Source organism: Polaromonas sp. P4_F6 (genome assembly GCF_056401275.1).
In genome coordinates this window covers 1-55930 of sequence record NZ_JBFUJQ010000004.1, presented here as the reverse complement: position 1 = coordinate 55930, position 55930 = coordinate 1, and the positions used below count along the sequence as shown (strand labels likewise).

At 66.0% G+C, this 55930-nt stretch carries 56 protein-coding genes and 1 pseudogene (1 of these 57 cut by a window edge); 16 read left to right on the top strand and 41 right to left on the bottom strand.

All coding sequences use genetic code 11. The features are described from left to right. The 10 genes from flhC to fliE form a co-directional block, all read right to left on the bottom strand. Positions 1-425, bottom strand: the 5' portion of a protein-coding gene (gene flhC, locus AC1DUN_RS11980; protein ID WP_477714143.1) for a flagellar transcriptional regulator FlhC. The gene continues 205 nt to the left of window position 1, outside the view; the window shows 425 of its 630 coding nt (coding positions 1-425); the start codon lies at positions 423-425; the stop codon falls past the left edge of the window. A 45-nt stretch (positions 426-470) separates the two neighbouring features. Then, entirely contained in the window at positions 471-788 is a 318-nt protein-coding gene (gene flhD, locus AC1DUN_RS11975; protein WP_036836995.1) for a flagellar transcriptional regulator FlhD, read from the bottom strand. A gap of 277 nt (positions 789-1065) precedes the next feature. Then, complete coding sequence (locus tag AC1DUN_RS11970) at positions 1066-1383, bottom strand: EscU/YscU/HrcU family type III secretion system export apparatus switch protein (RefSeq protein WP_477714142.1); 318 nt, start codon at positions 1381-1383, stop codon at positions 1066-1068. Further along, entirely contained in the window at positions 1376-2650 is a 1275-nt protein-coding gene (gene fliK, locus AC1DUN_RS11965; protein WP_477714141.1) for a flagellar hook-length control protein FliK, read from the bottom strand. Before fliK ends, AC1DUN_RS11970 begins: the two co-directional genes overlap by 8 nt. Then, on the bottom strand, positions 2647-2994 hold the full coding sequence (locus AC1DUN_RS11960; RefSeq protein ID WP_477714140.1) for a flagellar protein FliT: 348 nt from the start codon (positions 2992-2994) through the stop codon (positions 2647-2649). Before AC1DUN_RS11960 ends, fliK begins: the two co-directional genes overlap by 4 nt. Positions 2995-2997: 3 nt before the next feature. Further along, positions 2998-3483, bottom strand: coding sequence for a flagellar export chaperone FliS (fliS, locus tag AC1DUN_RS11955; protein ID WP_477660944.1), 486 nt, complete (start codon positions 3481-3483; stop codon positions 2998-3000). Positions 3484-3504: 21 nt separating this feature from the next. Further along, on the bottom strand, positions 3505-4950 hold the full coding sequence (gene fliD, locus AC1DUN_RS11950) for a flagellar filament capping protein FliD (protein ID WP_477714139.1): 1446 nt from the start codon (positions 4948-4950) through the stop codon (positions 3505-3507). Positions 4951-5088: 138 nt separating this feature from the next. Beyond that, positions 5089-5463, bottom strand: a complete 375-nt coding sequence (locus AC1DUN_RS11945) for a flagellar protein FlaG (protein WP_477714138.1) — start codon at positions 5461-5463, stop codon at positions 5089-5091. A gap of 134 nt (positions 5464-5597) precedes the next feature. Continuing rightward, on the bottom strand, positions 5598-6908 hold the full coding sequence (locus AC1DUN_RS11940) for a FliC/FljB family flagellin (RefSeq protein WP_477660941.1): 1311 nt from the start codon (positions 6906-6908) through the stop codon (positions 5598-5600). Positions 6909-7067: 159 nt separating this feature from the next. Beyond that, on the bottom strand, positions 7068-7385 hold the full coding sequence (gene fliE, locus AC1DUN_RS11935; RefSeq protein ID WP_477660940.1) for a flagellar hook-basal body complex protein FliE: 318 nt from the start codon (positions 7383-7385) through the stop codon (positions 7068-7070). A gap of 329 nt (positions 7386-7714) precedes the next feature. On the opposite strand from fliE, the gene fliF reads away from it, so the two are divergent. From fliF to fliR, 13 genes are all read left to right on the top strand, one after another. Beyond that, positions 7715-9439 (top strand): flagellar basal-body MS-ring/collar protein FliF, encoded by a 1725-nt coding sequence (fliF, locus tag AC1DUN_RS11930; RefSeq protein WP_477714137.1) that lies wholly within the window; start codon positions 7715-7717, stop codon positions 9437-9439. Further along, positions 9429-10424 carry a flagellar motor switch protein FliG gene (gene fliG / locus AC1DUN_RS11925; protein WP_477714136.1) on the top strand — a complete coding sequence of 332 codons (996 nt, stop codon included), beginning with the start codon at positions 9429-9431 and terminating at the stop codon, positions 10422-10424. Before fliF ends, fliG begins: the two co-directional genes overlap by 11 nt. Continuing rightward, positions 10417-11166 (top strand): flagellar assembly protein FliH, encoded by a 750-nt coding sequence (locus tag AC1DUN_RS11920; RefSeq protein ID WP_477714135.1) that lies wholly within the window; start codon positions 10417-10419, stop codon positions 11164-11166. Before fliG ends, AC1DUN_RS11920 begins: the two co-directional genes overlap by 8 nt. Beyond that, positions 11159-12583 carry a flagellar protein export ATPase FliI gene (gene fliI / locus AC1DUN_RS11915; protein WP_477714134.1) on the top strand — a complete coding sequence of 475 codons (1425 nt, stop codon included), beginning with the start codon at positions 11159-11161 and terminating at the stop codon, positions 12581-12583. The genes AC1DUN_RS11920 and fliI overlap by 8 nt, the downstream gene beginning before the upstream one ends. A 41-nt stretch (positions 12584-12624) precedes the next feature. Continuing rightward, the gene (gene fliJ, locus AC1DUN_RS11910; protein WP_477660935.1) at positions 12625-13083 is read left to right on the top strand and encodes a flagellar export protein FliJ; all 459 of its coding nucleotides are present in this window, start codon (positions 12625-12627) and stop codon (positions 13081-13083) included. A gap of 20 nt (positions 13084-13103) precedes the next feature. Further along, positions 13104-14447, top strand: coding sequence for a flagellar hook-length control protein FliK (locus AC1DUN_RS11905; protein ID WP_477714133.1), 1344 nt, complete (start codon positions 13104-13106; stop codon positions 14445-14447). A 127-nt stretch (positions 14448-14574) separates the two neighbouring features. Then, positions 14575-15072: a flagellar basal body-associated protein FliL gene (fliL, locus tag AC1DUN_RS11900; RefSeq protein WP_477714132.1), complete on the top strand. Its 498-nt coding sequence runs from the start codon at positions 14575-14577 to the stop codon at positions 15070-15072. Positions 15073-15099: 27 nt separating this feature from the next. Then, positions 15100-16104 (top strand): flagellar motor switch protein FliM, encoded by a 1005-nt coding sequence (fliM, locus tag AC1DUN_RS11895; RefSeq protein WP_477714131.1) that lies wholly within the window; start codon positions 15100-15102, stop codon positions 16102-16104. Beyond that, the gene (fliN, locus tag AC1DUN_RS11890; RefSeq protein WP_477714130.1) at positions 16097-16549 is read left to right on the top strand and encodes a flagellar motor switch protein FliN; all 453 of its coding nucleotides are present in this window, start codon (positions 16097-16099) and stop codon (positions 16547-16549) included. The genes fliM and fliN overlap by 8 nt, the downstream gene beginning before the upstream one ends. Continuing rightward, positions 16546-17016 carry a flagellar biosynthetic protein FliO gene (fliO, locus tag AC1DUN_RS11885; RefSeq protein ID WP_477714129.1) on the top strand — a complete coding sequence of 157 codons (471 nt, stop codon included), beginning with the start codon at positions 16546-16548 and terminating at the stop codon, positions 17014-17016. The genes fliN and fliO overlap by 4 nt, the downstream gene beginning before the upstream one ends. A 44-nt stretch (positions 17017-17060) precedes the next feature. Beyond that, positions 17061-17795 carry a flagellar type III secretion system pore protein FliP gene (gene fliP / locus AC1DUN_RS11880; RefSeq protein ID WP_477714372.1) on the top strand — a complete coding sequence of 245 codons (735 nt, stop codon included), beginning with the start codon at positions 17061-17063 and terminating at the stop codon, positions 17793-17795. A 9-nt stretch (positions 17796-17804) separates the two neighbouring features. Continuing rightward, positions 17805-18074, top strand: coding sequence for a flagellar biosynthesis protein FliQ (gene fliQ / locus AC1DUN_RS11875; RefSeq protein ID WP_477714128.1), 270 nt, complete (start codon positions 17805-17807; stop codon positions 18072-18074). Positions 18075-18104: 30 nt separating this feature from the next. After that, a complete protein-coding gene (fliR, locus tag AC1DUN_RS11870; RefSeq protein WP_477714127.1) occupies positions 18105-18899 on the top strand; it encodes a flagellar biosynthetic protein FliR in 795 nt (264 codons plus the stop codon). A gap of 192 nt (positions 18900-19091) precedes the next feature. Here the strand turns inward: fliR and flgL are convergent, their stop codons facing one another. From flgL to flgB, 15 genes and pseudogenes are all read right to left on the bottom strand, one after another. Further along, a complete protein-coding gene (gene flgL / locus AC1DUN_RS11865) occupies positions 19092-20309 on the bottom strand; it encodes a flagellar hook-associated protein FlgL (protein ID WP_477714126.1) in 1218 nt (405 codons plus the stop codon). A gap of 10 nt (positions 20310-20319) precedes the next feature. Beyond that, positions 20320-22305 carry a flagellar hook-associated protein FlgK gene (flgK, locus tag AC1DUN_RS11860; protein ID WP_477714125.1) on the bottom strand — a complete coding sequence of 662 codons (1986 nt, stop codon included), beginning with the start codon at positions 22303-22305 and terminating at the stop codon, positions 20320-20322. Positions 22306-22641: 336 nt separating this feature from the next. Continuing rightward, positions 22642-22995 (bottom strand): annotated as a pseudogene (locus AC1DUN_RS11855) (methyl-accepting chemotaxis protein); the annotation flags it as partial. A gap of 124 nt (positions 22996-23119) precedes the next feature. Continuing rightward, positions 23120-24844 carry a methyl-accepting chemotaxis protein gene (locus AC1DUN_RS11850; RefSeq protein ID WP_477714124.1) on the bottom strand — a complete coding sequence of 575 codons (1725 nt, stop codon included), beginning with the start codon at positions 24842-24844 and terminating at the stop codon, positions 23120-23122. A 55-nt stretch (positions 24845-24899) separates the two neighbouring features. Beyond that, positions 24900-26597, bottom strand: a complete 1698-nt coding sequence (locus tag AC1DUN_RS11845; protein ID WP_477714123.1) for a methyl-accepting chemotaxis protein — start codon at positions 26595-26597, stop codon at positions 24900-24902. A gap of 52 nt (positions 26598-26649) precedes the next feature. After that, positions 26650-27588, bottom strand: coding sequence for a flagellar assembly peptidoglycan hydrolase FlgJ (flgJ, locus tag AC1DUN_RS11840; protein WP_477714122.1), 939 nt, complete (start codon positions 27586-27588; stop codon positions 26650-26652). Beyond that, the gene (locus tag AC1DUN_RS11835; protein ID WP_477714121.1) at positions 27588-28730 is read right to left on the bottom strand and encodes a flagellar basal body P-ring protein FlgI; all 1143 of its coding nucleotides are present in this window, start codon (positions 28728-28730) and stop codon (positions 27588-27590) included. The genes flgJ and AC1DUN_RS11835 overlap by 1 nt, the downstream gene beginning before the upstream one ends. Positions 28731-28732: 2 nt before the next feature. Then, on the bottom strand, positions 28733-29404 hold the full coding sequence (locus tag AC1DUN_RS11830) for a flagellar basal body L-ring protein FlgH (RefSeq protein WP_477714120.1): 672 nt from the start codon (positions 29402-29404) through the stop codon (positions 28733-28735). After that, entirely contained in the window at positions 29404-30186 is a 783-nt protein-coding gene (gene flgG, locus AC1DUN_RS11825) for a flagellar basal-body rod protein FlgG (RefSeq protein ID WP_477660918.1), read from the bottom strand. The genes AC1DUN_RS11830 and flgG overlap by 1 nt, the downstream gene beginning before the upstream one ends. Positions 30187-30256: 70 nt before the next feature. Next, positions 30257-30997 carry a flagellar basal body rod protein FlgF gene (locus AC1DUN_RS11820; protein ID WP_477714119.1) on the bottom strand — a complete coding sequence of 247 codons (741 nt, stop codon included), beginning with the start codon at positions 30995-30997 and terminating at the stop codon, positions 30257-30259. Positions 30998-31040: 43 nt separating this feature from the next. Then, on the bottom strand, positions 31041-32327 hold the full coding sequence (gene flgE / locus AC1DUN_RS11815; RefSeq protein WP_477714118.1) for a flagellar hook protein FlgE: 1287 nt from the start codon (positions 32325-32327) through the stop codon (positions 31041-31043). Between the two features lie 91 nt (positions 32328-32418). Continuing rightward, a complete protein-coding gene (locus AC1DUN_RS11810; protein ID WP_477714117.1) occupies positions 32419-33084 on the bottom strand; it encodes a flagellar hook assembly protein FlgD in 666 nt (221 codons plus the stop codon). 38 nt (positions 33085-33122) lie between these two features. Beyond that, positions 33123-33539, bottom strand: coding sequence for a flagellar basal body rod protein FlgC (gene flgC / locus AC1DUN_RS11805; RefSeq protein ID WP_477714116.1), 417 nt, complete (start codon positions 33537-33539; stop codon positions 33123-33125). Between the two features lie 35 nt (positions 33540-33574). After that, positions 33575-33736 (bottom strand): hypothetical protein, encoded by a 162-nt coding sequence (locus tag AC1DUN_RS11800; protein WP_477714115.1) that lies wholly within the window; start codon positions 33734-33736, stop codon positions 33575-33577. A gap of 35 nt (positions 33737-33771) precedes the next feature. Continuing rightward, positions 33772-34176, bottom strand: a complete 405-nt coding sequence (gene flgB / locus AC1DUN_RS11795; RefSeq protein WP_477660913.1) for a flagellar basal body rod protein FlgB — start codon at positions 34174-34176, stop codon at positions 33772-33774. Positions 34177-34742: 566 nt separating this feature from the next. On the opposite strand from flgB, the gene flgA reads away from it, so the two are divergent. The 3 genes from flgA to AC1DUN_RS11780 all read left to right on the top strand — a co-directional run bounded on the left by flgA (position 34743) and on the right by AC1DUN_RS11780 (position 36258). Continuing rightward, the gene (gene flgA, locus AC1DUN_RS11790; RefSeq protein ID WP_477714114.1) at positions 34743-35444 is read left to right on the top strand and encodes a flagellar basal body P-ring formation chaperone FlgA; all 702 of its coding nucleotides are present in this window, start codon (positions 34743-34745) and stop codon (positions 35442-35444) included. 74 nt (positions 35445-35518) lie between these two features. Next, complete coding sequence (gene flgM / locus AC1DUN_RS11785) at positions 35519-35806, top strand: flagellar biosynthesis anti-sigma factor FlgM (RefSeq protein WP_477660911.1); 288 nt, start codon at positions 35519-35521, stop codon at positions 35804-35806. Next, positions 35803-36258, top strand: coding sequence for a flagella synthesis protein FlgN (locus AC1DUN_RS11780; RefSeq protein ID WP_477714113.1), 456 nt, complete (start codon positions 35803-35805; stop codon positions 36256-36258). The genes flgM and AC1DUN_RS11780 overlap by 4 nt, the downstream gene beginning before the upstream one ends. 742 nt (positions 36259-37000) lie before the next feature. Here the strand turns inward: AC1DUN_RS11780 and AC1DUN_RS11775 are convergent. The 16 genes from AC1DUN_RS11775 to AC1DUN_RS11700 form a co-directional block, all read right to left on the bottom strand. Next, positions 37001-38695, bottom strand: coding sequence for a methyl-accepting chemotaxis protein (locus AC1DUN_RS11775; protein WP_477714112.1), 1695 nt, complete (start codon positions 38693-38695; stop codon positions 37001-37003). Between the two features lie 28 nt (positions 38696-38723). Then, complete coding sequence (locus tag AC1DUN_RS11770; RefSeq protein ID WP_477714111.1) at positions 38724-39212, bottom strand: chemotaxis protein CheW; 489 nt, start codon at positions 39210-39212, stop codon at positions 38724-38726. An 860-nt stretch (positions 39213-40072) separates the two neighbouring features. Then, a complete protein-coding gene (locus AC1DUN_RS11765; protein ID WP_477714110.1) occupies positions 40073-41773 on the bottom strand; it encodes a methyl-accepting chemotaxis protein in 1701 nt (566 codons plus the stop codon). Between the two features lie 34 nt (positions 41774-41807). Continuing rightward, a complete protein-coding gene (locus tag AC1DUN_RS11760) occupies positions 41808-42296 on the bottom strand; it encodes a chemotaxis protein CheW (protein WP_477714109.1) in 489 nt (162 codons plus the stop codon). Positions 42297-42604: 308 nt separating this feature from the next. Next, entirely contained in the window at positions 42605-43429 is an 825-nt protein-coding gene (locus tag AC1DUN_RS11755) for an RNA polymerase sigma factor FliA (protein WP_477714108.1), read from the bottom strand. A 35-nt stretch (positions 43430-43464) separates the two neighbouring features. Continuing rightward, positions 43465-44142 carry a MinD/ParA family ATP-binding protein gene (locus tag AC1DUN_RS11750; protein ID WP_477714107.1) on the bottom strand — a complete coding sequence of 226 codons (678 nt, stop codon included), beginning with the start codon at positions 44140-44142 and terminating at the stop codon, positions 43465-43467. Between the two features lie 10 nt (positions 44143-44152). After that, positions 44153-46471 (bottom strand): flagellar biosynthesis protein FlhF, encoded by a 2319-nt coding sequence (gene flhF, locus AC1DUN_RS11745; RefSeq protein ID WP_477714106.1) that lies wholly within the window; start codon positions 46469-46471, stop codon positions 44153-44155. Continuing rightward, positions 46468-48534: a flagellar biosynthesis protein FlhA gene (flhA, locus tag AC1DUN_RS11740; RefSeq protein ID WP_477714371.1), complete on the bottom strand. Its 2067-nt coding sequence runs from the start codon at positions 48532-48534 to the stop codon at positions 46468-46470. The genes flhF and flhA overlap by 4 nt, the downstream gene beginning before the upstream one ends. A 17-nt stretch (positions 48535-48551) precedes the next feature. After that, on the bottom strand, positions 48552-49712 hold the full coding sequence (gene flhB / locus AC1DUN_RS11735) for a flagellar biosynthesis protein FlhB (RefSeq protein ID WP_477714105.1): 1161 nt from the start codon (positions 49710-49712) through the stop codon (positions 48552-48554). Between the two features lie 324 nt (positions 49713-50036). Beyond that, positions 50037-50687 (bottom strand): protein phosphatase CheZ, encoded by a 651-nt coding sequence (gene cheZ / locus AC1DUN_RS11730; RefSeq protein ID WP_477714104.1) that lies wholly within the window; start codon positions 50685-50687, stop codon positions 50037-50039. A 1-nt stretch (position 50688) separates the two neighbouring features. Beyond that, positions 50689-51087, bottom strand: coding sequence for a chemotaxis response regulator CheY (cheY, locus tag AC1DUN_RS11725; protein WP_477664007.1), 399 nt, complete (start codon positions 51085-51087; stop codon positions 50689-50691). Positions 51088-51156: 69 nt separating this feature from the next. Beyond that, positions 51157-52251: a protein-glutamate methylesterase/protein-glutamine glutaminase gene (locus AC1DUN_RS11720; RefSeq protein ID WP_477714103.1), complete on the bottom strand. Its 1095-nt coding sequence runs from the start codon at positions 52249-52251 to the stop codon at positions 51157-51159. Then, positions 52248-52907: a chemoreceptor glutamine deamidase CheD gene (cheD, locus tag AC1DUN_RS11715; protein WP_477714102.1), complete on the bottom strand. Its 660-nt coding sequence runs from the start codon at positions 52905-52907 to the stop codon at positions 52248-52250. The genes AC1DUN_RS11720 and cheD overlap by 4 nt, the downstream gene beginning before the upstream one ends. Further along, a complete protein-coding gene (locus AC1DUN_RS11710; RefSeq protein WP_477664010.1) occupies positions 52904-53761 on the bottom strand; it encodes a CheR family methyltransferase in 858 nt (285 codons plus the stop codon). The genes cheD and AC1DUN_RS11710 overlap by 4 nt, the downstream gene beginning before the upstream one ends. 496 nt (positions 53762-54257) lie before the next feature. Continuing rightward, positions 54258-55448, bottom strand: coding sequence for an EAL and HDOD domain-containing protein (locus AC1DUN_RS11705; protein WP_477714101.1), 1191 nt, complete (start codon positions 55446-55448; stop codon positions 54258-54260). 240 nt (positions 55449-55688) lie between these two features. Then, positions 55689-55930: transposase (locus AC1DUN_RS11700; RefSeq protein ID WP_477714100.1), on the bottom strand; the 242-nt coding region annotated here is incomplete at its 5' end.

The window sequence follows — 55930 nt, the reverse complement described above, 5'->3', positions numbered from 1 at the left end:
CCCGTGCAGCGCGTGCAGGTGCTCAGCTGCAGCATGTCGCTGTCGAAAAAACGCACCAGCGTCCAGGCCCGCGTGAAGTCCAGCACCGGCTCGCCGCCCTGCTGCTGCACCTGCTCGATGTACAGGCGGTAGCTCTTGATGATGGCGTTGATGCGCGTGCAGCCGCCGTGGACCACCATGAAGCGGTAGATGTTGTAGAACATCGACGAGTGGATGTTGGACAGCCAGGTCATGAACCAGTCCGTGGAAAAGGGCAGCAGGCCCTTGGGCGGGGAGGTCCCCTTGAGCTCCTTGTAGAGCTTGATCAGCCGGTCCCGGCTCAGGCTGGTTTCGGCCTCCAGGAACTGCAGGCGGGCGCCCAGCTTGATCAGGTCCATGGCCAGGTGGATTTCCCTGGCCTCCACGATCACGCTTTTACCGGCCATGGCGATTTCCGGGCAAGGAGCGGCTCGAGGCCGGAACGCGGGACATCACCGGACCGCCTCAAGCTGCTGGCCCGACAACAGGATCGCGGCATGCGCCTGCTGCAGCGCCGGGTTCTTGCCTTCCAGGGTCAGCGCCGACAGCATGGGATGGTCGTCGAAGCGGAAACGGCACAGCAGCAGGCTGGAGCCCGCCAATTTCACAATCTGGGAAAGTGACAGGCTGCCCAGCAGGTCAGCCAGCTCCCGGCTCATGCCGAGCCGGTACATCGCCAGCGCAATGTCCTCCGTCACCAGCCGCTTGGCGAGCAGCAGGTAGGCCAAATTCAAGTCGCCAATGTCGTTGGCGGTACCAGTGTCAATCACGTTGCGTTCCTGTTCTTTCAAAATTTGCATGTAGAGCGGTGAACGAGTCATCCATCACAGTCAATTTCGTCACCTGTCACAGATTGATTGAGCGGCTTGTCGTACGACTTCCTCTCAATTGCAATTTTTAACACATTAAACTGACAATTACATGAACAAATCAAATTTATCAATTACATAACATTTAAGCGTCAAAACAAGAAAAATTAGCAATAAACCGAAGAATTTAATGAAAATATGGGTATTTCAGGCTGATAGAAAATCGATTGACTAATGTTTAAGTACTCTTTTCTTCATTTTCTAATTGATGGACCCATGTGAGCATTTCTGCAACAGCGAGGTACAAATTTGGCGGAATTCTGCTGTCCAGATCTACATGCATTAACAATTTCACCAATTCCAGCGAGGCGTGAACGTAGAGGCCGCTGTCTTTTGCACGCTGGACAATGGCTTCGGCGACCGCGCCATAGCCCTTGGCCACCACGGTTGGCGCCTCGCCGGCGGCGCCCAGGGACAGCGCCACGGCTTCGGCGCGGGGGCCCTGAGGGCTGCCGGCCCGGCCCTCCGCCCTCTCGTCAGACGACTTGTCAGGCATCGCCATTTCCCCCTGAATCCGCCGAATCTGCGGGGTCGGCCATGCCGGCCGCACCGCCTATGCGCAAGTCCGTGAGCGCCAGCCCCACGCCTTGCAGGCGCCGCGACAGCTGGCCGCCGGCCTGATTCAGCACGGCCGCCGTACCGTCCCGCGAGGCGTCCAGGCGCAGCTGCAGCGCCGTGCCGTTAAGCCCCAGGCGCACGTCCAGCGTTCCCAGCCGGGGCAGCTGCAGCCTCATGCGGGTGACCCAGGCGGCGGGCGTGGTTTCCGCGCCGCCCTCGCCGGCCTGGCGCTCGCGGCCTGGCTCGGGCTCCTGGCCTTCCTGGTGTATTTCCCAGTCCATGGGAACGCCGGGCCAGCCCTCGCCGCTCCAGCGGAACACCGGCTGCGCCAGCATCTCGAGCTGCTGGCGCACCAGGCCCAGGGCTTCGGGATGTATCGCCGCCGCGGGATGGCCGTCGCGCGCGCTGTCCACGGAAGCAACGCTGGAAACGGGCGGGTCGGCCTCGGGCAGCGAAAAATCGTGCGGGCTGGGCGGCGCCGGCTCCGGCAGGCCGCTGGGCCCGTAGGTCACGGACTGGCCCGTAGGTTCGGGCTGGCCGGCTTTGCCCAGGGACGCGGCCAAAGAAGGCGCGGCGCGTGAAGCAGGCGGAGCGGGCGGAACAGGCGGCAGTGCCGCCATCTCCTCCAGCAGCAGCACAAGAGAAGCCAAGGAGGAACCGGCGGCACCAGGCGGTGAGGGGGTGCTCACATCCAGTGACTGCGCAGCCGGCAAGGCCAGGCCGGCTTGCGGCTCGCGTGCCAGCTGCGCCAGCGTACGCTGGCCGGCCGTGAATTGCTGCAGATGCGATTCGTAAAAAAGCCCTGATTCGGCCACCGTGCGCGCCAGCGCGGCCGCCAGCACCGGCACCGCGGAGGCCCGCATGTCGGGCTGCAGCACCGCCTGGCCGCGCACGGCGGGCGTGCTGCCCACCGGCAGCTCCAGCAGCGCGCTGACCGTGCGCGCGGCCGCGCTCAGGGTGACGGCGGCTTCGGCCCTGGCAGGGGCCGGGCTTGCCGGGATGCCGCTGCGAGCGACAAGCCCCACACCCAGCTCGCGCTGCAAGGCCTCGCGCGAAGGCAGGCGGATGTCGTTGTCCACCTTCTGCACATTCGCCACGGCGCCCGGGCCGGCAATTTCAGCCTGCGCCTTCAGCGGTACCAGGTCCACGCGCTGCCCCAGCCGCGTGGCCAGCAAGGTATCCACCAGAGGCGTCACGCCGCTCATGGCAGGTAGGCGTCGTCCGGCTGGCCGTAGGCCCTGTGCAGGCTGCGCTGCCGGTCCAGGCTTTTCATGACGCCGACCAGCCTGGACAGCTGGGGCATGATCATGTTGACGATTTCACTCGAGTTGGCGCTGATGCGGCCCAGCAGCACATACTTGCGCGCCGACTGCGCCTCGTCCAGCGTGCTCAGCGGCTCTATGTCCTTCAGGCGCTCCACCATGCTGCTGCACTGCCCTTCAAGCCGGGGCAGCTCGCCCCACTGCTTGGCGCGCGCCAGCACCAGCATGCGCTCGGTCAGCGGGGCGATCTGCTCGTAGCAGTGCATCACTTCACTTTGTGATCCCATGCCTCAAGCCCCCGTGGAAAAACGCGACACCGCGGGCGCGGCCGGCACCTGCGGCGGCCGCGGCCGCTGCGGATCGATCTCGCGCCAGGCCGAGCTCACGCTGTCCAGCAGCCGGTCGGCCTCGTCCAGCAGCGCCGGGTCGTTGCGCAGGTTGGCATACAGCAGGCGTTGCGTGACATAGGCGTAAAACGCCGACAGGTCCGCCACCAGCTGGGCGCCGGCCGCGCCCGCGGCGTCCGCGTCCAGGCTGGCCTTCAGGCCGTTGTCGACGATATTGATGGCCTTGGAAATGGCCTGGCCCTTGGCGCCGATATCCTTGTTCGCCATATGGTGGCGCGCCATCGCGATGGCCGTCTTGGCGCCGTCGAACAGCATGGTGATCAGCTGGTGCGGCGAGGCGCTCATGGCCGCGCTCTCGGTGCCGACCTTGGCATAGGCGCTGGCGCCCGGGTGGTAGCTATAGGGTTGGGTGTGGGGCTGGGTGTGCATCGGGAGTAACGGCCGGCTGGCTTATTTGCTCGAATTGCTCGAGCTCATGTTGGCGAATTGCTGGGTCAGGTAGCTGGCGGTGGAGTTCATGCGCGAGACCAGCAGGTCCAGCTGGGTGAACTGCGCCTTGTAGCGCGCGATCGTCGCGTCCACCCGGCTCTGGGTCGCGGTGTACTGGCTGTCCAGCGACTTCAGCGTGGTCTCCACGCCGGTCGCGGCCGCGCTGATCATGCCGGTGCTGCTGGTGAAGCCGTCCAGCAGCGAGGACACCTGCTTGCCGATGCCGCCCGTCGTTCCGTTGCCGGCGAACAGCTCGGCCACCGCGCCCTGCTTGTCCGCGAACGCGGCCTTGAGCTTGGACGCGTCGAAGGCCAGGGTGCCGTCCTTCTGGAAGCTCACGCCGACCCGCGACAGCACCTTGAGCTCGCCGGCCTGCGGCGTGTTGAGCGCCGCGCGTATGCGCGTCTGTATGGTGCGCAGTGTCGAGTCGCCAACCAGGGCTGCGCCGGTCTGCTTTTCGGTGTCGTATTTGGTCAGCTGCGCCGCCGTGGTCTGCAGGCTGTTGTAGGCCGTGACGAAGCCGGTGATGGCCGCCTCCACCGCCGAGGTGTCCCGGCTCACCGTCAGCGTGCTGGTGCCGGTTTTCGCCAGCGTCATGGTCACGCCGGGCGCGGCGTCGACCACCGTGTTGGTTTTGGAGCTCACCGGGATGCCGTTGACCTTGAGCGCCGCATTGCCGGCCGCCGCCGTCTGCCGCAGGGCCTGCGCGCCCGACGCGTCATGGTTGAGCAAGCCCTGCAGGCTGGCGTCGCCGGCGACGGAAATGCGCATGCTCGAAGCTTCGCCGGTTTCCTTGGAGGTCAGCACCAGGCGGTAGGGCGAAGCGCCGCCGTCATTGACGATGCTGGCCGTCACGCCGATGTCGGTGCTTTTGTTGATCGCGTCGCGCAGCCCCTCGAGCGAATTGTTGCTGTCGTCGATCACGATGGACTTCGCGGCGCGCGCGGCGTCCGGCGTGAAGCTCGCGCCGCTGTAGGTGCCGGTGGCGTCGTTGAATGTTCCGCCCGAGATGCTGCCGAAATCTATGGTGACGGTGCCCTTGCCCACCGCGGCCTTGGTGCTGGAGACACCGGCCGCGGCCAGCGACTGCGCGCTGGCCAGCCGGCTCACGTCCACCGTGTAAATGCCGGCGGTGGCCGAGGCCTGGCCCGTGGCCGAGAGCACGTCGCTCGCACTGGACGTCGTCTTGATGCCCTGGAACAAATTGGCGTCGGACAGCTTGGCCGCCGCCGTCTGCAGGGTGCTGAGCGCGTTTTTGAGCGTGCCGTAGGCCGACAGCTTCGCGGTGTAGCTGATCTGCTGCTTTTGCAGCAGCACCAGCGGCTGGCTTTCCGCCTTGGTGAGGTCGGTGAGCAGGTCGTTCAGGTTCAGGTTGGACCCGACGCCCAGGCTTGAAATCGATGCCATGAAATATTCCTCAATCTTCTTGAATGAAAGTGCTGCTCACAAAACCCAGCGAAGCGGTCCTGGCCAGGCGCGTCGCCGCAGACAGTGCAGCAGCACGGCAAGGCGACGCAACAACGCCGGGAGGGTTTTTGAGCGGCACTAAACGGCCTGGTGGACCAGCAGGCCCTGTAGCTTGCCGAGCGCGCGCGAAATCCGCACCACCTCTTCCGATGGCATCTGCCGGATCAGCTCGCCGCTCTCCACGTCGACCACCTTGACGACCATGGTGTCGGCCTCCTTGTCGAACTCGAACTGCACGCCGATGGAGGACATGCGCAAGGACTCGTTGATCTCGGCCAGCGCGCTGCGTTCGCGTTCGGGCTGCGCCTTGGGCGGGGGTTCGGCCGGCAGCTCGCGGGCCGCGCCGGCGCGGGCTGAAGGGGCGGGCGGCAGCGGCGCGGCATCGCGCCACGCGGCGGCCGTCGCGGTCGTGGCGGCATTGGCGGCGTTGGCGGCGTTGGCGGAAATAGTCATGCGGGGCTCTCCTCGGAAAATCGCTAGGCACTCCCGCCTGGTGCCCCAAGCGGGAGTGCGTAGCGCAGGCGGCCGAAGCCGCCTGGCTTGCACACGGCGAGGGCGCGCCTTCCGAAAAGGCGCGCCTTGCGCGATTAACGCAGCAGGGACAGAACGCCCTGGGTCGTCTGGTTGGCCTGGGCCAGCACGGAGGTACCGGCCTGTTGCAGGATGTTGGCGCGCGTCATGTTGGACACTTCGGTCGCGTAGTCCGCGTCTTCGATGCGCGAGCGCGAGGAAGACAGGTTGGTCACCGTGGTGCCCAGGTTGGAGATCACCGAGTCAAAACGGTTTTGCACCGCGCCCAAAGAACCGCGCAGGTCGTCCACCACCTTCAGGGCGGCGTCGATCTTCTTGAGCGCGTTGCCGGTGGCGGCGCCGGCGAATTCGGCCGTAGGCGTTGCGCCGCTCAGCACGATGTCGGTGCCGTCAACCGTGTTGCTGCCGGCTGCGCCGGTGTCGGTCAGCGCGGCCTGGATGCCGGCCAGGCCGTAGTTCTTGCCCTGGATGGAGACGAAGGCGGTCACGGTGCCGGCGGCATCGGTGCCGACCTTGACGGGCTGGGTCGTCAGGGTCACGGCGGCTGCGACGCCGTTGGCGGGATCGGTGAAATCGACCGTGGCCGTGTTCAGCGTCACGGCGCCGGTGGCGGGTGCCACGGAAGCCGCGTAGAAGTCGTCACCGCTCTTGACCACCCAGTTCGCCGTGGGGGCGCCGGCGGCGGTCAGCACGTTGTGCAGGGACAGGTCGGCAGCGTTGACCGTGGAGCCGGTGGCTGCGGTCAGGGCCGTGGCGACGGCGCTCAGGTCGGTGGCAACGGGTGCGCCGGCGCCTGGATCGACCGTGAGGGCTGCCGCGCTGACGTTCAGCGCGTTGCTGGCGACCGAGAAGCCGGTCATCTTCAGGCTGGCGGAGTCGATCTGCTTGAGGTTGATGTCGATGGTTTCGCCGTCGTTCGCGCCGACCTGGATGCTCAGCTTGTTGTTGGCGGCCAGCACTTTCACGCCGTTGAAGTCGGTCTGTGCCGAGGTGCGGTCGATTTCTTCCAGGCGCTGGGTGATTTCAGCCTGGATCGAGGCCTTGTCGGCCACCGAGTTGGAACCGTTGGCCGACTGCACGGCCAGTTCGCGGATGCGCTGCAGGTTGCTGTTGATTTCGGTCAGCGCGCCTTCAGTCGTCTGCGCCAGCGAGATGCCGTCGTTGGCATTGCGCTGAGCGACAGCCAGGCCCTTGATGTTGGCCGTGAAGCGGTTGGCGATGGCCTGGCCGGCCGCGTCGTCCTTGGCGCTGTTGATGCGCAGGCCCGAGGACAGGCGCTGGATGGCCGTGTTCAGCGAGGACTGCGACTTGTTGAGGTTGTTCTGCGTGAGCAGGGAAAGCGAGTTGGTATTGATGACTTGGGCCATGAGGGACTCCTGATTACATAGGTTGTGGACTCCGGCTAACTTGCCGTCACGCTGGCCTTGCCTGCCATGACAGTCTGCAAGCCACCGTTGTCCAGCTTATCGGCCGGGCCGATTCAAACCTTTAGCGGGCGGCCGAAAATAATTCGCGCCCGCCCCTCATCACGCCGGCATGTTCATGATTTCCTGGTAGGCCGCGACCACGCGGTTGCGCACCTGCAGGCCCATCTGGAAACCGATGTTGGCCTTTTGCATGTCGACCATCACGTCGTTGAGCGCCACGCCGGGCTTGCCCAGCTCGAAGGCCTCGGCCTGGCTGTAGGCGTTCTGCTGGGTTTCGCTGATGCGGTCCAGCGATTTTTTGAGCTCGCCCGCGAAGCCGCCGCCAGCGGCCTCGCCGCCTTGCGCCGCGGACGGCGCCGAAGCCTGGGCCAGCGCGCGCATCTGCTGCAGCACGGACTCGATCGAAGAAATGGCCATGGTGTTTCTTTCAGGCGCGTGCGCGCCCCTGGGTTGGATGACGGCATGAAGCGTAGCGGCGGGGCCGGCGCGCGCATCAGGCCAAAAGACGGCAAAAGCCCCGGCTATTCGGCGGATCGGGAAGCCCGAGCGGCTCTGACAATTCTTCACAAGGACCCGCCCGGCACCCCTCCCGTGCGCGGATGCCGGTTGCCTCTTCGCCTCATCGCCTCAGTCATTGAATAAGACCTGTTGTATGCCCACTGTTGTTCCGGCCGCACGGCCACCACGCAGCCTCCGCTTCATCGCCGCGCCTTCCCGCGGCGCGGTGACGGCGGCCGGGTGAGCGCGTGAACTCCGCCGCACTGGGCGCCGACACGGCCCTGCCCAAAGCACCGCCATGGCTGGCGCAGCTGCGCGCCAACCCGCGCCTGCCGCTGATGCTGGGCGCGTCCGCCGCGGTGGCTGCCGTCGCCGCGCTGTGGCTGTGGAGCCGCGCGCCCGACTACGGCGTGCTCTACAGCAACCTGTCCGACCGCGACGGCGGCGCCATCATCGCGTCGCTGCAACAGATGAACATCCCCTACAAGTTCACCGAGGGCGGCGGCGCGCTGCTGGTGGCGGCCAACAAGGTGCCCGAGGCACGCCTGCGCCTGGCCGCCCAGGGCCTGCCCAAGGGCGGCACCGTCGGCTTTGAACTGATGGACGCGCAGAAATTCGGCACCAGCCAGTTCGCCGAGCAGGTCAACTACCAGCGCGCCCTGGAAGGCGAGCTTGCGCGCTCCATCAATTCCATTTCCGCCGTCGAGTCGGCGCGTGTGCACCTGGCGCTGCCCAAGCCCTCGCTGTTCGTGCGCGACCAGAAAAAACCCAGCGCCTCCGTGGTGCTGAGCCTGCACCGCGGCCGCAGCATCGACGAAGGCCAGGTCAGCGCCATCGTGCACCTGATCTCCAGCAGCGTGCCCGAGCTCTCGGCCAAAAGCATCACCGTGGTCGACCAGGCCGGCAACCTGCTCTCGGCGGCCAACGCCGGCACGCGCGGCCTGGACGTGAGCCAGCTCAAATACACCCAGGAAATCGAGCAGGGTTACATCCGCCGCATCGAAGCCATCCTGCAGCCCATCCTGGGCGCGGGCAATGTGCATGCGCAGGTGGCCGCCGACATCGACTTTTCAGTCGTCGAGAACACCGACGAAAAATTCCGCCCCAACCAGGAACCCGGCACCGCCGCCATACGCAGCCAGCAGTCCAGCGAGTCCGGCCAGGGGGGCGGCGGCCCGGCCACGGGCGTGCCCGGCGCATTGACCAACCAGCCGCCGCCGGACCCGGTCGCGCCCATCACCGCGCCCTCGCAAATCAAGCAGGGCACACCGCCCGGTACGCCGCCCGCGGCCCAGCTCAAGATGAGCGCCGAACTCGGCTCGGCCGGCGCGGCGCCGCGCAGCGCGGGCTCGGCCGGCAATTCACGCAAGGACGTCACCACCAATTACGAAGTGGACCGCTCCATACGCCACACACAGCAGGGCGCGGGCGGCATCAAGCGCCTGTCGGTCGCGGTGGTGGTTAATTACCGTGGGGGCACGGGCGCCGGCAAGCGCGCGGCCCTGACGGCGGCCGAACTCGAGCAGATCCGCAACCTGGCGCGCCAGGCCATGGGTTTCAGCGCCGAGCGCGGCGACTCGCTCAACGTGGTCAACAGCCCCTTTGCCGCCGACACCGAAACGCCCGAGCTGCCGCTGTGGCGCCAGCCCGAGACCATCGAGCTTGCCAAGTCCTCGGGCAAATACCTGCTGCTGGGCTTGCTGGCGCTGTATCTGTGGCTGGCCGTGCTGCGGCCGCTGCTGCGCAAACACTTGCAGCCCGCGCCGGCGGCGGCGTTCGCTGCGGACGCGGACATTGATGCCAAGCCGGGTGAAGCGGCCAGCGCGCAGGCGCAGGCCCTGGAGAAGGAACAGCGCGAACGCCGCGAGCAGCGGCACCAGGCCAACCTCCAGTATGCGCAGGACATGGCGGCCAAGGAGCCGGCCATGGTGGCCATGCTGATCAAACACTGGACAGAAAAAAATGGCGGATGAAGGCATGCGCAAAAGCGCCATCCTGTTGATGTCGCTGGGTGAGGCCGGCGCCGGCAGCGTGCTGCAGCACCTGCCCCAGCATGTGGTGCAAACCCTGGGCAAGGCCATGGCAAGCCTGGCGCAGGTCAGACGCGACGAGGTCAGCGAGGTGCTGCGCGAGTTCCGCGAGGAAACCGAGCAGTACTCGGCCACGCATGTGGACGCCGGCAGCTACCTGCGCGCCGTGCTCAACAAGGCCCTGGGCAACACCCGCGCGGCCGACCTGCTGGAAAGCATTTCCCAGCCCGACAGCTCGACCAGCGGCATAGACCGCCTGAACCAGCTGGAGGCGACCGAGGTCGTCGAGCTGATACGCGACGAACACCCGCAGATCATCGCCACCCTTCTGGTGCACCTGGACCGCGACAAGGCCGCCGACGTGCTCGAGCAGCTGCCCGAGCGCGTGCGCCACGACGCCGTGCTGCGCGTGGCCACCTTCGGCGGCGTGCAGCCGGCCGCCCTCAAGGAGCTGACCGACGTGCTCACCGACATGCTGTCGGGCGAAGGCGTCAAGCGCAGCCGCCTGGGCGGCATACGCGCGGCCGCCGAGATCGTCAACATGATGAGCAGCGCCCAGGAGGAAAGCGTCATCAAGCATGTGCGCGAGCACGACGAGGCGCTGGCGCAGAAGATGATCGACGAGATGTTCCTGTTCGAGAACCTGCTCGAGCTCGAGGACCGCAGCGTGCAGCTGCTGCTCAAGGAGGTCGAGTCGGAGTCGCTGATCATCGCGCTCAAGGGCGCGCCGCTGGAGCTGCGCGACAAATTCCTCAAGAACATGTCGCAGCGCGCCGCCGAGATGCTGCGCGAGGACATCGAGATGCGCGGCCCGGTGCGCGTCTCCCAGGTCGAGGCCGAACAAAAGGGCATTCTGCAGATCGTGCGCCGCCTGGCCGATGCGGGCGAGATCGTGCTCGGCGGCCAGGGCAACGACTCCTATGTATAACAAGCCCGCCAACACACCGCGCGCCGGGCCGCCCTTCGCGCGCCGCGCCAACGGCGCCAAGGAAGCGCTCACCGCCTGGGAGCGCTGGGAAATGACGGCCATCGCGCAAGACCCCGCGCCCGACCTTCCGCCCGAGCCCAAACCGGCGCCGGTGGTCGCGCCGCTCAAGCCCGAGGTGCTGATCAACGACGTCGAGCTGGCCCAGCTGCGCCTGCAGGCCCTGCGCAGCGGCGAGGCCGAAGGCTTTCGCCAGGGCTTCGCCCAGGGCCAGGCGCAGGGCCGCGCAGAAGCCATCGCCGAAGTCCAGGCCGAGGCGCGGCAGCTGCGCGCGCTGGCGCAGACATTACCCGACGCGCTGCGCGGCGCCCAGGCCGAAATCGCCGACAACCTGCTGGCGCTGGCGCTGGACATCGCGCGCCAGGTGCTGGGCCAGGCCCTGGCACTCGACAGCAGCGCCATCCTGCCGGTGGTGCGCGAACTGCTGCAGGCCGAACCGGCGCTCAGCGGCGCGCCGCAGCTGGTGCTGCACCCCGACGATGCGGCCCTGGTGCAGCAGCACCTGGCCGAAGATTTACAGGCCGCCGGCTGGCGCATCCGTAGCGACGTGAACTGCCAGCGCGGCGGCTGCCGCGTGCTGGCGGCCAGCGGCGAGCAGGACGCCAGCCTGCCGGGCCGCTGGGAGCGCGTCACCGCGGCCCTGGTCAAAACCGCCATGCACAGCCCGGCCGTGGTCCATGCCTGAACAAGCCGCCCTTGCCGATATTCCTGCCGCCAGCCCGCTGCGCGCCTGGCACGGTGCGCTGGATGAGGCGCGCAGCGCGGTCGCGCAAAGCGTGCCGGTACGCAGCTACGGCCGGCTCACGCGCGCCGTCGGGCTGGTGCTCGAAGCTGTCGGCCTGCGCCTGCCGGTCGGCAGCGACTGCCTGATCGAGCTGCCGCCCGGCTACCCGCAAAAAACCGCCGAGGCCGAGGTGGTGGGTTTTGCCGGCGACCGGATTTTCCTGATGCCGCAAAGCGAGGTCGACGGCCTGCTGCCCGGCGCGCGCGTCTATGCGCTGGATTCGCCCACGGGCCACGCCGGCGGACTCGGCCCGCGCACCAAACGGCTGCCGGTGGGCGCCGGCATGCTGGGCCGCGTGGTCGACGCCGCCGGCCGGCCGCTGGACGGGCGCGGCCCGCTGGATTTTTCGCGCGAGGTGCCGCTGGCCGCCAAGCCCATCAACCCGCTGACCCGCGCGCCCATCGACAGCGTGCTCGACGTCGGCGTGCGCGCCATCAACGCGCTGCTGACCGTGGGGCGCGGCCAGCGCATGGGCCTGTTCGCCGGCTCCGGCGTCGGCAAGAGCGTGCTGCTGGGCATGATGGCGCGCTACACCAGCGCCGACGTCATCGTCGTCGGCCTGATCGGCGAGCGCGGCCGCGAGGTCAAGGACTTCATCGAAAACACCCTGGGCGAGGAAGGCATGGCGCGCGCCGTGCTGGTCGCGGCGCCGGCCGACACCTCGCCGCTGCTGCGCCTGCAGGGCGCGGCCTATGCCACCTGCCTGGCCGAATATTTCCGCGACGAGGGCCAAAACGTGCTGCTCATCATGGACTCGCTGACGCGTTACGCGATGGCGCAGCGCGAGATCGCGCTGGCCGTGGGCGAACCGCCGGCCACCAAGGGCTACCCGCCCTCGGTCTTCGCCAAGCTGCCCGCGCTGGTGGAGCGCGCCGGCAACGGCGCGCGCGACGACCAGGGCCGCGGCGGATCGATCACCGCCTTCTACACCGTGCTGGCCGAGGGCGACGACCAGCAGGACCCGATTGCCGACTCGGCGCGCGCCATCCTCGACGGCCATGTGGTGCTCTCGCGCAGCCTGGCCGAATCGGGCCACTACCCGGCCATAGACATCGAGGCCTCCATCAGCCGCGCCATGACGGCGCTGATCACGCCCACGCAGTTCCAGGCCGTGCGCAGCTTCAAGCAGGCCCTGTCGCGCTACCAGCGCAACCGCGACCTGATCAGCGTGGGCGCTTACGCTCCCGGCCACGACGCGCAGCTGGACCAGGCCATCGCGCTGTATCCGCGCATGGAAGCTTTTTTGCAGCAGACCATGGAAGAGCGCGTGGGCCATGGCGAGGCCACCGACCAGCTCAACGCCATCTTCCAGGCCTGAATCTCGTCTTTCTCCCAACCCCCAACCCCAGGAATCTCCCCATGGCCACCAGACTGCCGCTCGCCACGCTGATTGAACTGGCGCAGAACAAAACCGACGAGGCCACGCGCCGCCTCGGCCAGCTGCAGGCCGCGCGCACCAGCGCCGCCGACAAACTCGAGATGCTGCAGCGCTACCGCCAGGAATACCTGGACCAGCTGCAGGCGCGCATGGGCGAGGGCGTGCCGGCGGCGCAAATGCGCAATTTCAACCACTTCATCAGCACGCTGGACAGCGCCATCGAGCAGCAGCGCGCCATCACCGCGCAGGCCGACACCCGGCTCGCGACCGGGCGCGGCGACTGGCAAAGCAGCCAGCGCCGCCTCAACTCCTTCGACACCCTGGCCGGCCGCGTGCGCCTGCAGGAAATCGCCGTGCAGCACAAACGCGAGCAGCGCGACAGCGACGAACGCAGCGCGCGCCAGTTTTTCCACCTGCGCGCCGGCCTGCAGGGCCACTAGATTCAAGACTGGAAACCGCCATGTCCCTGCTAGCTCCTTCCCTCTCCTCTCCGGCTTCGGCTCCCAACAGCACCGTTTCTTCCACGGCCTCCGCGCGCGTCGATGAAAACAGCCCGAGCGACAGCGAAAGTTTTGGCGAGGTGCTGTCGCGCTCGCTCGCGGCCTCGGGCGAAGCACCCGCCAAACCCGGCGGCAAACCGGCAGCCCCTGGTCCCGCCAAACGCCTTGCCGAGGACAAAACCGAAGCGGCTGACATCGTCAATACCGCGGCCCTGCTTTTTGTGCCGCTGGAAACGCGTATTGCCAAAGCGGCCGGTGCCGACAGCGCTACCGCCGCCCCCACGGCTTCGGCCCTTGGCGCCGTGCCTTCGACGCAACTGCCCGCGGATCCCGCCGCATCCGCCGCGGTAGCGGCCACGGCCGCCACCGCCGGCGATGAGCCAGCACCCACGCCGCAAACCCTGATCGCCTCCGGTGTGCCCACCGCACCCGCTATGCCCGCCGGACCCGCAAAAAGCCGGGAAGCCTCCGAACCCGCCGCGCCCGCCGCAGGCGACAAAGCAGCCCTTGCCCTGCCCGCCGGGGCAATGACCATCCCGGCCGGTGCGACTCACGAGAACCCGTCTCAAACATCTTCAGGAAACGGGCAGCGGCCCGGCGATGAGGCGCACGAAGTCCTGGGCACGGACACGCACGCGGAACAAAAACCCGTAGCGGCCAAAGCGCCCGCCACCACAGCGGCCAAGGACGCAGCCGCTGAAGTCACCAGCAGCGCGACCCAGGCTTTGGCCCCCGGCGCAAGCCAGCCCGAAACCGGTACGCAGGCCGCCAGCCCCGGCATCAGCCTCAGCACCACAGCCCCCACGGCCCACGCCCATGCCGTCCCCACCAGCCCCGTCGCAGCGGCCGCCCCAAGCCAGGCAGTACTCACACCCGAAGTCGGCAGCGGCGAATGGGGCAAAGCCCTGGGCCGGCAGATGCTGCACATGGGCAAGGCCGGCGAGCAGGTGGCCGAGCTGCAGCTCAACCCGCCCGGCCTGGGCCCGCTCAAGGTCACGCTCAGCATGAACGACAACCAGGTCCAGGCGTTTTTTGTGTCGGCGCATTCCTCGGTGCGCGCCGCCGTCGAAGCTGCCCTGCCGCAGCTGCGCAGCACGCTGGCCGACAGCGGCATCAGCCTGGGCAATACCTCGGTGGATTCCGGCAGCCAGCAGCAAGCGGCCTTTGCGCAAACCCACCAAGGCCAGAACGGCCGACCCGGAGCTTCAGGCCAGCCGGGCTACCTGCAGGCCGATGCGCAAGCCCAGTCCCCCGCAGCCACGGCGCCCACGCCCCGCCGCGGCAAGGTGGACACCTACGCCTGAGCGCGCGCAAGGCAGGAGGACGCGCCCGGCAAATGCCGAAGTTGAAGCGTTTTCCCCCTGCTGCTCCAGCGATGCCCTGCAGGCCTTTTCCCCAACAATCCATTGACCCCTCCACTCCCCTACAGCCATGGCTACCAGCACACTCCCTGCGAAGACATTGAGCACGCGCCAGCCCTCGCCCTCGCCCCGGCTCATCGCCCTGTTGATCGCCCTGTCGGTCGTGGCCGCCGCCGCAGCCGCGGGCGCCACCTATTACTTCAGCAGCCGGCGCAGCGCCGAGGCCGCGCCCGCCGCCACCCCCTTGCCGGCCGCCCCGCTGTTTGTGGCGCTGGAGCCCATGACCGTCAACCTGCAGCCCGGCGGCCGCAGCCGGTTTTTGCACGCCGCCGTCACGCTGAAAGTGCCTGACGCCAAATCCCAGGCCCTGGTCACCCAGTACCTGCCTGAAGTGCGCAGCCGGCTGCTCACGGTGCTGTCCAACCGCGCCTCCGATGCGCTGATCACGCCCGAGGAAAAAGCCAAGCTCGCCGCCGAGATCATGGCGGCGCTGAACCAGCCCCTGGTGGCCAACCTGCCCTCGCTGAAGATTTCCAGCGTGATGTTCACCACCTTCATGCTGCAGTAAAGCGGCCGATGCAACCCGAATCCGCCCATGGCTTATGAAGCACAGCTCTCGCAGGACGAGGTCGATGCGCTGCTGCAGGGCGTCACCGGCGACGCCGGCGCGGTGGCCCCGCGGCCGGCCGCGCCCGCCGGCCCGCCGACCTACAAACTCGGCACGGACGAGCGCATCGTGCGCGGCCGCATGCACACGCTGGAGGTCATCAACGAGCGTTTCGCGCGCCATTTGCGCGGCGCGCTGCTGACCTTCATGCGGCGCAGCGCCGACATCTCGGTCGGCTCGGTGCAGATCCAGAAATACGGCGACTTCATACGCCACCTGCCGGTGCCGGCCAACATCAACCTGATGCACATGAAGCCGCTGCGCGGCACGGCCCTGTTCGTGTTCGACCCCAAGCTGGTCTTCCTGGTCGTGGACAACCTGTTCGGCAGCGACGGCCGCTACCACGTGCGCATCGAGGGGCGCGACTTCACCCAGACCGAGCAGCGCATCATCAAGCGCCTGCTCAACCTCACGCTGGAGAGCTACGGCGGCGCCTGGCAGCCGGTCTACCCGCTCGAATTTGAATACGTGCGCGCCGAGATGCATGCCAAGCTGGCCAATATCGTCGCGCCCAACGAGGTGGTGGTCAACACCACCTTCCAGATCGAGTTCGGCCCCCTGGGCGGGGCGCTCAACGTCTGCATTCCCTATTCCATGATAGAGCCGATACGCGACCTGCTGGCCAACCCGCTGCAGGACGCGATCGAGATCGACAAGCGCTGGGTCAAGCAGCTGTCGCAGCAGGTGCAGAGCGCCGAGGTCGAGCTGCGCGCCCACTTCCTGACCCTGCAGTCCAGCATAGGCCAGCTGCTCAAGCTGCAGGCCGGCGACGTGCTGCCCGTCGAGATCCCGGACACCATCATCGGCAAGGTCAACGGCGTGCCCGTCATGGAATGCGGCTACGGCACCTCCAACAACCACTATGCCCTGCGCGTGGAAAAAATGATCCACCACCAGGACAGCGACTCCAGCAAGGGAAAAGACCATGAGTGAAGACAGCAAAGCGCAGCCCGCGGCCGAGCTCGACGACTGGGGCAGCGCGCTCGCCGAACAGGCGCAGTCCAGCGCGCCGGCCGCCGCGCCGGCCCCGGCACCCGCGCCCGCGGCCCCCTCCACCGCGGCCGGCGACCGCGTGTTCCAGCCGCTGCAGGGCAACACCGGCTTCGAGATCGCGCGCGGCGACATAGACCGCGTGCTCGACGTGCCGGTGCAGCTGACCACCGAGCTGGGCCGCACCCGCATCACCATCAAAAGCCTGCTGCAGCTGTCCCAGGGTTCGGTCGTCGAACTCGACGGCCTGGCCGGCCAGCCCATGGACGTGTTCATCAACGGCTATTTGATCGCGCAGGGCGAGGTGGTGGTCGTCAACGACAAGTTCGGCATACGCCTGACCGACATCATCACGCCCTCCGAACGCATGCAGAAGCTGAACCGATGAAGCGTGCCTTGTTTCGCGGGATCGCCGCCCTGCTGCTGGCCAGCACCTGCCTGTCTGCCGCCGCCACGCTGCCCACGGTCCCTACGGCAGCGGCCGAGCCGGTGCGCGCTTTCGGCGCCGCGGGCCTGTTGCAAGCCGGCCTGGGCCTGGCTTTTGTCGTCGCGATGATTTTTGGCTGCGCCTGGCTGGCGCGGCGCTTCGGCCTGCAGGCCGGCGGCAGCAGCCGGCTGCTCAAGGTGGTCGCTAGCGCCATGGTCGGCCAGCGCGAGCGTGTGGTCGTCGTCGAGGTCGGCGGCCAATGGCTGGTGCTGGGCGTGGCGGCCGGGCAGGTCCGCGCGCTGCACAACATGCCCGCGCAAACAATTCCCGAGGCCGATGCGGCGCCCACCCTGCCAGGCTTTGCCGGCGCCGGTGCATTTTCAAACAAGCTGCTTGAATCCCTGAACAAGCTCAAGAAACGCGACTGATGAAGAACAAGCTTCCCGGCCTGCGCGCCAGCGTGGCCCTGCTGATGCTGCCCGCGTTCATCATGGCCGCGCTGATGCTGCTGCCCGAGGCCGCCTCGGCCCAGGGCCTGCCCGGCATCACCAGCACCAAGGGCCCGGGCGGCAGCCAGACCTGGTCGCTCAGCGTGCAAACCCTGGTGCTGCTGACCTCGCTGTCATTCTTGCCGGCGCTGCTGCTGTCCATGACCAGCTTCACCCGCATCCTCATCGTGCTGGGCCTGCTGCGCACCGCCATAGGCACGCAGTCCTCGCCGCCCAACCAGGTGCTGGTCGGGCTTTCGCTGTTTTTGACCTTCTTCGTCATGTCGCCGGTCTTCGACAAGGTGCACAGCGCCGCCTACAAACCTTTCTCTGAAAACAGGATCAGCGCCGAGCAGGCCCTGGAGCGCGGCGTCGAGCCCTTCAAGCAGTTCATGCTCAAGCAGACCCGCGAAGCCGACCTGGCCTTGTTCGCCAGGCTGGCCCATATCGAGAAACTCGAAGGCCCCGAGCAGGTGACCTTGCGCATCCTGCTGCCGGCCTTTGTGATCAGCGAACTCAAGACCGCCTTCCAGATCGGCTTCACCATCTTTATCCCCTTCCTCATCGTCGACCTGGTCGTCGCGAGTGTGCTGATGTCCATGGGCATGATGATGGTGCCGCCGGCCACCATCTCCCTGCCCTTCAAGCTCATGCTGTTTGTGCTGGTCGACGGCTGGCAGCTGCTGATAGGCGCGCTCGCGCAAAGCTTCTACCTTTAGGGGGCATAGATGACACCCGAATCCGTCATGGCGCTGGGCTATGAGGCCATGAAACTCTCCCTGCTGCTGGGCGCGCCGCTGCTGCTGGTGGCCCTGGTCACCGGCCTGCTGATCAGCCTGTTCCAGGCCGCCACGCAGATCAATGAAATGACGCTGTCCTTTATCCCCAAGCTGCTGGCCGTCTTCGCCACCCTGGTGATCGCCGGGCCCTGGATGCTGGGCCTGGTGCTGGACTACATGCGCAACCTGTTCTCCTCCATCCCGCAGATCGTGGGCTGAGGCCGACACGCGTCGGACAAGAAGAAAAACATGCAGCCGGTTTTTTCGGCCACCTCGGGCCAGCTCAACCTCTGGCTGGTGTTTTTTTTATGGCCTTTTGTACGCATGCTGGCCCTGGTCAGCACCGCCCCCATCTTCAGCGAACACGCCGTGCCGCGCCGCGCCAAGGTCGCCCTGGCCGCACTGCTGGCCATCGTCGTCGCACCCACGCTGGGCGCCATGCCGGCCGTGCCCATAGTCTCCGCGGCCGGCTTCTGGATTTTGGTCCAGCAAATCCTGATTGGCGCGGCCATGGGTTTCTCGATGCGCATGGTCTTCGCGGCCGTGCAGGCCGCCGGTGAATACGCAGGCCTGCAAATGGGTTTGTCCTTCGCGTCTTTCTTCGACCCCACCAGCGGCGGCAACACCATGGTCGTCGCCCGCCTGCTCAACGTCATGGCCATGCTGATCTTTCTGGCGGTCGACGGCCATTTGATGCTGGTCATGGTGCTGGCCGAAAGCTTCCAGGCCTTGCCGATTTCCGACGCGCCCCTGGCGGCCGGCGGCTGGTTCCTGCTGGCCAATGCCGGCGGCGAGATCATGGCCGGCGGCCTCATGCTGGCCCTGCCGCTGATCGCCACCCTGCTGACCCTGAACCTGGCCATGGGCATCCTGAACCGCGTCTCACCGCAGTTCAGCATTTTTGCGGTCGGCTTCCCCATCACCCTGCTGGCCGGCATTGCCATGCTGCAGCTGTTGATGCAATACCTCGCGCCCTTTCTGGAGCCGCGCTTCGCGGCCGCGTTTGCGGGGACGCTAGGGGTTTTGCAGGGATTGCGGCAGTAGGCAGATGAATCCATCCACAGATTTCGCAGATTTCCGCAGATAAAGACAAATGCAATGCCATGTTGTGTGGCGGCTGGCATGCAGGGATAGAGAGAGATGAAGTCCTGAGTACAAACTCCCTCTCTTCCATCTGTGTCAATCTGCGAAATCTGCGGATGAATTTATACCCGCAGATTCGCAGACGTCCCACCTTCACAGATAGTTAAACAAAGCAATCTGCTGAATCCGCACAAAGGTCTGCTGGCTGGCCTGGAGCGCAGTCTGGCGCTGGTAGAACTCGGCAATCGCGCTGGCGTAGTCCAGGTCCTGCAGGTCTGACAAATAGCTTTTGTCGTAGAGGGCGCGGCTGTCACCGGTGTCGCCCAGGGCGTCGAGTTCCTGCAGGCGGGTGCCGACAGAGGCGCGCACCGTGAGCACGTTGTCGTGGGCGTTGGTGATTTTGCGGTTGGCGGTGCTCAAGGCGTTGAGCAGCTTGGACTGCGCGGCCGGGCCGGCGCCGTTGACCGGGGCGCGTAGCGCGGCGATGGCGTCGCTGATGGCGGCGAAGACGTCGGTGCCCGCGTTCTTGGCGGTGGCCACGTGGAAGCTGTCGCCTGCTGCGGGCGCGCCGGTGATGCTGAGCTGCAGGCCGCCGAACTGAATCGGGCTGCCGGGGGTGAAGATGGTGGAAGGCACGATGGCGACCGGCGGCAGCGTGTTGGTGTCGACCTGGTAGGTGGTCGGCGTGGTGAAGGTGATGACGAAGTCTTTTCCGTAGTTGGGGTCGGCGATATTGGTCACCGAGGTCGCGCCGAACACGCCGCTGCCGGTGTTGCCGGCCTGGGCCTGGGTGACATAACCCGCGCCGCCCTGCACGCTCTGGAAAATGCTGCGGCCGTCGTCGCTGCCGGCCATCTGGCGCGACACGTCGACCTGCATCAGGCGCTGGCCCTGGTCGCCGGCATAGAGGATGCTGCCGTCGGGCTGTTTCACAAAGGGCGGGCTGCCCGTCTTGAAGCCGGCAAACAAAAACTGGCCGTTGCCGTCGTCGGTGTTGGCCAGGCCCTGCAGCTGGTCAAACGCACTTTGCAAGGTGGTGGCCAGGGTGGCGCGGTCGGCGTCCGTCATGGTGCCGTTGCCGGCCTCGACCAGCAGGCTTTTGACGTTCTGCAGCACGGTGGTCACGCTTTGCAGGGAGTTTTCTTCGAGCGAGAGCATCTGCCCGGCCTGCTTGCGGCTGGTGGCGTACTGCGAGTTCAGCGCGATGGACTGCGAGACCGCCAGCGCGCGCGTGGCGCCCAGCGGGTCGTCCGAGGGCGCGAGGATCTTGGTCATGGCGCCTATCTGCTGCTGCACGCGCAGCAGGCTGCTTTGCTGCGAGCCCATGGCGCTCTGGCTTTGTTCATAAAAAGACTGGGTGCTGATACGCATCATGGGCTCCTTAGTTGATCCCGAGGACCGCGTCAAACATGGTCGATGCCGTCTGTATGACCTTGGCATTGGCCTGGTACATCTGCTGGAACATCAGCAGGTTGGCGGTTTCCTCGTCCTGGTTGACGCCGGAGACCGACTGCTGGGCCGAGCGTATCTGCGTGGCCAGGCTGGTCTGCGCCGTGCCGGCGATCTGGATCTGCCTGGCCTTGTTGCCGACGCTGCTGACCAGCTGCGCGTACGAGTCGTTAAAGCTGGCCGTGCCGCCGCCCATGGTTTTTTTGTTCTGTAGCGCGCCCAGCAGCAGCGCGTTGCTGCCGTCGGAGATGCCGCCGGTGTTTTTGTCCACGGTAAAGCTGTCGCCGTTGGCCGGCGTGCCGCTGATCGTGAGGCTGATGCCGTTAAAACTCAGGGTCGCGCCCGGTGTGTAGCTGACGGAGGCACCGGGCGCGTACGGGCTGGCCGGGTCGGGCGTGCCGTCGGCGCGCGTCACGGTCACGGCCGCGCCGGCCGGGAAGCCCGACAGCTGGTTGGTGGCCGCGTCGTAAGTGAGCGTCACCTTCGCGGCCAGCGGCGTGGCGGGGTAGGCCGCATCCACCTTGCCGGCGCTGATCTTGCCGCTGCCCTGGTTGGCGGCCGTGTTGCCGGTAGCTATGGGCGAAGCCGCCGCGATCTTGGCCGGGTCGCTGACCAGCACCGTGAGGTCGCGCGCGCCGGTGCGCGTGGGCTGGATCAAAAACGAATCGCCGGGCGCGCCGGCGCCGCTGGCCAAGGTCAGCGTGACGCCGTCAAAGCTCGTGGTGTTGGCGGGCGCGGCGCCCGGGAAACCCGCGGTCATCGGTATCACCTGGTTGTCCGACAGGCGGGTCAGCGTGTAGCTGGGGCCGGCGCCCACGTCCAGGCGGTAGTCGCTGGTGGTCAGCTGGCTGGTGTTGGAAAACGAGGGCGTGAGCACCAGGTTGCCGGTGTTGCGGCTGTTGGCCAGCAGGCCGGGACTGGCCTGCGAGAAGAAGTCGCCGCCCAGCGCGCCGTTCAGGTCTATGCCCAGTTTGTGCTGGGCATTGAAGGCGTCCGACAGCGCGATCGCGATACGGCCCAGCGCGTTCTGCGCGGGGGCCAGGGTTTCGTTGCGGAACTGCATCAACCCACCCAGGGCGCCGCCGCTGAGCATGCTGTCCGGCATCTGCACCGCCATGCCGGCCGCATTGACCACCGCGACGGCCGTTCGGCTGGGGTCGGCCGCCGAGCGTACCGCCGCAAGCTTGTTGGCGCTGTCGCCCAGCACCAGGGACTGGCCATTGCCTATGGTGATGTTGTACTGGCCGCCGTCCTGCACCACCAGCTTGGTGCCCACCAGCAGCCCGAGCTGGTTGACGAGCTGGTCGCGCTGGTCCAGCAGGTCGTTGGGGGCCTGGCCGCCCGAGGCGTTGCTGAGCAGGGCCACCTGTTTGTTGAGGCTGGCGATCTGCTCGGCATAGCTGTTGATCTGGTCGACGGTACCAGAGATCTGGTCGTTGGTGGTTTTGTTCAGGCCGCTCAGGTACTGGTCCATGGAGCGGAACTGGTTGGCCGCGGCCTGGGCGGAGCTGATCAGCTGCTGGCGCGCGGCCGGGTCGGCCGGCGTGTTGGCCACCGCCTGGATGTTGGTGAACAGCGACTGCAGCTGGGGCGCCAGGCCGGCTTTCTGGTTGGCCAGCAGGTTGTCGATCTGGCTGATCTGCGTGTAATAGGTCGTGAGCGACTGGTTCAGCGACTGCGCCTGGTTGAGCTGCGAGGCCAGGTAGGCGTCGTAGCTGCGGGTCACGTCGACCACCTTGGCGCCGCTGCCGAAAAAACCCACGCTGGCACGGTACACGCCGCCAGCGGTTGCGACCTGCGCGGACTGGCGGCTGTAGCCGGGCGTGTTGACGTTGGCGGTGTTGTGGCCGGTGGTCACCAGCGCGGCCTGCGCGGCGTTGAGGCCGCTCAGCCCGGTGTAAAACATGCTATTGGACATAAATCGGGTCTTTCAAGGCGGCATGCGCTGCCTGGGGAGCGCCTGGGGAATGCGGGTAGCACATCACGGATGTCTATATATAGAGTGATAACGGCTGGGCCTGGAGGAACTTGAGAGTGAACCTGGCTGCCTCAGTTGGGAATTTGAATCCGCAGAAGTGTTTATCCGCAGATTTACGCAGATGTACACAGATTGAAGAGAAGGGATTTGTACCTGGGCGTCAACCCTGTCCTCATAGGTCTGCCACACGACCTTGCATTGCGTTTTGTTTTTTATCTGTGTAAATCTGCGTCATCTGCGGATATGAATTTAGACAGTCAATGAACGCTGCCAGCGCTTGGCGCGTTCCTCAAACTGCTGACGGCGCTCTTCCTCGGCCTGGCCGGCCTTGTAGACGGAGTCGCCAATCAGTCCCTTGATTTCCCGGACCGCCGCCGCGCTGCGCTGGGCCAGGCTTTTGACTTCGGCGGCCATCAAGGCAAAACCCCGGGCCTGCTCGCCGGCATGGGCCGCTTCGGCCGCGGCGTGGGCCAGGCTGCGGGTGCGCAGCGCGATGCCGTCGATCATGCCTATGATGTCGGCGACTTTTTCGGCCGGCAGCGGGCCGGCGGCCAGGCCCGGGTAGCCCAGGGTGGGTGCCGGCGATTTTTCTTCAATCGTCGATACAGGATGGCTGGTGGTCGTGTGCATGCGCACTCCTTGAAAATCAATGGTGTCGGCTTGCAAGGCCATGCCCGCGGCACGCCTCGCCCCTGCTTATCGGCCGGCTGCGGCAAAACTTGAGCAATTTGCCACGCCGCGCCGGCTCTTTTGCTTAGAAAGTCTCCCAGCGGCCGCCACCCGCGCCGGCCGCCAGCGGCGGCGCGATGGCCTGGCGGGCCTGGGGCGGCTGTTTCGGTGTCGCCACCGGTCGAACCGGGCTGGCCGGGCGGCGCGGCGTGGGCTGCTGCTGTGGCATATCGCCCCCTTGCAGCTTGAACACGCTGACCGCGTCCGACAGGCCGCCGGCCTGCTCCTGCAGCGACGAAGCCGCGGCGGCCGCCTGCTCAACGAGGGCCGCATTCTGCTGCGTGACCTGGTCCATCTGCGTGATCGCCTGGTTGATCTGTTCGATGCCGGAGGTCTGCTCCTGGCTGGCCGCCGTGATCTCGGCCATGATGTCGGTCACCCTCTTCACGCTGTCAACGATCTCGTCCATGGTCTTGCCGGCTTCGGCCACCTGGCTGCTGCCCTCTTCAACCTTGCTCACCGAATCATCGATCAGGGTCTTGATTTCCTTGGCGGCCGCCGCGCTGCGCTGGGCCAGGTTGCGCACTTCGGCGGCCACGACCGCAAAGCCCCGGCCCTGCTCGCCGGCGCGCGCGGCTTCCACCGCGGCATTCAGGGCCAGGATATTGGTCTGGAAGGCGATGCCGTCAATCACGCCAATGATGTCGACAATCTTGCGCGAGGATGCATTGATCGCGCCCATGGTGCCCACCACTTCAGCGACCACCGTGCCACCCTTGACGGCAACACTCGAAGCGGACACCGCCAGCTGGTTGGCCTGGCGCGCGTTGTCGGCATTCTGTTTGACGGTGGAAGTCAGCTCTTCCATCGAGGCTGCCGTTTCTTCCAGCGAGCTGGCCTGCTGCTCGGTGCGAGACGACAAGTCATGGTTGCCGGCCGCGATCTCGCTGCTGGCGGTCGCGATGGTGCCGCTGGCCTGGCGGATCTGGCTGATGACACGCGCGAGTTCCTGCTGCATCTTGTGGATGGCATACAGCAGGCTTTGGCTGTCGCCCTTGCGCAGCGCCACATGCACCGTCAGGTCGCCCTGGGCCACGCGGTCCACAACGGTCGCGGCATAGGCCGGCTCGCCGCCTATCTGCCGGCCCAGCATGCGCGCCATCACCACACCCAGGCCCACGCTGGCCGCGATACCGCCCAGCACCAGCACCACCATGGCCAGGCGCGAGTTGCGGTAGGTGGCGGCCACATGCTCCATGCTGGCCTTGGCCTGCCCGTCGCTGTAGGCCACCATCTGCTGCAGGATGTCCTCGACCACACGCGATTCCTTGAGCAGCACGGCGCTGTCCTCGGCCACCTTGCCGTCGTACTGCGAGGAGTCCAGCGACTGCTTCATCAGCAAGGCCACAAAGTCGTTCATCCGCTGCTTGAGCTGCGGCATTTTGGCGGCGTACTGCTGGTACAGCGCCAGGCCCTTGGCTTCGTCTTCGAGCAGCGGCTTGACCTCGGCCATGCGGTCCTCAATGCCTTGCAGCGCCGCCCCTATGTCTTTTTTGCCGGTGTTGCGCTCGCCCATGGACGAGGCCGACAGCAAACCCAGCTGCGCCCGGCTGGCGTAGACCAGGTGGATATTCGCCTCCTGCACGCCCTTGAGCGCGAGCACCTCCTGGTTGTAGAGGTTCTCGGTGGCGGCGCTGATGCGGCCCATGTGGAAAATGCCCAGCCCGCCGATGATGGCGCCTATGGCCGCCACGATCAGAAAGCTGCCGACCAGTTTGGTCATGACACGAAGTTGATGAAACCATTGCATATTTTTATTCCTTGTAGGGTCGCGGATGCCCGCGCCGGATTAACTCAACTCAAAACTAAAGCGTCTCCCAGTCATCGCCTGCCAGGGCGATCTCCTTTTTCGTTGCGAGCTTGCGGCCAGGCGAGGCGATGGCCTGCCGGGCCGGGGGTGGTTGTCTGTGCGCCGCGGCCGGCCGCAGGGCCTGGGCGGTCCGCTGCACGGCATAGTCGTCTTCAAGCTTGAACACGCTGACCGCGTCCGACAGCACATGGGCCTGCTCCTGTAGCGACGACGCCGCTGCGGCCGCTTGTTCAACGAGTGCCGCGTTCTGCTGCGTGACCTGGTCCATCTGCGTGATGGCCTGGTTGATCTGCTCTATCCCCGAGGTCTGTTCCTGGCTGGCCGCGGCGATCTCGGCCATGATGTCGGTCACCCTCTTCACGCTGTCGACAATCTCGTCCATGGTCTTGCCGGCTTCGGCCACCTGTTTGCTGCCTTCCTCGACCTTGTCGACCGAGTCGCCTATCAGCACCTTGATCTCCTTGGCCGCGCCGGCGCTGCGTTGCGCCAGGCTTCTGACCTCGGCCGCGACCACCGCAAAACCCCGGCCCTGTTCACCGGCACGCGCCGCTTCCACGGCGGCATTGAGCGCCAGGATATTGGTCTGGAAGGCGATCCCATCAATCACACCAATGATGTCGACGATTTTTCTGGAAGAGGCATTGATCGCGCCCATGGTGTCCACCACCTCGGCCACCACGCTGCCGCCTTTGACCGCGACGCTGGAAGCCGACACCGCCAGCTGGTTGGCCTGGCGCGCGTTGTCGGCATTCTGTTTGACGGTGGAGGTCAGCTCTTCCATCGAAGCGGCGGTTTCTTCGAGCGAGCTCGCCTGCTGCTCGGTGCGTGATGAGAGGTCATGGTTGCCGGATGCGATCTGGCTGCTGGCCGTTGCAATCGTGTCCGTGCCGCTGCGCACATTGCCGACAATGCCCACCAGGCTGTCGTTCATGTTCTTGAGGGCCCGCATCAGCTGGCCGGTCTCGTCGCTGCTGTTCACCACGATGCGGCTGGTCAGGTCCCCGGCCGCCACGGTTTCGGCCACCTTGAGGGCCCGGCTCAAAGGCCGGGTGATGCCCAGCGTGAGCCACCAGGACAGCAGGCCGCCCAGCGCCAGGGCAACGGCGGCCATGGCGGCCAGGCTGAGCCGGCTCGAGCGGTACAGCAGGTCTATGCCGCTGACGGTGCTGTCGATGTTGGCCTTCTGGAAAGACAGCATGGCGCGTATGCTCGCGTCGTAAGCGTCCAGCGCCGGCACCAGCTGCTTGTCGACCAGTTCCAGCGCCTGCTCCGCCCGGCCTTCGTCTTTCAGTTTGAGCGCCTGCGCGCGCAGGCCGACATAGGCGGCGCGTTTGGCCAGGCTGTCTTCGTAAATCTTTTTTTCCTCGGGCGTGTCCAGCATGGCCAGCAGCTTTCCCGAGGTCTCGGTGATGGTGAGGCTGGTTTTGGCGATGGCCTTCTGGAAGTATTGCTGGTCCTGCGCATCGGTGGTCTTGACCAGCGCGAAGGTGCGCACGCTGTTGGTGCTGGTGGCCACCAGCCAGTCGGCCGCGAGCCGCTCCTTGACCAGGGCGCGCTCGGCCATGTCGCTGGTCGCATGGCCCACGCTTTGCAGCCGCCAGATGCCCAAGGCAGCGATGGCGGTCAGGAACAGCAGCACGAGCGCGAAGCCCAGGCCCAGGCGTGTGCCGATTTTGAAATTACGGATCATCATGAAAAAACTCTTGGATGTGGGGTGCTTGTTTTGATCGGCGGCCTGGTGCTGCTCAGGCGCTCATCTGCCGCATGATGCGCACCAGTTTTCCGCCGTACTCGGGATCGGTCGCATAACCGGCGCGCTGCAGGCCGTGCGCGGCCTCGGCCGGGTCGCGTGCGGCCAGCACGCCGGAGTAGCGTGGGTTGCCGGCGAGGAATTTCGCGTAGTCGGCGAAAGCCTCGTCATAAGAGCCATAGGCGCGGAAGGCGGCCCGGGTTTTCTGCGGCACGCCGTTGAGGTATTCGGTGGTGGCGCTTTCGGCCACGGGGCCTTTCCAGCTTCGGTCGGCCTTGATGCCGAAGACGTTAAAGCTGCTGCTGCCGTCTTCCTTGCGGATTTCGCGCTTGCCCCAGCCGGACTCCAGCGCCGCCTGCGCCAGGATCAGCTGCGCAGGCACGCCGCTGGCTTCGCTGGCGCGCTGCGCGGCCGGCAGCAGGCGCGAGACAAAGGCCTCGACATGCGCCTGTGGCAGCGCGCTGCGGCTCAGGGTTGCCTGCGCCGTGGCTTCCTCATAGAGCGACAGGTCGGGCGCGCCGCTCAAGGGAACAGCCGGCGTTGGAAGCGGCAGCGGAACAGCTTTGGGCGCCACCGCGCCGGCCTCGCCGCCCGCCATGCGGCTGAGCTGCGCATACATGGCATCGGCCAGGCCCAGGCCGCGGCCTGACAGGTTTTGGGCGAGCTGCTGGTCCAGCATGGAGGTGTACATTTTTTCGGACTGGCTGCCGAACAAGCCCTCCGAGGGTGTGGCCTCGCGCATGCTCTTGAGCACCATGCTCATGAACATCACTTCAAACTGCTTGGATGCTTGCCGCATGCCTTCCTGCGGCGAGCTGCGCGCCGTGCGCCTGAGCTCGTCCACACCCTGCACATCCAGCGACAGGCGCTGGTCCAGCACGCCGGCGGCCGGAGTGCCCAAGCTGTTCAAACCTGCAAGGCCGATGTCGCGCATCAGATAATCTCGAGTTCGGCGCGCAGCGCTCCCACGGCCTTCATGGCCTGCAGGATGGAGACCAGGTCCTGCGGGTTGGCGCCCAGGGCATTGAGGCCCTTGATCACCTCGGCCAGCGAAGCGCCGCCCTTGACGACCTGCAGCGCGCCGCCGCCCTGGCTCAGCTCGATCTGCGAACGCTGCGTCGCAACCGTGCTGCCGCCGGACAACGCACCGGGCTGGCTGATCACCGGGTCGGTGTTGATCACCACCGACAGGCTGCCGTGCGCCACCGCGCAGTCGTTGATGCGCACCGCCTGGTTCATCACCACCGAGCCGGTGCGCGCATTGATGACCACCCTGGCCACGGCCTGCGAGGGGTTCACGTCGATGTCCTCGATGCGGGCCAGGAAACCGACACGCTCCTCGGGCCGGGGCGGCGCATTGACCTGGATCACGCGCGCATCCAGCGCCTGCGCCGTGCCAGGGCCAAAGCTGCGGTTGATGGCGTCCACGGCTTTTTGCGCGGTGCCGAAATCGGTCTTGTTGAGTTCAATCGTCAAGGTGCCGTCGCCGCCCAGCGGGGACTCCACCGCGCGCTCGACAATCGCGCCGGCCGGGATGCGGCCCGAACTGAGCTGGTTGACCTTGACCTGGGTGCCGCTGGCCGAGGCACCCGCGCCGCCCACCACCATATTGCCCTGCGCGAGCGCGTAGACCTGGCCGTCCGCGCCCTTGAGCGGCGTCATCAGCAAGGTGCCGCCGCGCAGGCTTTTGGCATTGCCCAGCGACGAGACCGTGACGTCTATGGCCTGGCCGGGACGCGCAAAGGGCGGCAGCACGGCGGTCACCATCACGGCCGCCACGTTCTTGAGCTGCATATTGGTGCCGGGCGGCACCGTCACGCCGAGCTGGCCCAGCATGTTGTTGAGGCTTTGTGTCGTGAAAGGCGTCTGCATGGTCTGGTCGCCGCTGCCGTCCAGGCCCACCATCAGGCCGTAGCCGATCAGCGGGTTGTCGCGCACGCCCTGGATGCTGGCCAGGTCCTTGATGCGCTCGGCCTGCACCGGCAGCACCGGCAAGGCGATCAGGGCCGGCAGCAGCAGGCACAGCCTGAGCGCCCGGGCGCCCGCAAAGGTGAAATGAGGCAGGGAGTGCGGCATGGTCAGAACGGCAAGACGTTGAGGAAGACGCGCTGCAGCCAGCCCATGGTCTGCGCTTCGTCGATATAACCTTTGGCGCTGTATTCGATGCGTGCGTCGGCCACCTGGGTTGAGGGCACGGCGTTGTTGGCGCCCACGGTGCGCGGGTTGACCACGCCGGAAAAGCGTATGTATTCCGTGCCCTGGTTGATCAGCATCTGTTTCTCGCCGCTGACCAGCAGGTTGCCGTTGGCCAGCAGCTCCACCACGGTGACCGTGATCACGCCGTTAAAGGTGTTCTTGGAATTGGCGCCGCCCTTGGCGCTCATGGTGTTCTTGCCGCTGGCGTCGGCGTCCTGGTCGCTGGAGACCAGGCCGCTGAGCAGCTTGGGCACCAGGCCCAGGGCCGAGGTGGCGCTGCTGGTGCGGCTGGCGTCGGCGGCCGAATTTTTGCTGGCGTTGATGTTCTCGTTGATGACGATGGTCAGGATGTCGCCCACCTGGCGCGGCCGCCTGTCCTCGAACAGCGCCTGCGCGCCAAAACTGGTGCGGTAGATCGAGCCATAGGCCGGCACGGCCGGCCGCGGCTGCGCGTCGTAGCGCGCCGTCATGGGCTGGTGCACGATGGGCTCGCGCGGCAGCTGGGCGCAGCCGCCCAGCAGCAGCCCGGCGGCGGCCAGCACACAGCCTCGCATCACAGCTGCGCCAGGCGCGCGAGCATCTGGTCGGATGTCTGCACCGCTTTGCTGTTGATCTCGTAGGCGCGCTGGGTCTGGATCATGTTGACCAGTTCCTCCACCACGTTCACGTTCGACGACTCGACGTAACCCTGGTTCAGCACGCCCGCGCCGTTCTGGCCGGGCGCGGTCTGGTTGGCGCCGCCCGAGGCGTCGGTTTCCACATAGAGGTTCTCGCCCTTGCTCTCCAGGCCCGCGGGGTTCATAAAGGTCGCAAGCTGGATCTGGCCTATTTGCACGCTGGCGCTGGAGCCGCCCTGGGTGATGGAGACCGTGCCGTCGCGGCCTATGGTCATACCGGTGGTGTCCTGCGGCAGCGTGATGGCCGGCTGCAGCGGGTAGCCGTTGGCCGTCACCAGCTGGCCGTTCTGGTCGGGCTGGAAGGAGCCGTCGCGTGTGTAGGCATTGGTGCCGTCGGGCATCAGCACCTGGAAAAACCCGCTGCCGTTGATGGACACGTCGCGCGGGTTGTCGGTCTTGGTCGGGTTGCCCTGGGTGTGTATGCGCTCGGTGGCCACCACGCGCGCGCCCGTGCCTATCTGCAGGCCGGAGGGCATGCGGGTCTGGTCCGAGGTCTGGCCGCCGCTCTGGCGCAGGTTCTGGTAGAGCAAATCTTCAAACACCGCGCGGCTGCGCTTGAAGCCCGTGGTGCCCACGTTGGCCAGGTTGTTGGAGACCACGTCGAGCTGGGTCTGCTGCGCATCCAGGCCGGTCTTGGCGATCCAGAGGGAACGAATCATGGGAAAACTCCTGCGGGGGAAGTGTCAATAAAGGGTGTCGATAAAAGGCGCCAAGGCGTCAAAGGCCGGCTCAGCTCGACAGCAGCTTGTTGGCCTGCTGCTCGTTGTTCTCGGCGGTCTGCAGGGTCTTCATCTGCATCTCGAAACGCCGCGCATTGGAAATCATCTGCACCATGGCCTCGACCGGGTTGACGTTGCTGCCTTCCAGCGCGCCGGTCTGCAGGCGCACATCCGGGTCGGCCTGCGGCGCGGGCCGGCCGGCCTGCATGCGGAACAGGCCGTCGTCACCGCGCACCAGGTCGGCCGCGGCCGGGTTGACCAGCTTGAGGCGGCCGACTTCAGCCGCGCCCACGGCCGGGTCGCCCGCGCCTAGGGCGGTGAGCACACCGTCGCCGCCCACCACCAGCGCGGAGCCCGGCGGCACCACCAGCGGGCCGGCGTCGCCCATCAGGGGGCGGCCGCCCTGCGTGCTGACCTGGCCCTCGGCGCCCACCTGCAGGTTGCCCAGGCGCGTGTAGGCTTCGCTGCCGTCGGGCATCTGCACCGTCAGCCAGCCCTCGCCGCGCACCGCGACGTCCAGCGGCCGGCCGGTCTGCATCAAGGGGCCGGCGCTCATGTCGGCACCCGGCGTGGTCGCCACCACCAGCGCGCGCGTGCCCATTTCCACGCCGACCACGGGCACGGCGCGAAAGCTGTTGATCTGCGCGCGAAAGCCCGGCGTGGACACATTGGCCATGTTGTGGGCCACCGAAGCCTGCTGCTCCAGCGCCTGCTTGGCACCGCCCAGGCCTATGTAAATCATCCGGTCCATGCTGTTCCTTGCTTCTTACGTCCGATGCATCAATGCGCCGACATCAGCGCATGTTCACCAGGGTCTGCATGACCTGGTCCTGAGTCTTGACGGTCTGCGCATTGGCCTGGTAGGTGCGCTGCGCGATGATCAGGTTGACGAGCTCGCCGGTCAGGTCCACGTTGGAGGCCTCGACCGCGCCCGAGGCCAGCGCGCCCAGCTTGGTGCCGCTGCCCGGCGAGCCGGTCAGGGGCTGGCCCGATTCGGCGGTCTCGGCCCAGACGTTGTCGCCCTTGGGCTGCAGGCCGTTGGGGTTCACAAAGGAAGACAGCACGACCTGGCCCAGGGTCTGGGTCTGCTCGTTGGAGTACTTGCCGGTGATGGTGCCGTCCTCGTTGATCGCGAAGGCCGTGAGCTGGCCCGAGGTGAAACCGTCCTGCGTGAGCTTTTTCGGGTCGTTGACGTTGCCGAACTGGGTGGAGCTGGTCAGGTCCATGGTGAACGTCATCGCGTTCGCGCCGTTGGCGAAGTTCAGGCCCGCGAAGTTGATCTTGCCGCCGACCAGCGTGGTGGGCGCGCCGGGGATCAGGTTGCCGTTGCCGTCAAAACCCAGGGTGCCGGTGGCCAGCGGCGCGCTGTTGGCTACCACCGGCGGGCCGGCCGGCGTGGGCGCGGCGATCATGCCGCCGGTCGCGTTGAGCGGGTAGCCGTCGGCCGTGGCGTAGACGCTCCAGGCGTTGGGGCCGGTCTTCACGAAGAAGGTGTTGATCTCGTGCGAGTTGCCCAGCGAGTCGTAGACCTTGACCGGGTTGGAATAGCTGTAGGTGGCCGAGTTGTTGGCGTCGAACGGCGTGGCGGCGGGCACCGTGCTGCGCGAATCGAGGTTGTACTGCGAGACGATGCTTTGGGTGGCCTTGGGCGCCATGGCCGCGGTGGGCAGCTGCAGCGGGCCGGGCGTGCCGCCGGCCACCGTGCCGTTGGCCGAGCGCTGGTAGCCGGTCAGGCGCAGGCCGCCCGCATTGACGATAAAACCGTCGGCATCCTGGTCGAACTGGCCGTTGCGCGAATACATGATCTCGCCGCTGGGGCTGGCCATGCGAAAGAAGCCGTCACCGTTGACGATGGCGACGTCCAGCCCGCGCGTGCTGCTTTGCACCGCGCCGGCGCTGAAGTTCTGCACCACGGCCGCAACCCGCGTGCCCAGGCCGACGCGCGAGCCCGCATAGACGTCGGAGAACAGCGTGTTGCCCGACTTGAAGCCCACCGTGCCCGAGTTGGCGATGTTGTTGCCGATGACGTCGAGATTGCTGGCGGAGGCGTTCAGGCCACTCACCCCTTGTGCGAAACCCATGGTGTTTCCTTTTTATTCAGTTGATTGCTTGCGGTTAAAGGGAAATGGGGCGGCTGCCCCGGGGCCGTCAGGCCGCGACCTCACAAAAAAATCAGAGCACCTGCCGGACTTCGTCGAGCCCGGCCTTGCGGCCGCCGCCCAGGTCCAGCGAGGCACCGCCGTAGACCTGCGCCACGCTGGCGACCTTGGCATAGGTCAGCGCCAGGGACTGCACGTCTTCCTTGCCGGCCTTGGCCGTCACGCTGAGGCTGTAGTTGCCGTCGGGCACGGCGGCGCCGGTGTCGCTCTTGCCGTCCCAGTCGACCATCTTCACGCCGGCCGGCAGCGCGCCCAAATCGAAAGTGCGAACCACCTCGCCGGCCGCGTTCTTCACGCTGACCTTCACCGCGTCGGCGGCGCCCGCCAGGTCTATGCCGAATTTTTCCGGCACGCCGTCCTTGACCACCGCCTCCTTGCCCGGCACCAGCACGGTGCGGCCTATCAGCGCGGCCGACTGCAGCACCTGGCTGGCACCGCTCTGGGCCAGCAGCGACTGCACCGCGCCGTTGAGTTTTTCAATACCGCTCACGGTGCTCATCTGCGCGAGCTGCGAGGTCAGCTGCGCGTTGTCCAGCGGGTTCAGCGGGTCCTGGTTGTTCAGCTGCGTGACCAGCAGCTTGAGGAAACGTTGCTCGCTGTCGGCGGCGGAACCCTGCTTCGAGGCCAGGGCGTTCAGCGTGCTCGCGGGGTCGGATGCGGCGGGGGCGTTCACGGCCATGAAAATTCTCCTGTGGGGGCAAAGGGATGGCGCGGCGTTTACTGGCCGACGGTCAGGGTCTTGAGCATCAGCGTCTTGGCGGTGTTGAGCACCTCGACGTTGGCCTGGTAGGAGCGCGAGGCCGAGATCATGTTGACCATCTCCTCCACCGGGTTGACGTTGGGCATGGCCACATAACCCTCGGCATTGGCGGCCGGGTTCTTGGGGTCGTGCACCAGGCGAAAGGGGGAGGCGTCTTCAATGACACGCGAGACGCGCACGCCGCCTATGGCGTCACCGGGCACGGGTGCGGTTTCAAACACCACCTGGCGCGCGCGGTAGGGCAGGCCGTCGGGGCCGGCCACGCTGTCGGCATTGGCCATATTGCTGGCCGCCACGTTCATGCGCTGGGACTGCGCCGTCAGGGCGGAACCGGCAATCGCGAAGATGCCGCTGGAGCTGTTGAAATCCGGCATGGGTGCAAACCTGGTTTGTGTGGGGTGTAAGGGGATTACTGGGCCGCCGCCAGCAGCGACTTGATCTTGGCGCCCAGCAAGGTCAGGTTGGCTTCGTAGCGCATGGCGTTGTCGGCTACGTTCATGCGCTCCGACTGCGCCGTCAGGGCGGAACCGGCAATCGCGAAGATGCCGCTGGAGCTGTTGAAATCCGCCATGAGTTGCAACCTTGTTGTGGTGTGTGAGGGGTGGGTTACTGGGCCGCCGCCAGCAGCGACTTGATCTTGGCGCCCAGCAGCGTGAGGTTGGCCTCGTAGCGCATGGCGTTGTCGGCGAAGTTGACGCGTTCCATGTCCATCTCCACCGTGTTGCCGTCTATGCTGGACTGCGCGGGCGTGCGGTAGAGCAGCTCGTCCGCGCCCGAGGCGCGCGCCTCGCCGGGCAGGTGGCGCGCCGACGTGGTCGACATGGTCATGGACATGGACTGGCGGCCGCGCTCCAGCGCGTCAGTGAGCCGGCTGCTGAAGTCGAAGTCGCGCGCCTTGTAGTGCGGCGTATCCGCGTTCGCGATATTGGCCGACAGCACTTCCTGCCGCCGCGCCCTGAGGCTGAGCGCCTCCTGGTGGAAGCGCAGCGCTGAATCCAGTTTGTCCATCATTGCCTTTTCTCCGTGCTTGGGCACCGCGCCCGCGCAGTGCCGCCTTTGAAAAATTGTAGGAATTGCCTGCTTTTTTAATCAGCGGAACAGACGGCGTTTAGCCGGCCAATTCAGGCCTTGCCGGCGGCGCCGCAGGCTTTGTCGCAGCTACGCATTGCACTACCGGCGGACGTTTTTCAATCGGATGAACAGCAGGCCGATTGCCGCGCATTTCAGGCCTTGGCTTGTGCTGCCGATTTCTAGAATCTGTGGAAATCTGCGGATAAAAGAAATTCATATCCACAGATTTCGCAGATTGACGCAGATGAAAACCATCATGATGAAAGTCATGTAGCCAGCGTGCAGAGATAGGGATGAAATTTTGCGTACAACCGCTTTCTCTTCAATCTGTGGAAATCTGCGTAATCTGCGGATAGAAGAATTTCATATCCACAGATTTCGCAGATTTACGCAGATGAAAACCATCATGAAGAAAGTCATGTAGCTGGCGTGCAGAGACAGGGATGAAATTTTGAGTACAACCACTTTCTCTTCAATCTTGGAAATCTGTGAAAAACCCTCTCAAGATGCCCGCGCCTAGCCTGGTCCTGTTGCTCGCCGGCCTGGCCGTTCTCAGCCTGCCGGCGCGCGCCGCGGGACCGCAAGCCGCGCCGCTGGCCGGCAACGCGCGTCCCGTGATAGAGCGCTTTTTGCAGGAGCAGGCTGCGGGCCTGCCCGGCCAGGTGGTGGTCAGCATAGACACGCCCCTGTCGGGCGCGCTGCCGCCCTGCGATGCGCTTGAGCCTTTTTTGCCGGGCGGCGCGCGGCTCTGGGGCCGCGTGTCTGTCGGCGTGCGCTGCAACTCGACCCAGCCCTGGACACGTTATGTGCCGGCCTATGTGGCCGTGCGCGGCAATTACTACGTCGCGGCCAGACCCATCAGCGCCGGGCAAGTGCTCACTGCGGCCGATGCCACCTTCCGTGAAGGCGACCTCGCGGCCCTGCCGCGCGGCGTGGTCACGGACCCGGCGCAGTTTGACGGCGTGACCGCCCTGAACACCATTGCCTCCGGCGCACCGCTCAGGCGCGAATCGCTGCGCGCCGCCATCGCGGTGCAGCAGGGCCAGGCCATACGCCTGCGCACCCGCGGCCCGGGTTTTACCGTCAGCACCGAAGGCAAGGCCATGAGCAGCGCCGCGGTGGGCACCCTGGTCCAGGTCAGGACGGCCGGCGGCCAGCTGCTCAGCGGCATTGCCCTGGCGGACGGCACGGTGGAGCGGGTTCACTGAATTTTTAGGAATGAGCCCTAAAGTTTTCATCCAGGCGGCCGTTAGAACGATCAGATCCCCCTGAGGAATACCCCATGAATATCCAGAAAACCTTCACATTCCTCAAGAATGTGGCCGACAGCGTGGCGCCCGCCGCCACCCGCGAGGGCCGGCCCGCATCGGCCGCGCCTGCCCCCACAGCCCTGGCGCGCCCGGTCTCGCCGGCGCCGCTGCTGTCCAGCCAGTCGGACTTTGACGCCGCGCGCGTGGCCCGCATCCGCGAAGAAATCAGCGCCGGCCGCTACCAGGTCAATACCACCAAGATCGCCGACGGCCTGCTGGCCACGGTGCGCGACCTGCTGGGCGAAGAGCCCCAAAAATGAGCAGCGCGCTGGCCGGACTGCTGCACCGCGAACATGCGGCGACAGGCTTGTTCCTGGAACTGCTGGGCCTGGAAGCCCAGGCCATGACCGAGGGCCTGTTCACCGAACTGCCCGGCCTGGCCGAACGCAAGTCCCAGCTGGCCGAACAGATCAGCGCCATAGGCCGCCAGCGCGAGGCGCTGCAGCAAGGCCTGGGTTACGGCCCCGGCCGCAGCGGCGCCGATGCCGCGGCCGCCGCGGGCGATGCCGTGCTCAAGACCGCCTGGCAACAGCTGCTGGCCCGCGCCGCCGAAGCCCAGGCCATGAACCACCGCAACGGCGTGATGGTCCACACCCACCTGGACTTCACACGCCAGACCCTGAATTTCCTCAAGGCCGGCGGCCAGCCGCTCTACGGGCCGGATGGGACGCACCAGTCGGGGGGCAGTGGGAATCGGCTGGGGGTTGGCTGACCCTCCCTCTGCTCCATCCCCCGCTGAGGGAGGGCCGGGGCTTGCTCCGGCTGGGCGCGCTCTCCCCCTTATCTCCTTCTCCTCTCTTCGTCTTTCTGCTTACTCTGCTGAGGGTGGCTGGCCGGGGGTAGCCCGGCAGCTACTCACTTTTCTTTTGCTTCGCCAAAAGAAAAGTAAGCAAAAGAAAAGGCGACCCTGGTTGCTGCGTCCCTCCGCTTCGCTGCGGGCAACCTGCGGTGCTCGGTCCAGCCGGGGTCTGGCTAAACTCGCCTTCGGCTCAGACAACGCCAGCCCTTATCCGTCTGGCCCTGCGCTCCTCGGCGCATCCACAAGGGGTGGGGACAAAAATACCAATACCGAATACCTGAAGAAACAAGGACACGCCATGGCGTGTCCTTGTTTGTATTGGTCTTCTTTGTCTTTTGGTATTCGGTTCCCGCTCCCGATTGCCCCGTCCTGGCTGGGCCGAGCAGCGCAGACGGAGGAGGGATAAGGGCTGGCGTTGTTTGAGCGAAGCGCAGCGTAGCGAGTTTAGCCAGACCCCCTCCGTAGTCGAGCAGCGCAGGTTGCCCGTAGCGAAGCGGAGGGACCCAGACTGCGGGTCGCCTTTTCTTTGGTGACTTTCTTTTGGCGAAGCAAAAGAAAGTTACTTGCCGCCGGGCAACCCCCGGCCAGCTGAACTAAAAAAAGGAAAGAGGAGGATGAGGAGGAAGAGCGCGCAAGACCGGGGCAAGACCCGGCATTAAAACGTTTCCCAGCTCCCGCCACCCGCCATGGCCAGATCGCCCGTTGCCGGTTTGCGCGGCGCGGCAATCGCCTCGCGCACTTGCGGCGGCTGTTTGGGCGCCGCGGGCCGGGCCACGCTGGCGCGCGGCTGCTGCGCAGCAGGCTCGTGCCCACCATGGACCTTGAACACACTGACCACCTGCGACAGGCTGCTGGCCTGCTCTTGCAAGGAGGACGCCGCGGCGGCCGCTTGTTCAACGAGTGCCGCGTTCTGCTGCGTGACCTGGTCCATCTGGGTGATGGCCTGGTTGATCTGCTCTATGCCTGAGGTCTGCTCCTGGCTGGCGGCGGTGATCTCGGCCATGATGTCGGTCACCCTCTTCACGCTGTCAACGATCTCGTCCATGGTCTTGCCGGCTTCGGCGACCTGCTTGCTGCCCTCTTCGACCTTGTCGACCGAATCGCCAATCAGGGTTTTGATCTCTTTGGCCGCCGCCGCGCTGCGCTGGGCCAGGTTGCGCACCTCGGCGGCCACGACCGCAAAGCCCCTGCCCTGCTCACCGGCACGGGCGGCTTCAACAGCGGCATTGAGCGCCAGGATATTGGTCTGGAAGGCAATACCGTCAATCACGCCAATGATGTCGACAATCTTTCTGGACGATGCATTGATCGCGCCCATGGTGCCCACCACTTCGGCCACCACGCTGCCGCCCTTGACGGCCACACTGGATGCGGAGACCGCCAGCTGGTTGGCCTGGCGTGCGTTGTCGGCATTTTGTTTGACGGTACTCGTCAATTCCTCCATCGACGCCGCCGTCTCTTCAAGCGAACTGGCCTGCTGTTCGGTGCGTGATGACAAGTCATGGTTGCCGGCCGCGATCTGGCTCGAAGCCGTCGCAATCGTGTCCGTGCCGCTGCGCACATTGCCGACGATGCCGAGCAAGTTGTCCTGCATGGTCTTCAAGGCCTGCAGCAGTTCGGCGGCCTCGTCGCGGCCCGTGCTATGCACGGGCTGGGTCAGGTCGCCGTCGGCGATAAAACGCGCGCTGCGGGCCGCCTGGCGCAAGGGCCCGGTGATGGAGCGGGTCAGCACCAAGGCCGACGCGGCGCCCAGGAGCAAGGCCAGCACCGCGCCCACGACCAGGATCAACCGGCCCTGGGCCGCGTTCTCTTCGGCGCGCACCAGCGCGGCGTCGTACAGCGTTTGCTGCTGCTCCTCGAGTTTGTGGATGCTCTCGCTGTAGGCCTCGGCCAGGGGCTTGAGTTCGCGCTCCAGCACGGCGGTGACGTCTTCCCCGGCCTGCCGCCGCTTGAGCACGGCGGCGCGCGGCGTGCGGTAGGCCTCGCGCGCGGCGTCTATGCTGGCCAGGAGCTTCTTGCCCTCTTCCGTATCGACCAGTTCGACCAGGCGCTTGCGCGAGGCATTCGAGATTTCCGAGGTCTTGTCCATGTCGGCCTGCCACATCGGGATGCGGCTGGTGTCGGCGTCCATGATGGAGGCGCGTGTGCGTATCCAGTTCAGGTCTATGGTCTGGCGCCATTGCACCGCCATCTTGAGCTTTTCGTTGTCGATGGTGCCCAGCTGGTGGGTGGTCTCGGCCAGGCCCTGCAGGCGCCAGACGCCGGTGGCGGAAATCGCCGCCATGATAAAAAGAAGCAGGCCGAAAGCCAGCGCCAGGCGGCTGCCGACCTTGATGTTGTTGAGTGACATGGGTGCGAACTTTCAGGGTTTGAAGGGCTTAAAGCGTGGCGCGCTCTATCAGCGCCATGTCGCTGCTGGACATGAGCTTGTCGATGTCGACCAGGATCAGCATGCGGTCGTCCAGCGTGCCCAGGCCTATCAGGTATTCGGTGTCCAGCAGCGCGCCCATCTCGGGCGCGGGCCTGACCTGGTCGGCGTCCAGCGTGATCACGTCCGAGACGCTGTCCACCACCATGCCCATCACGCGGCTGGCGATGTTCAGGATGATCACCACGGTGAACTGGTCATAGCTGGGCGTTCCCAGATTGAACTTGATGCGCATGTCCACGATCGGCACGATGATGCCGCGCAGGTTGACCACACCCTTGATGTGCTCGGGCGCATTCGCGATGCGCGTCACCGTGTCGTAGCCGCGCAGCTCCTGCACTTTCTGGATGTCCACGCCGTACTCTTCCTGGCCCAGCCTGAAGGCCAGGAACTCCAGCGCCTTGCCGGCCGCCGCGGAGCTGTTGTTTGTCTCGTGCATTTGCATTCCTTTGGAATCAATGGATATCAGTGTCTATCGGCCGGCCATGGTGAAAACTTAAGTTGGCGTTTTCCCGCCGCGTGCTTCGAATAAAGGTTATCGAGCGATGCGGGCGGGAAATAGGGCGATCAGCGCGGGGTTATGGCCTTAGATTCTTGGACGCCGGGTCTTGCTCCGGCGGGGCGCTCCCATCCTCCCCTCCTCCTCTTGTTCTTCCTTCATCTCTCTCTGCCGAGGGCGGTTGGCCGGGGGTAGCCCGGCGGCTACTCACTTTTCTTTTGCTTCGCCAAAAGAAAAGTAAGCAAAAGAAAAGGCGACCCTGGTTGCTGCGTCCCTTCGCTTCGCTGCGGGCAACCTGCGGTGCTCGGTCCAGCCGGGGTCTGGCTAAACTCGCCTTCGGCTCAGACAACGCCAGCCCTGATCCGTCTGGCCCTGCGCTCCTCGGCGCATCCACAAGGGGTGGGGAAGGAATACCAATACCTGAAGAAACAAGGACTCGCCACGGCGAGTCCTTGTTTGTCTTGGTTTGTTCTTTGGTATTTGTCTTCTATCCCCGATCCCGATTGCCCCGTCCTGGCTGGGCCGAGGAGCGCAGAGACAAGCGGATAAGGGCTGGCGTTGTTTGAGCGGAGTGAAACGCAGCGAGTTTAGCCAGACCCCGCTTGGCTCGAGCACCGCAGGTTGCCCCGTAGCGCAGCGTAGGGGACCCAGACTGCGGGTCGCCTTTCTTTTGGGTACTTTTCTTTGGCGAAGCAAAGAAAAGTACCTCGCCCGCCGGGGCGAGACCCGGCCAACTGAACTTAGAAGGGGAAGGAGGAGGATGAGGAGGAAGAGCGCGCAAGACCGGAGCAAGACCCGGCTTAAAACGTCTCCCAGCTGCCGCCGGCGACGGCCAACTCGCCATTCGCAACCGCGGCCTTGCGCGAGGCCGCAATCGCCTGGCGCGCTTGGGGCGGCTGTTTGGGTGTGGCGGCCGGCCTGCTGGCGACCGGGCAGCGCGCCGGAGTGACGTGCCCGCCCTCGACCTTGAACACGCTGACCGCTTCCGAGAGGCCGTTGGCCTGCTCTTGCAGCGAAGACGCGGCGGCGGCCGCTTCCTCCACCAGGGCGGCATTCTGCTGCGTGACCTGGTCCATCTGCGTGATGGCCTGGTTGATCTGCTCGATTCCCGAGGTCTGTTCCTGGCTGGCGGCGGTGATCTCGGCCATGATGTCGGTCACGCGTTTGACGCTGTCGACGATCTCGTCCATGGTCTTGCCGGCTTCGGCGACCTGGCTGCTGCCCTCTTCGACCTTGCTGACCGAATCGTCGATCAGGGTCTTGATCTCTTTGGCCGCTGCCGCGCTGCGCTGGGCCAGGTTGCGTACTTCGGCGGCCACCACGGCAAAGCCCCTGCCCTGTTCACCGGCACGGGCGGCTTCCACGGCGGCATTCAAGGCCAGGATATTGGTCTGGAAGGCAATGCCGTCGATCACACCGATGATGTCGACAATCTTGCGCGAAGAGGCATTGATCGCGCCCATGGTGCCCACCACCTCGGCGACCACGCTGCCGCCCTTGACGGCAACACTGGACGCGGAGACCGCCAGCTGGTTGGCCTGGCGCGCGTTGTCGGCATTCTGTTTGACGGTGGAGGTCAGCTCTTCCATCGAGGCCGCGGTCTCTTCAAGAGAACTCGCCTGCTGCTCGGTGCGCGATGACAAATCATGGTTGCCGGCCGCGATCTCGCTCGATGCGGTCGCAATCGTGTCCGTGCCACTGCGCACATTGCCGACTATGCCCACCAGGCTGTCGTTCATGTCTTTCAGCGCCTGCATCAGCTGGCCGGTTTCGTCTTTGCTCTCGACCTCAATCCGGCTGGTCAGGTCGCCGGCGGCCACCGCGCGTGCGACCTGCACCGCATTCGACAGCGGCCGGGTGATGCTGCGCACCAGCAGCCAGGCCAGCAGGGCGCCCAGGCCCAGCGAGAACACGCTGCAGACCACCAGCAGCAGGCTGATCCTGGCGCGCAATGCCTCGCCGCGCTGCGCCGCGTCGTCCAGCAGTTCGCGTTCGGTGTCCACCATCTTCTGCACGCCGGCCAGGTAGTCGCGCGAAGTCGGCTCAAAACGTTCGTTGAAGATGCGGTTCGCGCCCTCCATGTCGCCCGCCTGCTTGGCCTTGCTGACGTCCTCGCGCGCGGCCAGGTAAACCTTGCGCAGCTCGCCGACCTTGTCGAAGAGCTGTTTTTTCTCGGGCGTGTCCATCTGCTGCTCGAGGAATTTCTGCAGCTCGTTGGTGTTCTTGATCGAGGTCGCCGACGCCGGTGCGAAATAGGCGACCAGGCCGACATCGCTGCTCTTGGCGATGGCCGCGGCACGCTGTATGCCCGCGGTAGTGTGGCGCAGCCAGTCGGAGCCGGCCCGCTCGGTCTTGATGTTCTTCTCGACCATGGCCTTGATTTCCTCGCCCAGCTGGCTGAGCTTGAGGACGGCCAGCACGCTGCTGGTCACAAACAGCGCGAGAATGAGGCCGACCACGACGGCCAGGCGCTTGCCGATGGAGAGATTGCCTAAAAACATGATGGGAACTCCAAAAACAAAAAGGGGTGGCCGCTCAGGATGCGGCGGCGTTGATCAGGGCCATGTCGCTGCTGGACATGAGCTTGTCGATGTCGACCAGGATGAGCATGCGGTCGTCCAGCGTGCCCAGGCCTACCAGGTATTCGGTGTCCAGCAGCGCGCCCATCTCGGGCGCGGGCCTGACCTGGTCCGCGTCCAGCGTGATCACGTCCGAGACGCTGTCCACCACCATGCCCATCACCCGGCTGGCGATATTCAGAATGATCACCACGGTGAACTGGTCGTAGCTGGGCGTTCCCAAATTGAACTTGATGCGCATGTCCACAATCGGCACGATGATGCCGCGCAGATTGACCACGCCCTTGATGTGCTCGGGCGCATTCGCGATGCGCGTCACCGTGTCGTAGCCGCGCAGCTCCTGCACTTTCTGGATGTCCACGCCGTACTCTTCATGGCCCAGCCTGAAGGCCAGGAATTCGAGTGCCTTGCCGGCTGTTGCGGGGCTGTTGTGTGTCTCGTGCATACGCACTCCTTTGGAATCAATGGACATCTGTCTCTACCGTGTATCTATCGTGTATCTATCGGCCGGCCTGATGAAAACTCAAGAGCTACTCACCAGGCCGTCCTGGCGTTTTGATGAATTCATATCCGCAGATGAAATCTTTATCCACAGATTTCGCAGATTTACGCAGATTAAAAAACTCAAAATCCAAGCTCGTGTTTCCAGTGCAGAGAGACAAGTTCCAGCTACAGATTTCTTCTCTTCAATCTGTGAAAATCTGCGTAATCTGCGGATGAATCTGTATTCGAAGATTTGCATGGATAGACCCATCAAGATGACATGGCCTTCGCGGCCCGGGGCCGGGCGGCCGCCGCCGGCTTGCGCGCGGGCGGGCGCGGCGCCTCTTGCAGGCCCAGCGCTTCGGCCAGGCCGGCGCGCAGCCGGCTGATGGCCTGGCTGTGCAGCTGGCAGACGCGCGACTGGGTCACGTCCAGCACCGCGCCTATCTCGCGCAGGTTCAGCTCTTCTTCGTAATAAAGGCTTAGCAGCAGCTGCTCGCGCTCGGGCAGCTGGCCTATGGCGGCGATCAGCTGGCGCCGGAAGTCGCCCTGCAGCAGCTGCGTGAGCGGCTCGTCGGCCAGCACCTTGTCACCGTGGTCCTGGCGGTCCAGGAAGCTGCTCTCGCCGGCCTCGCCGTCGCCGCGCTCAAAATCTTCGTAATAGACGAGCTGGCAGCCGTGTATCTCGTGCAGCAGCTGCTGGTAGGCCGCCAGCGGCAGCTCCATGGCCTGGGCGATCTCGCTTTCGCTGGGCGCGCGGCCCAGCTTTTGCTCCTGCGCGCGCACCGCCATGGCGACGCTGCGCGAGGACTTGCGCAGGCCGCGCGACACCCAGTCGTTGGCGCGCAGCTCGTCGAGCATGGCGCCGCGTATGCGCTGGCTCGCGTAGGTCTCGAACTTCGCGCCCTGGTCGTCCTGGTATTTTTCGGCGGCGTCCAGCAAGCCCATCATGCCGACCTGTATCAGGTCGTCCAGCTCCACGCTGGCCGGCAGCCTGGCGATCAGCTGCAGCGCCAGCCTGCGCACCAGCGGCGCGTGCTGCGCCAGCAGTTCCGACGGGGCGGACTGGGCCATCTTTCCCTGGGGGGTGTACATGGAAGGATTCCTCCTGCTTCTTGAACGGTCGGGTGTCAGGCGGCGGCCGCGTGCAGGCTGTCCACGCGCGGCGCGCCTTCTTCTTCGGCGGCGGGCCGCGCGGGCCAGCGCAGCAGCGCCGAGGCCAGCCGGTAAAAATCCGCCGCGGCCGGGCTGCCCGGAAAGGCCTCGACCACGCTGAGGTTGAGCCCGCTCGCCTCGGCGAGCTGCGGGTCGGCGCTGATGCAGCCGGCCGGCTCCAGCGCCAGGCCCAGGTAGCGGCTCGCGGCCCCGGCCAGGTTGGCCTGGATGCGCTGGGCCTCGGCCTCGTCGGCCGCGTGGTTGACCAGCACACGCACGCGCCGCAGCCCATGGGCCTGTTGCAGCCGCTTGATGCAGGCGTAGGCGGCGGTGATGGCTTGGGCCTCCGGCCGCAGCAGCACCACCATCTCGTCGGCCCGGGCCGCGAGTGGCGACAAGGTGCCCTCTTCGCCCAGCACCGCGTCCAGCAGCACCAGCCGGCCGCGGCGCCGCGACGGCCCCGAAGGCGCATTGCCGCGCTCATCGACCAGGCGCACGTCCTGGCCCAGGCGCGCCAGTGCCGCCGCGAGATTCAGCGTGACGCTGCTCACACCCGCGGCCGGCGCGCCGGCGACAAAGGCCAGCAGCCGGCCCGGGCTGTTCGCCATGAGGCGCCTGAGCCCGTCGGCCTGGTCGCTGCCCGGTGTCTTCACGCGTCCATCCTCAGCCGCGCGCGGCGGGCATGTGTGCCGGCAAGGGCGGGTCCACGCCCTCGGTCTCCAGCGCGTCCAGCAGCACCAGCAGCTTGCCCAGGCCTTCGAGCAGCACGGCGGCCGGCACGGGCCGGCCCGCTTTGGGCGCCCGGCCGGCCAGTTGCGCGAGCGCGGCGCGCGCCGTGCCAGCCCAGCCGTCCTGCAGGCCTTGCAGCAAAAACACCGTGGCGCAGGCCTGGCCGGCAATCAGCCGGTGTGCGGGCGTACCGGCCGCATCAAGCTGGGCAATGCCCTGGCCCAGCAGCTTGAAATAGGGTTCGGCGGCGCTGCGCCAGGCCGGCCACTGCGCCATGCGCTGCGCCGGCACCCGCACGGCTTCGCCGGCCAGCACATAGCTATGGGCCAGCAGCTTGCCGCTCTGGGCATCGACCATGCGCCTGACCACACAGCGCAGCACCGGCAGGGGCGGCTGCGTGCCCGGCGCCATCTCACCCAGCTCGGGCCGCAGGCTGATGCGCGCCTCGGCCACCGACATCAGCGCCGCCTTCTTGCGGTAGAGCACAGGCTGGGCCGTGCCGAAGTCCAGGCCCGCGGCCAGCTTGCCCAGCGTGCCGCGCGCGCCGGTGTCCGCATCGACCATGCGCATGGCCGAGCTGCCGGCCGCCGCCCAGGCGCGGCCTTCAAGCTGCCACTGGCGGATCAAGCCGGCCTCGGGCACTTGCGCGAACAAATGGACCACCGTCTTGCCCAGCGCGGGCTGCAGCGCCCACCCTGCCGGCCGTGCCGGGTCCGCGTGGCCTTGCAGCGGCGCCGCAAACACCTGGCCCGTGCGGTCCGACAGCAGCAGCGTGCCGCCCAGGCCTTGGGCCGTGTCGCTTCCGCGCGCTTCACCGGCCACGGCCAGCACATGGCCGTCGCACAGCGCGGCGCTGTCTTCCACGGCCCGGGACAACAGCGCCCGCGACACACGCTGCGCGTCACCGGCACCCGCGGGGTCGGAAAGCCGGCGCCACAGCGCACGCGTTTCCTCAAACCCTATGCCGCCCTGCGACAGCGCGGCCGCGTTGGCGGCCAGCTCCTGCGCGTTGTGCGTCAGGGCATTGATCAGTTGCCGGCATTGCGCGCGCAGGCGCTCGCTGGCGGCCTGCGCCTCTTCGGTAGCGGCTGCGGGCTTGTCCTCCAGCCCGGACTCGCCGGGTACAAACAGCGCGCTGCGGCTTCGGGCCTGGAACACGCTGTCAACCAGGGCCCGGCCGTCGGCCGGCGCCAGGTGCTCGGGCACTTGCTGGCCGCTGGAGATGTAATGCACCGGCAGCTGGTGGCGTATCGCCATGTCGATCAGCGCGCCCGGGTGGGTGGCCTCGTCGACCTTGGTGAAGATGCAGCCGGCCAGGTCCCATTCGCTATCGGTGCCGCCGGCCTTCTCGCCATGGCGGTAGGCCTGCACCACTTCGTTGAGGGTGTCGCCGTGGCTGGAGGCATTGAGCAGCAGCAGGCGCTTGACCGGCCGGCTCGCGCCGCTGAGCATGGCGATCTGGCCGGCGACCGCACGGTCGCGCTGGCTCATGCCCACGGTGTCTATCAGCACCATGTGTTTGTCGCGCAGGACGGCCAGCACCCGGTCCAGGTCGGCCGCGTCCTTCACCGCATGCACCGACACGCCCAGGATCTGGCCGTAGATGCGCAGCTGCTCGTAAGCGCCTATGCGGTAGCTGTCGGTGGTGACCAGGGCCAGCTTGTCGGCACCAAAGCGCATCACGCAGCGCGCCGCGAGCTTGGCCGTGGTGGTGGTCTTGCCCACGCCGGTCGGGCCCATCAGCGCATAGACGCCGCCCTCGTCCAGCAGCGCGCCTTCGTTCTCGAGCAGCGGCATGCGGCGCGCGAGCTCGGCCTTGGCATAGTCCATGCCCTGCGCATGGCCCTGGCCCGTGGGCAGGTCCTGCAGGATGTCCTTGGCCAGGCGCGCGCTGAAACCCGCGCCCAGCAGGGTGCGCAGCAAATGGCCGCGCACCGGGTCGCGCCGCTGCTTGTCGTTCCAGGCCATGCCGGCGAGCTGCTCTTCAATCATGCCGCGCATGGAATGGATCTCGCGCAGCACGGCGTCGCTTTCGGCCGGCGGGCTTACGGGAGCGGCAGGCAGGGCCGCGGGTGCTGGCACCGCAACAAACTCGTCGAGCGCCGCCAGCACCTCCACGCCTTCGGCCGTCACGCGATTCGACAGCACCACGGCATCGGGGCCCAGTTTTTCGCGCACCAGGCGCAAGGCCTCGCGGCTCGAAGGCGCGACGACCCGGCAGGTTTCGCCGATGTTGCTGCTGCGGGTGTTCACGTCGTGGCTCCAATCGTGGCGGTCACCTGGATGGTGCGGGTGTCGGGTATCTCAGCGTGCGACAGCACCTTGAGCTGCGGCAGGCTGCGGCGCAGAAAGCGCGCCAGCAGCACGCGCAGCGGGTGCTGCACCACCAGCACAGGCGCCAGGCCCAGCCCGGCCTGGCGGTCCATGGCCTGCTGGGCTTCGCGCAGCAGCCTGTCGGCCAGGCCCGGCTCCAGGCCGGCGCTGTTGGCCAGGGCCTGCAGCAGCACGCGGTCCAGCGCGCTGTCCAGGCCTATGACCTGCAGGGCTTCGTTGCCCGGGAAAATCTGCTGCACGATGGCGCGCGACAGCGCCAGCCGTATCAGCGAGCTCAGTTCGGTGGTATCGCTCACCGTGGGCGCGTGCTCGGCCAGCACGTCGAGGATGGTGCGCATGTCGCGTATCGGCACGTTTTCCTCAAGCAGGTTCTGCAGCACTTTCTGCAGCGTCGTGAGCGAGAGCGTCTTGGGCACCAGGTCCTGCACCAGCATGGGCGACTCCTTGCCTATGCGGTCCAGCAGCTGCTGCACTTCCTGGCGGCCCAACAGCTCGGCCGCGTGCGCGTGGATCAAATGGTTGAGGTGCGTGGCCACCACGGTGCTGGCGTCGACCACGGTGTAGCCGTAGATCTGCGCCTGCTCGCGCAGGCCGCTGTCTATCCAGGTCGCGGGCAGGCCGAAAGCCGGGTCCCTGGTCTGCGTGCCCGGCAGGGGGGCGCTGACCTGGCCCGGGTTGATGGCCATCCACTGGCCGGGAAAGGCCTCGCCCTCGCCGATCTGCACGCCCTTGAGCTTGAGCACATAGGCGTTGGGCTTGATCTCCAGGTTGTCGCGGATATGGACCACGGGCACCAGGAAACCGATGTCCTGCGCGAACTTCTTGCGTATGCTTTTGATGCGGCCCAGCAGCTCGCCGTTCTGGCTTTTGTCCACCAGCGAGATCAGCCGGTAGCCGACCTCCAGCCCCAGCGGGTCCACCAGGGCCACATCGTCCCAGCTGGCTTCCTGCGATTCGGCCGGGGCCGGCGGCGGCGGGGCTTCCGCCGCGGCGGCCGCGCCCACGGCGCCGCGCTGCAAGATGCGCCGGCCCAGCCAGACCAGGCCGCCCGCGATGATCAAGAACGCGATGTTGGGCATGCCGGGGATCAAGCCCATGAGGCCTATCACGCCGGCCGTCAGGAACAGCACCTGCGGGTTCGCGAACAGCTGGCCCGTGAGCTGGCCGCCCACGTCCTCGTCGGTGGTGACGCGCGAGACGATGACACCGGCCGCGGTGGAGATCACCAGCGCCGGGATCTGCGCGACCAGGCCGTCGCCTATGGCCAGCAGCGTGTAGGTCGTGGCCGCCTGCGAAAAATCCAGCCCGTGCTGGGCCATGCCGACGATCAGCCCGCCTATGATGTTGATCACCAGGATCAGCAGGCCGGCCACGGCGTCGCCGCGCACAAACTTGCTGGCGCCGTCCATGGAGCCGTAGAAGTCGGCCTCCTGCGCCACTTCGGCGCGGCGCTTGCGCGCCACGTCCTCGCCGATCAGGCCGGCGTTGAGGTCGGCGTCGATGGCCATCTGCTTGCCCGGCATGGCGTCCAAGGTGAAGCGCGCGCCCACCTCGGCGATGCGGCCCGCGCCCTTGGTGATGACCATGAAGTTGATCACCACCAGGATGATGAAGACCATCACGCCGACCGCGAAGTTGCCGCCCACCAGGAAGTGGCCGAAAGCCTCTATCACCTTGCCGGCCGCGTCGGGCCCGGTGTGGCCCTCCATCAGCACCACGCGCGTGGAGGCGACGTTGAGCGACAGGCGCAGCAGCGTGGTGAACAGCAGCACGGCCGGGAAGGCCGCGAAGTCCAGCGCCTTCATGGTGTACATGCTGACCAGCAGCACCATGATGGACAGCGCGATGTTGAAGGTGAACAGCAGGTCCAGCAAAAACGGCGGCAGCGGCAGCACCATCATGCTGAGGATCAGGATGATGAGCACCGGGCCGGCGAGGCCCTTGCCTTTGCCGCCGGCCATCATCTGGCGCGGCAGGCGCATCAGGTCGTCAACCAGTGTCATGCGGCGGCTCCTGCCGGGGCAAGGGAGGCAAGGGGATCGAGCGACTCAGGCACCGGCAGGTCGCGCGGTGCGCGCGGGGGCGCCACGCCGCCCTCGGCCGCGCGGCGCAGCTGGTAGGCCCAGGCCAGCACCTCGGCCACGGCCGAATACAGCGCCGCCGGGACTTCATCGCCGAGCTTGGCGTGGCGGTACAGCGCGCGCGTCAGCGGCGGCGCTTCCAGCACCGGTATCTTGTGCTCCTCGGCCATGGCGCGTATGCGCAGGGCCACCAGGTCGGTGCCCTTGGCGATCACGCGCGGCGCGCGCATGTCCTGGTCCAGGTATTGCAGGGCGACCGCGAAGTGCGTGGGGTTGGTGACGATGATGTCGGCCTTGGGCACCTCGGCCATCATGCGGCGCTTGGCCATCTGTTGCTGCTGCCGGCGTATCTGCGCCTTGATGTGCGGGTCGCCCTCGCTTTCCTTGTTCTCCTGGCGCAGGTCCTCGCGCGACATGCGCAGCTTGCGCGCATGGCTCCAGAGCTGGTAGGGCACGTCGATGCCGGCCACCAGCAGCAGCGAGGCGATGATCAGCGCGCAGCTGCTGACGACCAGGTGCAGGGTGTGCGGCAGCGCGGCGTGCGAGGGCTCGCGCATCAGGCCCATGATGGCGCCCAGGTCGTCCGCGATCACCCACCAGGCGACGCCGCCCACCAGCGCCGACTTGAGCAAAGTCTTGACGAGTTCGGCCAGCGATTCGACCGAGAACATGCGGCCTATGCCGGCAACCGGGTTGAGCTTGGAAAAATTCGGCGCCAGCGACTGGGCCGACAGCAGCCAGCCGCCCAGCAGCATGGGCGCGACCAGCGCGGCCACCAGCATCATCAGCAGCACCGGCAGCAGCGCCTGCATGGCGTGCAGCACGGCCGTGCCGGCCTGGTTCATCATGTGCGAGGCATCAAAGGCCGAGGCGCGCTCGAACTGCAGGCCGCCGCGCAGCGCGCTGTTGAAATGCCCGCCCATCATCTCGCCCAGCATCCACAGGCCAGCCACGCCGGTGGCCAGCATGACAAAGGTGACCAGCTCGCGCGACCGCGCCACCTGGCCTTCTTCGCGCGCCTTTTCCAGGCGGCGCGGCGAGGCCGGTTCGGTCTTTTCGAGCTCACTTTCTTCCGCCATCCATACTCCGCAGCGCGGGGCGCGGGGTGCGCCCAGTCCTGAGAATTATTGGAGGGGAGGCCTGAAACCGATCTGCGAAACAGGCCCTGTATCGGGCTGTTCTTCAGGCAATAAGGGCTCTAGGGGAGACGATCCTCGGATAGCGGTTCATCCGCAGATCTCTGGGTTTCCGCAGATTAAAAAGAAAGAAATCTATCCGCAGATTACGCAGATTTCCGCAGATAAAAACCATGGAAATGAAGTCGGATACAAAAATCCTATTCTTCAATCTGCGTAAATCTGCGTAATCTGCGGATAGAGATTTCTCCGCGGATTCCGCGTGGCTCAGAACCCGAGGCTGGCCAGCAGATCGTCTACCTGCCCCTGATCGTCCACCGCATCCGCATTGCCTATCTTGATCTGCGGCCCATTGAGCAGCCCCTGCCCCGCTTCCTGGCGCTTGTCGGGCGGTGCGTTGTCTATCAAGAGCTGCAGCAGCTGCGTCTCCATGTCCTTGATCACGTCCATCATCTTCTTGATGACTTGGCCGGTCAGGTCCTGGAAGTCCTGGGCCATCATGATTTCCATGAGCTGGGCATTGGTGGCGCCGGCCTGCTGCGGCGCCTCGGCCAGGTAGTTGCGTGTGTCTTTCACCAGCTCGCGCGCATCGGACAACTCCACCGGGCTGGCGAACCAGCTGTCCCAGCGCTTGCCGAGCTCCACCGCCTGCTTGGCCAAACTATCTTGTATGGGCTGGGCCACGTCGATGGCGTTGAGCGCCCTTTCGGCCGCGCGTTCGGTCATCTGGGCCACATAGCTGAGGCGGTCGCGCGCATCGGGAATCGCCTCGGCCGCGCGCGCAATGCTTTTGTCCAGGCCCAGTTCGCGCATGCCCTCGCGCATCTGGCGCGTCAGATGGCCTATGCGGTTGACCAGCTGTTCGGCCGAATCGCCGGCGGCCGCGGGCTGCAGTGCTACGGCTTGGTGTGCGTCCATGTCAGGCACCCTCCTTCTCGATCTTTTCGAAGATCTTGTTGATCTTTTCCTCCAGCGTCACGGCGGTGAAGGGCTTGACCACATAGCCGTTGGCGCCGGCCTGCGCGGCCGCGATGATGTTTTCCTTTTTCGCCTCGGCCGTCACCATGAGCACCGGCAGCTTGGCGAACTGCGGGTCGGCGCGTATGGCCTGCAGCATGGCCAGGCCGTCCATATTCGGCATGTTCCAGTCCGAGACCACAAAGCCGTAGCTGCCGGCCTTGACCTTTTCCAGGCCCGCCGCGCCGTCCTCGGCCTCGTCGACGTTGACGAACTCCAGCTCCTTGAGCAGGTTGCGCACAATCCGGCGCATGGTCGGGAAGTCGTCCACGACCAGGATCTTGATGTTTTTATCAACCACACGTCACTCCAGTTTTTTCATTCAGTTTGATGATTGGTTTACGGCCGGTGTGGCCTTCAGCTTGAGCTCCTACACCCGGTTGGCGCGCTCCCCGAAAGAGCGCAGGTGCGCCAGCACGCGCTGGCTGATCTCGCGCAGCGGCGCCACCTCGGTGACCGCGCCCAGCGCCACGGCCTCGCGCGGCATGCCGTAGACCACGCAGCTGGCCTCGTCCTGCGCGATGGTGTGGGCGCCGGCCTGGCGCATGCGCTGCAGGCCCTCGGCGCCGTCGCGCCCCATGCCGGTCAGGATCACGCCGATGGCGTTCTTGCCCGCATGGCGCGCGGCCGAGTCGAACAGCACGTCGACCGAGGGCCGATGCCGGTTCACGGGCGGCGCCTGGTCGACCTGGGCCACATAGTTGGCGCCGCTGCGCGTGAGCGACAAATGAAAACCGCCCGGCGCGATATAGGCATGGCCGGGCAGCACACGCTCGCCGTGCACCGCTTCCGAGACCACGATGCGGCACAGGCCGTTGAGGCGCTGCGCGAAGGAATTGGTGAAACCCGCCGGCATGTGCTGGGCAATCAGGATGGCCGGGCTGTCGGGCGGCAGCGGCTGCAGCACCTCGCGTATGGCCTCGGTGCCGCCCGTGGAGGCGCCGATGATGATCAGTTTTTCGGTGCTCAGCAGCGGGCTGTGCAGCAGGGGCACTTCAGCGCCGGCCGCGCCGCCCGCCGGCGCCGCGCGCCGCACCGGCAGCAGCTTGGCGCTGGCCGCGATGCGTATCTTGCCGGCGATCAAATCGGTGTAAGACAGCAGGCCGTCGCGTATGCCCAGGCGCGGCTTGGTCACAAAGTCGATCGCGCCCAATTCGAGTGCGCGCAGCGCGGCCTCCGAGCCGCGCTCGGTCAGCGAGGACACCATGAGCACCGGCATGGGCCGCAGCCGCATGAGTTTTTCGAGGAACTCCAGGCCGTCCATGCGCGGCATTTCCACGTCCAGCGTCATCACGTCGGGGTTGTGCTGCTTGACCAGGTCGCGCGCGACCAGCGGGTCCGAGGCCGTGGCCACCACCACCATGTCAGGCTGGCTGTTGATGATCTCGGTCATCAGGCTGCGTATCAGCGCCGAGTCGTCGACGCACAGCACCTTGATCTTGTTCACGCTCACGTTACCGTTCATAGGGCCCACGCATTCCTGGCGGCCGCGCCCGCGGCCTGGCTGTTGCTGAAGATCTCGACAGTGGCGGGCCGCGCCGGCCTGCGCAAGGTGGCGGCCAGCGCCTGCTCCTCGTCGCGCACCAGCGCCACGTCGGCCTGCTGGCGCAGCTTGCGCATGGTGACCCTGCCCGTCACCGGGAAGTAGTTGATGCGCCGCGGGTAGTTGCCGCGCAAATCCTGGGCGGCCACCCGCACCTGTTCCATCTGCAGGTAACGCAGCACAAAGTCGGCATTGCGCTCGCCGATGTTGAGCAGTGTCATATTCGCCAGCACCGCGCCGCCGCCAAAGACCTTGGCCTCCAGCCGCTCGCGCCGCGCGCCGGCCTTGAGCAGCTCGTTGAGCAGCATCTCCATGGCGTAAGCGCCATAGCGCATGGACGCCGCCGCGCCGCGGGTGCCCGGTTCGGCGTCCTCGGGCAGCATGAAATGGTTCATGCCGCCTATGCCGGCCACGGTGTCGCGCACACAGGCCGAGACACAGGAGCCCAGCACCGTGGTCAGCACCATGTCGCTGGAGGTCACAAAGTATTCGCCGGGCAAGAGCTTGACCGCCGCGATGTCGAACTCGCGGTCGAAGTAATGGTGGGTGGCCAGGGTCTCCCGGTGCGCCGTGGTCATGGGCCGGCCACGAGTTCATACACCGTCTGGCCCTTGAGCCGGAAGGTGTCGCTGGCAAAGGAAAAATTCTCCGAATGCCCGGCAAACAGCAGGCCGTGCGGCTTCATCAGCGGCGCGAAACGCTGCAGGATGCGGCCCTGCGTGGGCTTGTCGAAGTAGATCATCACATTGCGGCAGAAGATCGCGTCAAAGGGCTCGCGCAGCGCCCATTTCGCGTCCAGCAGGTTGAGCTGCTCAAACTTCACCATGGCCGCGACCTCGGGCCGTATGCGCACCTTGCCGGCCTGCGCGCCCGCACCCTTCAAGAAAAAGCGCTTGAGCCGCGCCGGCGAAAGCTTGCTGACCTGCTCCATCGTGAAAATGCCGGCCTGGGCCTTGGCCAGCACCTGGGTGTCTATGTCGGTGGCCATCACGCTGGCCGCCGCGCCCGCGCGCTCGCCCAGTGCCTCGATCAAGGTCATGGCGATGGAATAGGGCTCCTCGCCGGTGGAGGCGGCCGAGCACCAGACACTCATGGGCTGGGCGCATTTTTTGGCATGCTCGGCCAGCAGCGGGAAATGGTGGGCCTCGCGGAAAAAGGCCGTGAGGTTGGTGGTCAGCGCATTGGTGAACTGCTGCCATTCGTCGCCATGCGGGTCGGCTTCGAGGAAACGCAGATAGCTCGCGAACTCGGTCAGCCGCAGCTCGCGCAGGCGCCGCGCCAGCCGGCTGTAGACCATCTGCCGTTTCTGCGTGCTCAGGGCAATGCCCGCCCGCTGGTGGATCAGCGTGCGTATTTTTGAAAAATCATGGTCCGTCAGGAGAAAATCCGGACCGGCCGACGAGGCCGTGGCGCCATGCAGGGGTGTGTTCATAGGTTTTTTGGCCATCGCGCGCGGGGCACGCGCCTTGTGCACAGTGCAAACGGCGATGCTTCAATGTACAAAGCCTGCGCCGCCCGCCATGGCCTGAAAAGCGCGCGAAAAGGCCCGCTTCTTTGGCGATGGCGGGGCGGCGGGCTCGGGCATAAAGATTTATCCGCAGATGACGCAGATCTACACAGATTGAAGAAAGAAAATCTGTACTAAGAACTTCTTCTCAATCTCTGCACGCTTCCACCACACAAGCTTCCATTGCCTTTGTCTTTATCTGCGGAAATCTGCGGAAATCTGCGTAATCTGTGGATATAAGAATTCATCCGCAGATTTCGCAGATTTACACAGATTGAAGAAGGAAAATCCGTACCAAGGACTTCTTCTCCATCTCTGCACGCTTCCACCGCACAAGCCTTCATTGCCTTTGTCTTTATCTGCGGAAATCTGCGTAATCTGTGGATATAAATTCTTCTGCGGATTGAAAAATCAAACCGCGCTAGATAGTGACCGTATGCGCCCAGGCCAGCGCCGCCAGGTGCGCCTGGTTGACGCGCGTGGAGGTCACAAACAGCGCATCGGCCAGCGCCGGCACGCGGCCGTCTCTTTGTTCGCAGGCCTCGACCAGCGACAGAAAGGGGCCGTACACGCCCTCGCGGCCCAGCAGGGCCTGCACCACGGGCTCGGGCAGCAGGATCTGGCTCACCACCTTTTCGAGCGGGATGCCCAGCAGCTGGTCCAGCAGCGAGAACATGCCGACAAAAAACAGGTGCTCGGCCTCGCCGCGCGGCAGCAAGTCCTTGCCCAGCAGCTCGGCAAACCGCCCGCGCACAATCGCCGCCTGCAGCAGCGCGTGCGAATAGCCGGCCGTGTTGGTCGTGGCCAGCAGCACCGACAGCCAGCGGAACAGCGGGGTGTACCCCAGCATGGTCACCGCATGGCGCAGCGATTCGATCTCGACCTCGATGCCGAAACCCGGCGAGTTGATGTAGCGGAACAGCTTGTACGACAGCGCCGCATCGCGCTTGAGCACACCCTCGATGTGCCGCACGTCGGCGTTTTCCTGCACCATCTGCATCAGCTGCAGGATAAAGATCGCCTGCGGGCTCAGCGCCCCGGCATTGTTGAGCGGGCGCGGTGTAGTGCACAGTTGCCCAAAAAACCCGCCCACGCCATGCGCGGCCGACTTGTCAAACTCCGCCCATCCCGGGAAATCCTGCACCACCACGGCCAGCGGCGGCTCGGCCTGTTTCGCCAGGTTGCTGAGCGCCGCGAAATCCGGATGGCCCCAAGGCAGCTCGATATGCGTGGCCAGCGGCAGCAGGGTCTCGGCATGCGCTTCCATAAACGCGAGGCTGGCACCGCGCAGCGCCAACTGCAAACCCTGTTCACGCATGGAAGCCATGCCCGCCACACAATCCTCGGCCAGGTCGCCGCAGTCCAGCATCAGCACCGTGTTTTTGGGAAGCTCCGCAGCCAGGATGCCGCCAGGCGGCACACCGCGCTCGGCATCGAGGAAGAGCAAACCCAGCTCGGCATCGTGGGCGCGCTCACCCACAAAGTCCAGCAACTGCCGCACATCTTCCCGCGCATCCGTAGGCACCGGACTCTGCCAGGCCAGCCTGTAGCCAACCACCTGTTGTTTGGGGTCCAGCAGAGGGGCTCGTACAAGGAATTTGTTGTCTGGCATGGGATTGATTTAGTTTTTTGGCCTGGCGGCCGGCCGGCGGAGATGGGCTTTTAGCGGACTGTAAGGAAAAAGGGTGCAATTGATTGCATTGAATAAGGAGGGGTTTATGAGTCTGTTTTCTAAATAGGTTTTTTGGCCGGGGCTTGTCCGGCGGGGCGCTCCCCTCTGACTCCTGCTGGCCGGGGTTGCCCGGCGGCAACTCACTTTCTTTTGCTTCGCCAAAAGAAAGTAAGGGCGGTCTCAAGGACCAAGTGCAACACCTGGGGGAATCTGGGCATTGTGCGCGATGCAGTCTTCGAAGAAGGCTTGAGCGGGCGTTTTCCAGTCCAATGTTGCCCGTGGCCTCGTGTTCAGGCTCCAGGCGATCTGGTCGAGCTGGCGCTGGCTGTACACACTCAGGTCTGTGCCCTTTGGTAGGTACTGCCTGATCAGGCCATTGATGTTCTCATTGCGGCCACGTTGCCAGGGACTGTGCGGGTCAG

Coding starts and splice junctions, on each gene's coding strand:
- AC1DUN_RS11970 (WP_477714142.1), bottom strand. CDS start 1,383: ATGCCTGACAAGTCGTCTGACGAGAGGGCGGAGGGCCGGGCCGGCAGC.
- fliK (WP_477714141.1), bottom strand. CDS start 2,650: ATGAGCGGCGTGACGCCTCTGGTGGATACCTTGCTGGCCACGCGGCTG.
- AC1DUN_RS11960 (WP_477714140.1), bottom strand. CDS start 2,994: ATGGGATCACAAAGTGAAGTGATGCACTGCTACGAGCAGATCGCCCCG.
- fliS (WP_477660944.1), bottom strand. CDS start 3,483: ATGCACACCCAGCCCCACACCCAACCCTATAGCTACCACCCGGGCGCC.
- fliD (WP_477714139.1), bottom strand. CDS start 4,950: ATGGCATCGATTTCAAGCCTGGGCGTCGGGTCCAACCTGAACCTGAAC.
- AC1DUN_RS11945 (WP_477714138.1), bottom strand. CDS start 5,463: ATGACTATTTCCGCCAACGCCGCCAACGCCGCCAATGCCGCCACGACC.
- AC1DUN_RS11940 (WP_477660941.1), bottom strand. CDS start 6,908: ATGGCCCAAGTCATCAATACCAACTCGCTTTCCCTGCTCACGCAGAAC.
- fliE (WP_477660940.1), bottom strand. CDS start 7,385: ATGGCCATTTCTTCGATCGAGTCCGTGCTGCAGCAGATGCGCGCGCTG.
- fliG (WP_477714136.1), top strand. CDS start 9,429: ATGGCGGATGAAGGCATGCGCAAAAGCGCCATCCTGTTGATGTCGCTG.
- AC1DUN_RS11920 (WP_477714135.1), top strand. CDS start 10,417: ATGTATAACAAGCCCGCCAACACACCGCGCGCCGGGCCGCCCTTCGCG.
- fliI (WP_477714134.1), top strand. CDS start 11,159: ATGCCTGAACAAGCCGCCCTTGCCGATATTCCTGCCGCCAGCCCGCTG.
- fliJ (WP_477660935.1), top strand. CDS start 12,625: ATGGCCACCAGACTGCCGCTCGCCACGCTGATTGAACTGGCGCAGAAC.
- AC1DUN_RS11905 (WP_477714133.1), top strand. CDS start 13,104: ATGTCCCTGCTAGCTCCTTCCCTCTCCTCTCCGGCTTCGGCTCCCAAC.
- fliL (WP_477714132.1), top strand. CDS start 14,575: ATGGCTACCAGCACACTCCCTGCGAAGACATTGAGCACGCGCCAGCCC.
- fliM (WP_477714131.1), top strand. CDS start 15,100: ATGGCTTATGAAGCACAGCTCTCGCAGGACGAGGTCGATGCGCTGCTG.
- fliN (WP_477714130.1), top strand. CDS start 16,097: ATGAGTGAAGACAGCAAAGCGCAGCCCGCGGCCGAGCTCGACGACTGG.
- fliO (WP_477714129.1), top strand. CDS start 16,546: ATGAAGCGTGCCTTGTTTCGCGGGATCGCCGCCCTGCTGCTGGCCAGC.
- fliP (WP_477714372.1), top strand. CDS start 17,061: ATGCTGCCCGCGTTCATCATGGCCGCGCTGATGCTGCTGCCCGAGGCC.
- fliQ (WP_477714128.1), top strand. CDS start 17,805: ATGACACCCGAATCCGTCATGGCGCTGGGCTATGAGGCCATGAAACTC.
- fliR (WP_477714127.1), top strand. CDS start 18,105: ATGCAGCCGGTTTTTTCGGCCACCTCGGGCCAGCTCAACCTCTGGCTG.
- flgL (WP_477714126.1), bottom strand. CDS start 20,309: ATGCGTATCAGCACCCAGTCTTTTTATGAACAAAGCCAGAGCGCCATG.
- flgK (WP_477714125.1), bottom strand. CDS start 22,305: ATGTCCAATAGCATGTTTTACACCGGGCTGAGCGGCCTCAACGCCGCG.
- AC1DUN_RS11850 (WP_477714124.1), bottom strand. CDS start 24,844: ATGCAATGGTTTCATCAACTTCGTGTCATGACCAAACTGGTCGGCAGC.
- AC1DUN_RS11845 (WP_477714123.1), bottom strand. CDS start 26,597: ATGATGATCCGTAATTTCAAAATCGGCACACGCCTGGGCCTGGGCTTC.
- flgJ (WP_477714122.1), bottom strand. CDS start 27,588: ATGCGCGACATCGGCCTTGCAGGTTTGAACAGCTTGGGCACTCCGGCC.
- AC1DUN_RS11835 (WP_477714121.1), bottom strand. CDS start 28,730: ATGCCGCACTCCCTGCCTCATTTCACCTTTGCGGGCGCCCGGGCGCTC.
- AC1DUN_RS11830 (WP_477714120.1), bottom strand. CDS start 29,404: ATGCGAGGCTGTGTGCTGGCCGCCGCCGGGCTGCTGCTGGGCGGCTGC.
- flgG (WP_477660918.1), bottom strand. CDS start 30,186: ATGATTCGTTCCCTCTGGATCGCCAAGACCGGCCTGGATGCGCAGCAG.
- AC1DUN_RS11820 (WP_477714119.1), bottom strand. CDS start 30,997: ATGGACCGGATGATTTACATAGGCCTGGGCGGTGCCAAGCAGGCGCTG.
- flgE (WP_477714118.1), bottom strand. CDS start 32,327: ATGGGTTTCGCACAAGGGGTGAGTGGCCTGAACGCCTCCGCCAGCAAT.
- AC1DUN_RS11810 (WP_477714117.1), bottom strand. CDS start 33,084: ATGGCCGTGAACGCCCCCGCCGCATCCGACCCCGCGAGCACGCTGAAC.
- flgC (WP_477714116.1), bottom strand. CDS start 33,539: ATGCCGGATTTCAACAGCTCCAGCGGCATCTTCGCGATTGCCGGTTCC.
- AC1DUN_RS11800 (WP_477714115.1), bottom strand. CDS start 33,736: ATGGCGGATTTCAACAGCTCCAGCGGCATCTTCGCGATTGCCGGTTCC.
- flgB (WP_477660913.1), bottom strand. CDS start 34,176: ATGATGGACAAACTGGATTCAGCGCTGCGCTTCCACCAGGAGGCGCTC.
- flgA (WP_477714114.1), top strand. CDS start 34,743: ATGCCCGCGCCTAGCCTGGTCCTGTTGCTCGCCGGCCTGGCCGTTCTC.
- flgM (WP_477660911.1), top strand. CDS start 35,519: ATGAATATCCAGAAAACCTTCACATTCCTCAAGAATGTGGCCGACAGC.
- AC1DUN_RS11780 (WP_477714113.1), top strand. CDS start 35,803: ATGAGCAGCGCGCTGGCCGGACTGCTGCACCGCGAACATGCGGCGACA.
- AC1DUN_RS11775 (WP_477714112.1), bottom strand. CDS start 38,695: ATGTCACTCAACAACATCAAGGTCGGCAGCCGCCTGGCGCTGGCTTTC.
- AC1DUN_RS11770 (WP_477714111.1), bottom strand. CDS start 39,212: ATGCACGAGACAAACAACAGCTCCGCGGCGGCCGGCAAGGCGCTGGAG.
- AC1DUN_RS11765 (WP_477714110.1), bottom strand. CDS start 41,773: ATGTTTTTAGGCAATCTCTCCATCGGCAAGCGCCTGGCCGTCGTGGTC.
- AC1DUN_RS11760 (WP_477714109.1), bottom strand. CDS start 42,296: ATGCACGAGACACACAACAGCCCCGCAACAGCCGGCAAGGCACTCGAA.
- AC1DUN_RS11755 (WP_477714108.1), bottom strand. CDS start 43,429: ATGTACACCCCCCAGGGAAAGATGGCCCAGTCCGCCCCGTCGGAACTG.
- flhA (WP_477714371.1), bottom strand. CDS start 48,534: ATGCGCCTGCCGCGCCAGATGATGGCCGGCGGCAAAGGCAAGGGCCTC.
- flhB (WP_477714105.1), bottom strand. CDS start 49,712: ATGGCGGAAGAAAGTGAGCTCGAAAAGACCGAACCGGCCTCGCCGCGC.
- cheZ (WP_477714104.1), bottom strand. CDS start 50,687: ATGGACGCACACCAAGCCGTAGCACTGCAGCCCGCGGCCGCCGGCGAT.
- AC1DUN_RS11720 (WP_477714103.1), bottom strand. CDS start 52,251: ATGAACGGTAACGTGAGCGTGAACAAGATCAAGGTGCTGTGCGTCGAC.
- cheD (WP_477714102.1), bottom strand. CDS start 52,907: ATGACCACGGCGCACCGGGAGACCCTGGCCACCCACCATTACTTCGAC.
- AC1DUN_RS11710 (WP_477664010.1), bottom strand. CDS start 53,761: ATGAACACACCCCTGCATGGCGCCACGGCCTCGTCGGCCGGTCCGGAT.
- AC1DUN_RS11705 (WP_477714101.1), bottom strand. CDS start 55,448: ATGCCAGACAACAAATTCCTTGTACGAGCCCCTCTGCTGGACCCCAAA.